This window comes from Lapidilactobacillus achengensis (genome assembly GCF_003946655.1).
Taxonomy (GTDB): Bacteria; Bacillota; Bacilli; order Lactobacillales; family Lactobacillaceae; genus Lapidilactobacillus; species Lapidilactobacillus achengensis.
Window position 1 is genome coordinate 1 of record NZ_RHOV01000008.1, and the last position, 57,671, is coordinate 57,671.

Here is a 57,671-nt window from a genome sequence, read left to right on the forward strand (position 1 = left end):
GGCACCCAAAGATGGATAGCCCAATTTTCGGACTACCGCACTCCATGACTGATGATACTGGTAAAAGAGCTCAATGGCTCGTTGCTTGTCTTCTCTTGAATACATAATGGTATTATACCCGAAGTCCAGGATTTTGTCCGCACGCCCAACACAGCAATAAACCGTTTTTTCTTGAGGAGGAGCTATTTTGTTTAAGAAAGTTTTGCGTTTTGCGGGCGTTTTGGGTTTGGGCTTGGCATTGACTGCCTGCGCATCTGACACCAGCACCACTGGTTCGAAGTCTGGTGCGGATTCCGGCGCGTCAAAGAGTATCGACAAATTGTCGATCGGATTTGTCCCATCCCGAGATCCGGAAGAGATCGTTTCCGCGACGAAGCCGTTGAAGGATCTTTTGAAGAAAGAAATGAAAAAGCAAGGCTATTCGATCAAAGACGTGGATATTTCTGTGGGGACCAGCTATGAAGCTGTTGGCGAATCCCTGTCATCAGGCACTTTAGATGTGGGCTTCATTCCTGGTGGGACTTATGTTTTATACGATGATGGCGCCGAAGTGCTCCTGGCGGCGACACGGGCAGGCTTGTCTAACGACAGCGAAGATCCGGTTAAATGGAACGAAAATAAACCGACGAAGAAGACCGACAAACAGGCTGCTTCTTACCGGTCATTGCTGATTGCCGGACCTTCGGCGAAGGGCCAAGCCTTAGGCAAGAAAATCAATTCCGGCGAGAAATTGACTTGGGATGATTTGAACAGCGCTTCTTGGAGCGTGATGAGTTCCTCTTCATCAGCAGGTTACATCTACCCAAGTCTCTGGCTGAAAGATCATTACAAGAAGAACATTTCTGATTTGAAACACATCGTCCAAGCTGATTCATACGGCAGCTCCATGGCGCGTTTGGCAGCGGGTCAAGCCGATATCATGGTTGCGTTCGCCGATGCGCGGATGGATTACGAAAAACAATGGCAGAAAGAATACGGTCGCAAAGCCAGCATCTGGGATGAAACCAATGTTTTGGGTGTGACGCCACCAATTTATAATGACACGATCTCAGTCAGCAAGAATTCTAAGATCATGAACGCTGGTTTGAAGAAGGCCTTGTCACAAGCCTTTATCAACATTGGCAAGTCAGAAGAAGGCAAGAAAGTGATCGCGATCTATGCCCACGAAGGCTACAAGAAGGCAACCTCCGCTGATTACGATAATGCGCGTGAAGCCCAGAAGTTAGTCAAAGCCGCGGCTAAATAGCCAAATAAGCGTGCAAGTTACGTCTGATGTTTTGGCTTGAAAGTTTTTTAAAATCAAGATCAAGAGCCTGATCAAAGAAGTGAGACCCTTGTTGGCCAGCAACGTGTTGGTGCGACCTTGCGTCTCACTTTTTGCCGAATCAGCGCGGTTGTTACATGAGCGCGCTAGTCGATCAGGGCGAAAATTGAGAGGAACAGAAAATGATCAAATTTGAGAATGTATCAAAAATCTATCCCAACGGTCACGTCGGTCTAAAAAATGTCGACCTGCAAATCGAACAAGGCGAATTTGTGGCGATCATCGGTCTTTCCGGTGCGGGGAAATCAACCTTGTTACGCTGCGTCAACAAAATGCATGACATCAGTTCGGGGAAATTGACTGTCAATGGTGTTAATGTGACCCAGCTGAAGGGTAAGGAGATCCGGCGTTTCCGCAGTAAGATCGGGATGATTTTTCAATCCTTTAATTTGATCACGCGGACGACTGTTTTGGGCAATGTTTTGGTCAGTTTGGTGCCTGAGCTTTCTTGGTGGCGGCGTTTGTTAGGCGTTTATCCGGCCACAGCGAAGATCGCCGGCTTGAAGGCGTTGGATAACGTGGGTATCTTGGATAAGGCTTATACCCGGGTGGACCAGCTTTCCGGCGGTCAACAACAGCGGGTGGCATTAGCACGGACACTGGTTGGCGATCCGGACATTATTTTAGCGGATGAGCCCGTGGCCGCCTTGGATCCGGTCACGGCGAAAATCGTGATGGATGATTTCCAACGGATCAATCGTGAAATGAATATTTCGATTCTCTTGAATATCCACCATGTTGATCTGGCGGTGGCTTACGCCGATCGCATCGTCGGGATCCGCCAAGGGGAGATTGTTTTCGATGGACCGACCAGCGCGGTCACACAAGAGATCATCGATGAGATCTATCAGGGCCACGGCTCTAGTTCGATCAAGGGGTCACTGGAACCAGTGGCGGCGGAGGTAGTCGTCGATGCGTAAACGAACCTTAACGCTGCCCAATGGGAAAGTGGTCACGGAACAACGCTCCAAAGTGCCGTTGATCTGCGCGATCCTGTTGGTCTTTATCATTGTGGCGATGCGGGTCACTCACTTCAGTTTCCGCACCTTGGCCACTAACGGTCATCAATTCTTCGTGATCCTGGGGGCGATGTTTCCACCCCACTTGGATTTCTTGAATCGAGTCTGGCAACCGCTGTTTGACACCATCAAAATGTCCTTCCTTGGGTCCTTGCTGGGCGCGCTGGTGGCCGTTCCTTTGGCGGTGTTATCGGCGACGAATATCGTCAAATCAAAATTACTTTCCGGCTTTTTTAAGTTGGTCCTCAGTATTATGCGGACCTTGCCCACGATCGTGATGGCTTTGATCGCCACGTTTATTTTCGGCTTAGGGACAATGGCAGGAACGCTGGCGATCTTTATCTTCACCGTATCTTATGTGGGCAAACTGACTTATGAGCAGATCGAATCCTTGGATATGGGGACTTTTGAAGCTTTGGAGTCCTTGGGGCTGACCCGGTTACAGGCCTTTCGTTATGGCATCGTACCGCAGATCTTGCCAACTTATTTGTCCACCTCACTGTTCAGTTTCGAAGGCAATCTGCGCTATGCGGCGATCTTAGGTTACGTTGGCGCCGGCGGCTTGGGGATCATTCTCAATGAGCAGTTAGGCTGGCGTGATTATGGCAACGTCGGGATGATTTTGACGGTGCTGATCGTCACTGTGGGCTTGATTGAATTGATCAGTCAAACCGCGCGGCAGAAATTGCAGTAGGAGGGACAAGCGCATGAGTGAAATGATCGAATTAAAATTAAATGAGCAGCCTTCCAAAAAACGGCAGTATCTGCTTTTAGGGGGCATCATCCTGGCGATGTTGCTCTGGTCGCTGACGGCGATCACGTTTTCGGCGCCAGATGACGGCGGCGCTAAGATCGCTGGTAATATCATCAAGGGGATCCTGAGTCCGGACATGCAATTGCTCTGGAATTTCACCAGCCAAGGTGTTTTCTATTTATTGTTTGAAACGATTTGTATCGCCTTTTTAGGGACGATCTTCGGGGCAATCCTTTCGATCCCCTTCGCCTTTTTGATGGCGCCTAGTGTGGTGCCGAAGCCGGTCTACTTGATCACTCGCTTTTTGGTGGTGGTGATCCGGACGATCCCTTCATTGGTCTATGGCTTGATGTTTGTCCGTGTTTCCGGCCCGGGACCATTTGCAGGGGTGTTGACCATGTCGCTGACCTCGATCGGCATGGTTTCCAAGTTGTATGTGGATGTGATCGAGGATATCGATCGAGGCATTCTTGAGGCGATGGACGCCATGGGTTGCACGACTTTTGAGAAAATTCGCTTTGGCATCATTCCGCAACTGATCGCCAATTTCAGCTCGATCACGATTTATCGGTTCGACATGAATCTTCGAGACGCGACGATTTTGGGCCTGGTGGGCGCCGGCGGGATCGGGTCGCCGCTGATTTTTGCAATGAATTCCTATCGTTGGCACCAAGTCGGCTCGATCTTGATCGGTCTAGTCGTCTTGATCTTGATCGTTGAGGCCATCTCCAATAAGTTGCGAGCGAAATTAGTTAATGGCTAGGATTGTTTGTCAAAAGCCACGCCACGCTTGAACGCAGCAAAAAAAGGCAAGTCCATTTTTATTCTGGACTTGCCTTTTTGGTCCAACCGATTAGACCTGATAGTTCGCGGTTAGCCTAAATACTTACCAACGACCTGTAATTTGGGGAGGACTGTTTTCAAATGGGGCGCGTGGGTGATGGCCTCACTGAGATCTTGACCGGCCACATTGCCGTGGTGGTTGGGACCAGCCCAAGCCGCCATCGGTGTCAGGTCATAAACCAAGCCGTCGATCGCCGCGTATTTCTCTGGGCGGATCACGCCGTTGTATTCCGCTAATTCCGCTTTCGTAAAGGTGCGTTCTGTCATGTTGGCACACTCCTTATCAATATTGTTCACTTTCATTATATAAGTCCGCCTGCTCATTGTAAAAAGAAAGCGCTTGTTGCCTTTTGAAAAATCGAGTCGTTTGGCCGCGGCTTGCGCTGCGCGTGGCATTGGTGGTTGGCAGATGTGGTGGGGCTCCAGGTCGGGCTGGGGGTGGTGGAAACGTGTTCCACGCAATTGCTTTCTGCGCCGATACGCAATTTCACTGGATTGATTGCATCAATCCAGCAAAATCGCTAGTCGTGCTCAAAAGCAAACCATTGCGTTCCACACTCTGTTTCGAACGCGGCGGGCGTCACTTTGCGCTTTTCGGAAGTGCACCGAAAATCTCAAAGCTGAGCCTTATTCTAGGCGGCAAAGCCGCCAAGAATAATATCGCGGCTGACTCACCCCCAGCCCGACCTTCCGCCGGACAAGTAAACTGCCCACCAACGCCAGAGTGCGGAACACAACGGGTTGACTTCGAGCGTTAACCTAGCCGGGATTTTGGAGGACTGCAAAGGCAATTTTGATCATATCAGGATGGCAATCAAGTTCATAATCCAGCTCAGCAAAGAGTTTACATTCAAGCAAATGGTCGCGGTGCGTTCTGGCGTTCTATAGGTAAAGAAAATTAGAAGGTTATGATATTGCCATTAAAGAATCTGCTTGCGCTATGCACGAACAGAATGATTCCAAAAAAGATGTGTTGGCGGGCTATGATGGTGTTGACATCTGGATAGGCTTAGAACATAATTTCAAACGAATGGTCTTAAATTAAAAGATAGCGTTCGGGAGAGGATAAATCTAATCTGGATTCTAATGTGGTTGCGCGCAGAGGACGCAAGGGTCAAATTAAACGCCGTAAAAAGCGGTGACCTATTCATTTCCAACAATCAGCTGTTTCGCATTGGGCTAAATCAGACTACCGATTTGGTCACAGCGCTTAAGTGGCTCAAGGGACCAACATTTAAGTTAGGAGGATAAAAAATGCGCGCACGAGTCATCCTGTATGATGAGAGTACAAATTCAGTCTTGCTAATTGCTCGGAAAAAGGGCGATCAGCAGTACTGGGCAATTCCTGGAGGTGGGGTCAAAGCGGGGGAAAGCACCACCCAAGCGGCCGTTAGAGAAATTAAAGAGGAATTGGACATCTCAATCGAAGAGACCGCACTTAACTTTCTGTTCACGGCGGCTGACTTGGCAGAGCCACAGCGGATATACCTTGCTAAAATTAGTAGATCGCGCTATCACTCGCCAATTATTCACGGCGAGGAAAAAGCGCGAATGTCTGCGGAAAACATCTATTCTCCGGCCTGGCTGATCGTCGACAAGCTTGAAACGATCAAATTACAACCAAGTTCGGTCCAAGCACGTATTTGCCATTACTTTTTCAACTTGGATAAGCTGACCACTTATCCCCAATAAGCCCCATTGAAAGTAGTAATGACTAAGTTTGATGTAGTATAACACTAAGATTATATTTTGGGGTGCTGGTGGAAGTTCCGTAAATTTCGATCTCTCACTATTATTAGTTTTGCCCGGGATAAATTCATTCATAATTTATGACGTCATTCTGAACGCGAAAACGCCCCAGTGGATTTGAGCAGATTACCTTGGTCCTGACTTGATGTGAAAGCAACCGGGACTTGGCAACGTGGGTTTCGGTGATCACCGTTTCGGCAAATTTCAGGATCAAGATGGATGCGCGGAGTAATCGGTTCTGGTAGGCGCTGGTCTTTGGTCAGTCATGCTCCCACCAGAAATATCTTTAACAGAAAATCCAGATGATCTCTCGAAAAAAATCTTTTCCAAGAAATTGAAAATAATTGTTGACCGCAACCGGTTTATCCCATATAATTAGTCTTGCTGTTATGTTAATGGCCCCTTGGTCAAGTGGTTAAGACACCGCCCTTTCACGGCGGTAACATGGGTTCAAATCCCGTAGGGGTCATTGGAGGTTTAGCTCAGCTGGGAGAGCGTCTGCCTTACAAGCAGAGGGTCACAGGTTCGAGCCCTGTAACCTCCATTTTTTTATTGGTCCCATGGTGTAGGGGTTATCACGCCTGCCTGTCACGCAGGAGATCACCGGTTCAAATCCGGTTGGGACCGTTAATTAAAACCGATCCGCAAAAAAGTTTGCCGCTGTTTCGTTGGCAAACTTTTTTCGTACACTCATTTTCTAGGCTTGATCGAAATCAAACCACAGGACACGCCGGCGCTAGCCGCTTAACTGGAACTGGTCATTTTGATCCCGACGATCCCGATCAGCAAAAAGCCGATAAAAAGCCAAGTCAAGGGACTGATCTGGTCCTTGAACAGGAGCCAACCGATCAGAATCGAACCGATGGCGCCAATTCCGGTCCAGATCGGATAGGCCAAGCTCATCGGCAAGCGCTTGATCGCCTGCGCCAAAAAGAAAAAGCTGGCGATCATCCCACCAAGGGTCAGCAGACTGAATCCTAGGCGGCTGAAGCCGTGGGATAGTTTCATTGTGGTGGCCCAACAAATTTCGAAGAGCCCTGCTAAAAGTAAATAAAGCCAAGACATTTTTATTTCCTCCTTGAAGCCCCGTATAACCGTTTTAAAACAAAAAAAGAGTAGCGATTCCTTCAATGACCTGATGGAATCGGTACTCTTCGCTACCCGGTGGCAGATTGTCTTTTGTTGATCATTGAATTGTAGCAAAGTTGGTCGGCAGGGTCAAGCTTTAGTTTCCGAGATAGGAACCAAAGACTTCGCAAGTTTGCACGTTACAGGCGCCTTTTAGTTTTGCAATTGATTGCCGTCTGATTAATTTTTAAGTTTTTTGCAAAAAAAGTTTGATCCGCACTTTCCGCCTGGAAAATGATTATGATAAGGGTTAATGATTTTCATCCGGGGATAAACCCCGGTCAAGGAGGTAAATTAACATGGTTCTTGCTGATGACTCCCAGTCAAATCAGCACTACTGTTCCAACTGTGGTGCGCGTTTGACCGGGTCGGAAAAATTCTGTCCTTATTGTGGTATTCAATTAGCGTTGGACCAAGTTACCCACCTAAATAAGGAGGCCAACGCCGACCAACCCTTATCACGAGTGGCCCGCCGCCAACAAGCTCATTTCGACGGGGCCAGCGAAGCAACACGTGATCCTGGGACCAGCCCAGAGCTAACTGCGGCAACGGCACCAACTGTTGGTGAGGCCGCGTCTGGGCCGGTTGCTGGGTCAAACCAGTCGCCCCAACAAGCGCTTGCTGCTCAGTCCGACAACAGCGTTTCGCCACAGTCCAGCGCGCCGAATGCGGCGGTCAGGTCATCAGACCAAGTCAGTCGACGCACGACCACCACGACGAAAGTGACCAAAAAGAAGACTAAGCGCCGCCGCCAGCACCATTTACCGCAGGCACATCTACCTCATTCACGCCGCCAAAAGCAGCGCCTTGATTGGGGTGTGTCCGGGATCTTGTTGCTTCTTTCGGGCTTGTTGGCGCTTTATGGCACCTTGGCCAGTAGTTTTCTCAAGACGCCGCCCACGAGTTTGTACAACTTGGTCACCACGGCCGGCGCCGCCTTGGGGATCGCCAGTCAAACGGCAACAACGGTAGCCGCGGCGACCGGTAATGCCGCGCAAAGCTTGGCGCTAGTGGCCAAGTTGTTGGTGCTGCTGCCGATCACGGTGGTGGTCTTGGGCTTATTGCGCAGTCGCTGGGCCCGTTTAGTGGCCGTGGTTCTCGCCGTCATTGAATTGGGGGCTTTTGTCGCCGTTGGTTTTTACGCCTCACAGCTGGCCCAACGGTATTTAGGGGCGCAGGCGGGCAACTTCTTTACGATGCTGTTCAATCAGCGCGGCCAATTCATTGGCACGGCCGCCTATGCGTTGGCGTTAGGCGTGGTCGGGTTGTTTCTGTTCGCGTGGGGTCGCTTACTACGGCGTGACCGCCAGTTGCGGCAGTAGTAGGCCGACCAGCAATCTGCCATTGATTCAGCCATTGATCCAGTCATTGCTGCGGTAGGCCGTGGCGTGAGGCCTGGCCGTTGACTGAGGTGCCCGCGCTCACTTAAATTAATATTCCCAAATGTTGATCTGCCTTGAACATGATAATAGCCGCCACACGATGACCGTCAATGGGTCACGTGTGGCGGCTATTTATGTTTGGCGCTGGCTGTTGCTGGCGTTGCCCAGCAGAAGTTCGGCGCGGAACCACGTGAAATCAAATTTTTTAATAAAGTTCTCATGATCTCCTCTTTTTTTTGAATATTTGTTAAAATAAATATAACACATGGGGAAAAGGGTTTTGAGTCATCGAGGAGCAGAAAAATGATTATTATTAAAGATGTCGATTTAGCGTTTGGCAACGATGTTTTACTGCGGTCCGGGCAGATGCGCATTGATCAGCAGATTTATGGGTTAGTCGCCACCAATGGCTCAGGCAAGACGACTTTATTGCGCACGATCGCCGGCTTGCTCCCTTTGAAAAGCGGGGAGATATATCTGACCGCTGACCAAACCAATGAGCGCTTGCCCACCTTGGTCAAAAAGAAAAATCTGTTTTATTTTGAGACCGGCGAGTGGTTCGACGGCAACTTGACGGCGGCAGATTATTTGAAATTTGTGGCAAAACAGTGGCAAGGTAATTCGCAACTAATTGACGAAGCGGTGGACTTCTGGGAAATGCGGCCGTTCCTCAGCCGACCGATTCGCAAATATTCCTTGGGGATGAAGCAAAAGACGGTCCTGGCGCTTTACTATGTGGCCAACACGCCGTACTGGCTGATGGATGAACCGACGCTGGGGCTGGATCTGGACAGTCAAGCGCGATTCATCAGCTTTATGAAGGCGGCTAAACAGCGGGGCACGTCGATTTTGTTTTCCTCCCATCAAAACGATAGTCTGTTATCCGTGGCTGACACTTTCTATATCTTAGATAAGCAACAACTGGTTGCGTCAGCGGAACTGCCGCGGGAGTGGGGTGAACGCGGATGAGCTACGTCAAAATCCTACTCAAAAAAGGCTACCGACGTCGCAGTCTTTATCTGGTGCTGATCCTGCTCGTTGGGTTGATCACACTTCTAAATTGGAATAATGAAAGAAATGCGACTGGGGCCAACAGTCTGCTCAATCAAACGGAGCTGAGGATCAAGGATTACAACGGCTATATCAAACAGAATAAGCAAATTGCTAGCGCTGATTCGCCGGCGGTAACCAATTTGGTGCGGCAACGCCAATATTTGCAGGCCATGGTCAAGGCACTGAAAAAGGGCGATGAGCAAACCTATTTAACCAATCAAATCGCCCTCCTGACTTGGCAAAAGAAACATACGCTAGCAGATCAGTTGGCGAAGATCGTCAGTATTCCGGGCATGACGAATACGATTGCGAAGATGTTACTCTTGGCTCAAAAACAAGCGCAGGGGCAGACAGGCGTGGAGCTGGAAGGTTATGAAGTCCGGGGAAGTACGTTTTTATATCGGACGATCCAGTTATATAGTCCGGTCATTTTGACGGCGGTGATCATTTTTGTGCTGACCCCCTTGGTGATCAGCCCTTACTTCAAACGGCTGGATATTGAACGGGGGTTGCCGCGACCAGCCGCGCAGAAGGTTCTCTTGCGCACCGGCGTTTCTGTGATCATGGGGGTTGCCTGCTTACTGATCTTCTATTTAGCTTGTTTCCTGGTGGGCACGATCCGGCATGGCGCCGGGAGTTTTGCCTATCCAATCTTTGTTTATTCCCGTGATCGATATTGGTTGGAGCCACTATGGCAAGTCCTCGCGAAGATCCTTGTTTTGCAGATTGCCTTAATTGTGGCAATCAGCGCCTCGATGCAACTGATCGCGCAGTTAACGAGAAATGGTTTCGCGACCCTCTTCTTGAGTTTGATCCTGATTATTGGCTCGTATTTGTTGATCGACCAGACTTCAACCAGTGCCTTGACCCCATTGGTGCCGACCTATTACTTAGGTCCAACCGGCGTGGTCACCGGCACATTTCGCGCGCTAACGAAGAATGCCCAGATCAGTTTGCCTGGGGGCATCTTGGTTAACGCCGGTTATAGTTGTTTGGTCCTGACCGCGGTCTGGTATGGTGAACGGCGAGGTGAGCGCGCATGAAAAGTTATCTGGCCTTGTTGTGGACGCAAACACGGAAAAATCATTTTTTGTTGGCGGCTTTTGGCTTCCTCTTCGTCATGACGTTGGGCTTTTGGCTGTTGAACACGACCAATCAAAATTCGCCGTTTCTCCAGCAAAGTGAGCTCGATCGGCCCCAATTAGAAGAGGCGCTGGCGGTGGTGCAGGCAGAAAAGGGCGATGCGCAGGCGATAAACGCCGGCCTCACGAGATTGGATGCGGCCAAGCAAGCCTATCTCAAGCACGACTACCAGCAGGCTTATCGGCTGACGCTGAAGAACTATCAGGCTTTTCCGCAGTTAAAGGCCAATTTAACGGCGCCTGACGAGAAAATACAGTTATGGCACGCATTGGCGGCGGCTGATTTGCCTGAGGTTGATCTGGCCCACGCCAATAACACGATCTTGTTTAGCTATCGCTTCCTGGAAACGGTCTTTCCGATCTTAGTCGTCCTGGTCAGCGCCTATGTGTTCGGGCTGATTTTCCGGAGTTCCTATGCGGCCAAATTGAATTTAGATGGACTCTTGCCCCAGCGTTATTGGCAAATTTTACTGGAGAAATTGTGCTGCGCGACCATCATTGTGTTATTCGGGGTAGCCTTGATTCTGGGGATCGTTGACCTGATCGCCGCTTTATTCGCTGGTTTTGGTCACGCGAATTATCCAATCAGCGCTTATCAGGCCGGACAACCAGCGCTGACCAATGCCAAGACGATTCTGGGCAAGAGCATCGTCTTGGCCGTCCTGATCATTCCGGCGATCGCGATCACTAGCTTCGTGCTGCAACAAGTGACGGGGAATTACTTGTTAACGTTCTTTTTGACCTTTTTTATTTTTGTTGGCCAAGCCTATTTGGTGACCATCTTAAAAAGTTTCAAAACAATTGTCCATCTCTTGCCGGGATTTTATCTGCAAGTGGTCGGGATCGCGACGGGTTCGTTGGCCGTGACCCTGGGAAACGCGCAGATCACTTATCAGATGGGCATCAAGGTCATCAGTTGTTATTTGGTGGTGATGGTCGGTGTCATGCTGCTGATTGGCCAGTTGCGACAAGCGCGCCGTCATTGAGGTTTAGTCAAAACAAGCGCCCGCCTAGGTCATTAGGCGGACGCTTATTTGTGTGGTTGCTGGTCGATCAGCGATCCTCAAGGTAATTTGGTCAAGATACTCATGATGAATAGCAGCAGCGCTGGAAATTGGCGCCAGTCTTTGCGCCGCGGGTAACCAATGAGGCTGGCCAAAAGCACGACCACGATTCCGATCGTCGCGCTGAGGGTCAGTAGGTCACGGGCCATCAGAACGAAGATCAGCACCAAGCTTAGAAAGGGCCAGAGAAAGTCACTGAAGCTATTGAAGGGGACACTGAAGGCGATCTTGGCCAAATATAACCCGCTGATCAGCAGGATCTGACCGGTGGAAACAGAATCGTTGATCGTGTCCAGTAAGGCGATCGAGAGAAAAATCGGAATGATCCCTTGTTCGAGTAAAAGACCCAGGCGCAGATCAACTCGTTCAAGGACTTGTGGGGTGATGGCGATTTTTAAAATATATTGCATTAAAAGTAGGCAGGCAATCAGCCAAGATTTCTCGATCAGGAGGACCACCACCGGAATTGCCAAGACAAGATCGGTCAGCCACAGGGGCACCGTCCAGAAATCGTTGGCTTGATCCAGCGTGACGATCAATAAACTGAAGATGACCACCCAGGCGAAATCCCGGGGCACCGCAATTTTAATGTGCCCCGCTAGCAAGAAAGGCAGGCTGAGTAGGGGAATGGCTTCAATTAGGATCTGAAGTAACAAGTAATCGGTCCGGCGCGGTTTGGCTCGTTTCAATGATGAGACCTCCTTAACAGTTAGATTTATCGTAATGTTTTTTCGTGAGGTGGTCAAGTTAAGAATGTGGCAAGATGGTACCTGGTCAGTGACCACGCACTGCCGCGGGCGTTGGTGGTTTGCGGATGTGGTGGGGCTCCAGGTCGGGCTGGGGGTGGTGGAACGCGGCGGGCACGACTTGAAGCTTTTCGGAAAACCACCGAAAATCTTCAAGCTCGGCCTTATTGTAGGCGATAAATCGCCAACAATAATATCGCGGCTGACTCACCCCCAGCCCGACCTTCCGCCTGACGAGTGAACAGCCCACCAACGCCAGAGTGAGGGCCGACCTGGTCAGCTTCTGAGCATTAGCCTAGCAACTATTTTGGAGGCCGGTCTGTGCTTCCGGAACAATTGCGTAGCTAAGCGGAAGAAGTTAGGTCGGCGAACACGTTTCGAGTGCGGAACACAACGGGTTGACTTCGAGCATTGACCTAGCAACTAATTTGGGGTTGTTTCTCAACACCTGCTTTTACCACAAAAAGATGCTTTTATTCAGTTTATAAATATGTTATCATAGGCAAGTTACAGCATTCCCGATGGGATCCACACAAAGTGGAGCTGCCTTGTAACCTTAAAGAAGGGGGAACCAATCTAGTGAAAAATCGTCACTTATTTACCTCGGAGTCAGTCTCCGAAGGGCATCCAGATAAAATCGCCGACCAAATCTCGGACGCGATCCTGGATGCGTTATTAACCCAAGATCCGCTGGCGCGGGTTGCCTGTGAGACTACGGTCACCACAGGGTTAGTCCTTGTCGTGGGTGAAATTTCTACGACGGCTTACGTGGACATTCAAGCGATTGTGCGCCAAACGATCATCGCGGCCGGATATGATCGCGGGGAGTTAGGCTTTGACGGGCATAATTGCGCCGTTTTAGTCGCTTTAGATGAACAGTCGCCCGATATCGCCCAAGGGGTCAATGAGGCCATTGAGCAACGGACGGCGGCCAGCGTGGATCCGCTTGATCAGATCGGCGCTGGTGATCAAGGGATGATGTTCGGTTTTGCCGTGGATGAAACGCCGGAATTGATGCCTTTACCAATTTCGTTGGCGCACCAATTGATGCGGCAAACGGCAAAGATTCGTCACGAAAACCGCCTGCCATACTTACGACCTGACGCGAAGTGCCAAGTCACCGTTGAGTATGACGCCGAAACCGGCACCAAGCCTCAACGAATCGACACCGTGGTTTTAAGCACCCAACATGATCCGGAAGTCACCTTGACTCAGTTGAAGCAAGATGTGCTGGAACAGATCATTCGTCCGGTTTTGCCGGTGGAGTTAGTGGACGCGCAGACCAAGTTTCTGATCAATCCCACGGGTCGTTTCGTGATCGGGGGACCTCAAGGAGATTCTGGGTTGACCGGTCGGAAAATCATCGTAGACACCTATGGCGGCTATGCTCGTCATGGCGGCGGCGCGTTTTCGGGTAAGGATGCGACCAAGGTCGATCGTTCGGCCAGCTACGCGGCGCGCTATGTCGCCAAGAACCTGGTTGCCGCTGGCCTGGCGCGAAAGTGTGAGGTGCAGTTAGCTTACGCAATCGGGGTCGCGCAGCCGGTTTCAATCAATATTGAAACCTTCGGAACTAGTCAATACAGCGAACAGGCCCTGATCGATGCGGTTCACGCCAATTTCGATCTGCGACCTGCTGGCATCATTAAAATGTTAGATTTACAACGCCCAATTTACAAGCAAACAGCAGTTTATGGGCATTTTGGACGTACAGATGTGGATTTGCCATGGGAGCACACAGACCGAGTCGCTGGTTTGAAAGCAGCCCTTAATGGTGAAGTTGCGAGATAAGAGGCGATCCAATTGGAAAGTTTTTTCCAATTGGGTCTTTTTTTGCGAAAAATTGCGCAGCGCCGCAGTTGATCACGGCCAACCGCGGGTTAAGCCGCAGTTTGGCGTCAAAATTTCAGGGCAAGGGTAGAAAAAAAGGAGTTAGTATGAAAAAGAAAAAAGAAACCAATGTTGTTTTAGCAACCATCGCGATTTTTGTCGCGACCTTTATGACCGCGATCGAGGGGACAATTGTTTCCACCGCGATGCCGACGATCATCGGCAGTTTGAACGGCGTTTCCATGATGAGCTGGGTCTTCTCGATCTATTTGTTGACCAGTTCGATCTCCACGCCGATTTACGGGAAACTCGCCGATCGGATTGGCCGTAAACCCGTTTTCCTCGTTGGCTTGGTGATTTTCCTGATCGGGTCTTCAATGGCCGGGCTCTCCCAGAGCATGCTGACCTTGATTTTGTCACGGGCCTTGCAAGGGCTAGGAGCCGGCGCGATCCAACCCGTGACCTTTACCATGATCGCCGACATCTACCCTTATGAGAAAAGAGCCCGCGTGCTTGGCTTGAATAGTTCCGCCTGGGGGATCGCGTCGATTGTGGCGCCATTGCTGGGTGGCTATATTGTGCAACACCTGTCGTGGCATTGGATCTTCTTCATCAATGTCCCTGTGGGGCTGATCACCATGTTATTGGTGATTTTCTTCTTCCAAGAAGATCGTCGTTCCGCTAAGGAGCCCATCGATTTGGCGGGCTCGGCAACTTTGAGCGTGCTCTTGTTGGCTTTGATGTTGTTCGCTCAGGGCCTGGGAGGAACCACCAACCCCTGGGTCAACGCGCTGTGGCTTGTGCTTGCCGTCGTCGCCGGTTTCTTCTTCATGAAGGCCGAACGAAAAGCCAAGGACCCATTGATTCCCTTGGCTTTATTCAAAAACAATCTCTTTTTAGGGCAAAACTTAGTCGCCGCTTTGGTCAGTGGCGTTCTGATCGGGTTTGAAGTTTATATTCCCATGTGGATGCAAGGAATTCTTGGGTTGCCCGCGACCATGGGTGGTTTCGCGGTAACGCCCAGCTCGGTCCTCTGGATCTTCGGGTCCTTCTTGGCCGGTCGGCTGTTAGTTAGTCAGCCAGCTACCCGAATTGTCAGCGTCAGTTTATTCGTGATCACCGCCGGCATTGGCGTTCTTAGTTTTCTCCCCATGGGAACTAGCTTTGCGGTCTTCTTGTTAGTCGCCGCTTTCCTCGGTTTCGGCTTTGGGATCGCCATTACGACCACCATGGTGACTGCGCAAAACGTTGTTGCCGAAAACGAGATCGGGGTGGCGTCCGCCATGAACACCTTGTCCCGGACTATTGGCCAAACCTTGATGATGTCTGTGTTTGGGATCATTCAGAACACCTTATTTGCCCGTGGTATCCAAGGGCATTTCCAATTGAAAATGTCGATGTTAAATAAGTTGATCAACCCTGAAACGGCGACACAGATTCAAAGTAATCTTTTGCCCCAATTACGGACGATCTTACTCCAAGCCATGCATGGTGTTTATATTACAGGCGTGATTTTGGCGGTCATCGCGATTCTTGTCAACTTTTGGACGGCTCATCGCCACGCGGGCAACTCCGCACTTAAGTAATAACGCTGACCGATTTGCCAGTGTAAAATAAGATTAGCGCTGGCAAACAAGAATCCGGCGGTCACATCGCTGGGGTAGTGCACATGGACATAAAGGCGGCTCAACCCCAACAATACAATCAGCCCCACTCCTAAAATGGCGAGCACGATCCGCCATTTTTTTGATTTGACCAAACAATAGCTGATGACGATCAGACTACCGAAAAACATCACCGCCGCGGTTGAGTGACCTGAGGGGAAACTAAAGCCAGTTTCACGAATCAATTGATCCGTCGGTCGTGGTCGCTGGATCCAGCCTTTGATCACGTGGTTCAATAAGGCGCCCAGCCCATTGTTGGCGGCAATGAACACACCAAGCCGCCAATGCTTGGCCCAGATCAGCACCACCAGGATCACCGCGGTCAGGATCGTCATGATCAGCGGATTTCCCACCTTGGTAAAGGCGATAAAAAAGTTATTCGCTGCTGGATGCCAGGGCGCCAGCCAGCCATAAATCAAATTATCATAGTTGTGGATCCATTGTTGCTGCGTGACCACGCCCCAGATGAACCCAGCGAAAGCTAGGTATAAAATGCCGACCAACCACGGCCAAGTCTTCTTCGATGTCATTTATTTACGACTCCTCTTGCTTACTTATTCTAAATTAATAGAGATATTATAGCATATCCGCACGGCCAACAGGGTTAAGAGCTGGTTAAGATCAGCTTGTCCGTAGAACTGTCATTGCTTTGGAAAATGCGCGTTTCTATCGTTGAACACTTGCAGATGTGGTGAGGGTTGCAAATTCCCAAATTCCGGAAGTAAAACACGCTTCCAAAAACTCTGGCCAGGTTAATGCTCGAAGTCAACCCGTTGTGTTGCGCACTGAAACGTGTTCGCCGACCCAGCTCCCTGCGCTTAGCTACGCAACTATTCCGGAGGCACAAACCAGCCTCCAAAATAGTTGCTAGGCTAATGCTCAGGAGCTACCCGGGGTGGCTCACACTCTGGCGTTGAAACGTGTTCGCCGACCTAGCTTCTTCCGCTTAGCTACGCAACTATTCCGGAGGCACAAACCAGCCTCCAAAATAGTTGCTAGGCTAATGCTCAGAAGCTGACCAGGTCGGCTCACACTCTGGCGTTGGTGGGCTGTTCACTCGTCAGGCGGAAGGTCGGGCTGGGGGTGAGTCAGCCGCGATATTATTCTTGGCGGCTCTGCCGCCTAGAATAAGGCCGAGCTTGAAGATTTTCGGTGCACTTCCGAAAAGCTTCAAGTCGTGCCCGCAGCGTTCCACCACCCCCAGCCCGACCTGGAGCCCCACCACATCCGCAAACCACCAACGCCCAAGCAGGCGCCGAAAAAATGCAATCAAACCTTGCTCTTTGCGGTCATTCTGGTGTATATTAAACAGTAACAACATACCGAGTCACAGGACTAGTAATCGAAAATTTGCGCTCAGCGAGTAGGCGGTCAGTGCGAGCCTATCGCAAATCACGATGAACTCACCTGCGAAACTTACCGTGAAGACAGTAGCGGTAGGCGTGGACCAGCGTTAATGGTTAGAGGGCCGATCAGAAATCGGCTAAAGTTAGGTGGTACCACGGTCGCGCGTCCTATAAGCAATTGGCTTATAGGGCTTTTTGTTTGCGGAAAATGAATAAAAGGAGTGCTTAGTTTGTATAATCATACGACAGTCGAAAAGAAATGGCAGAAACGTTGGCAGGAAAACCAGCAGTTCAAAACCACAGAGGATCCTAATAAAAAGAATTTCTACGCATTGGATATGTTTCCTTATCCTTCAGGCCAGGGACTCCATGTTGGCCATCCCGAAGGTTATACGGCTACAGATATTATTGCCCGGATGAAACGGGCGCAAGGGTTCAACGTTTTACATCCGATGGGGTGGGACGCGTTTGGGCTGCCAGCGGAGCAGTACGCTTTGAATACGGGGCATCAACCTGAAGAGTTTACCGCGAAGAATATTGCCAACTTCAAGCGCCAGATCAATTCATTGGGCTTTTCCTATGATTGGGATCGGGAAGTCAACACCACTGATCCAGAATTCTATCGTTGGACCCAATGGATCTTTGAGCAAATGTATCAAAAGGGCTTGGCCTATGAGGCGGAAGTCGCGGTCAACTGGAGTCCGGATCTGGGCACGGTCGTCGCGAACGAAGAAGTGATCGATGGCAAAACGGAGCGCGGTGGCTTTCCGGTTTATCGGAAACCCATGCGTCAGTGGATGTTGAAAATCACCGCTTACGCAGAGCGCCTATTGAATGATCTGGACCTAGTCGATTGGCCCGAAAGTATCAAAGATATGCAACGGAACTGGATCGGCCGTTCTGAAGGCGCCGAAGTGACGTTTGCGGTGGCGGATCAAGCGGATTTAGATTTCAAAGTTTTCACCACCCGGGCGGATACCTTGTTCGGCGCAACTTATATCGTGATGGCGCCGGAACATGAACTGGTCGATCAGATCACCACGGCGGCTGCGCAGGCCGCGGTTGCCGCCTATCAAGAAGAGATCAGCCACAAGAGCGATCTGGAACGAACAGATCTGAACCATGACAAGACGGGGGCGTTCACCGGCGCCTACGCGATCAATCCCGTCAATGGTCAGAAATTACCGATCTGGATCTCCGATTATGTTTTGGCTAGCTATGGCACTGGCGCGATCATGTCGGTGCCCGCCCATGATGAGCGCGATTATGAATTCGCGACGAAGTTCCAGTTACCGATCATTCCGGTGATCGAGGGTGGCGATGTCACTCAAGCCGCTTATACCGGTGATGGCGTCCATATCAATTCGGACTTTTTGGATGGCTTGGATAAACAGGCGGCAATTGACAAGATGATTGCATGGTTAACAGAAAAAGGTGTGGGCAAGCAGCAGGTCAATTATAAACTGCGCGATTGGTTGTTCAGCCGGCAACGTTACTGGGGCGAACCGATTCCGGTGATCCATTGGGAAGACGGGGAAACCACTTTGGTTCCCGAAGCCGAGTTGCCTTTGCGTTTACCGAAAGAAACGAACATCAAGCCATCAGGTACCGGCGAGAGTCCCTTGGCCAACTTAACCGATTGGGTCAACGTGGTGGACGCCAACGGTCGCAAGGGTCGCCGGGAAACGAACACCATGCCACAATGGGCCGGTTCCTCTTGGTACTATTTGCGTTATATCGATCCGCACAACCAGGAAGCGTTGGCGGATTATGATAAATTGAAAGACTGGTTGCCCGTTGATCTGTACATCGGCGGCGCGGAACACGCGGTCTTGCATCTGCTGTACGCCCGTTTCTGGCACAAATTCCTTTATGATCTAGGTGTTGTGCCCATGCCAGAGCCATTCCAGAAATTATTCAATCAAGGCATGATCTTAGGGGATAACCACGAGAAAATGTCCAAGTCCAAAGGCAATGTGGTCAATCCCGATGAGGTCGTTGACCAATATGGCGCGGACACGTTGCGCCTGTATGAAATGTTCATGGGGCCGTTGGACGCTTCGATCTCTTGGAGTGAAGAAGGCTTGGCTGGGTCACGGCGTTTCCTCGATCGGGTTTGGCGCTTGTTTGTCGACGATGACGACAAGTTACGCGACCGCATTTCCCTGATGAACAATGGCCACTTAGACAAAGTTTATAATCAAACCGTCAAAAAGGTCACTGATGACTATGAACAGCTTCATTTCAACACAGCCATCTCTCAACTGATGGTCTTCATTAATGAAGCGTACAAAGAAAAGGTTCTTTTCGCAGATTATGTGGCTGGCTTCGTGCAAATGTTGGCACCGATCGCGCCCCATATGATGGAAGAAATCTGGGAGAAGTTGGGCCATCACGAAAGTTTGACCTATGCACCATGGCCAACCTTTGATGCTAGTAAATTGGTTGATGATACCACTGAAGTGATCGTTCAAGTCAACGGTAAACTGCGGGCGAAATTGCAAGTAGCCAAAGATACCGCCAAGGATGTTTTGCAGGCGCAAGCCCTCAATGACGAGCACGTTCAAGCTTTCATCGCCGATCAACAGGTGGTCAAAGTGATCGTGATCCCCAACAAAATCGTTAACATCGTCGTTAAATAAAGGCCGCCGGTTTAGACGAAAACGGCGCGTTCCCACACAATCAATTGGCTGGTCACTAAGGAAGGTGGGCCGCGCCAAAGCAGTCCAAAATGAAGTGGCTGATAAATTAAAGCACTCCATTTGGCAACACGCCGCTTGAATAAAATAATAAAGCGCAAAAAAGCGTGTCTTCTGACCATTACGCGGTGGCTTTAGTCAACCGCAGTGTGTGTCAGAAACACGCTTTTTTTGCTTGCGCCAGGCAATCATTAGGTGTAGTCGGGCCATCTGCAATCGAAGCAGATAATTTGACGAAGAATGTTTGTAAGGTGGCGTCAACCAATAGCCACCCGCGAAAATCCGTAATGCGATGGACTTGTCTGGTTCTTTCTAAACTTTGGCGAAGACGCAATCAACACTGATATAACAACTTTCAAGACGACGAATAAATACTCCAACTAAATTAATTGGAGCAATAGGAAACAAATGGCCACATCAAGCCAACCTATTATCTAATGTTAAGTGTTGCAATTCCTCAAATTCCGGAAGCCAGACTCGTGATTATCGAGAAATCTTAAGGCCATTCGCCAAACGTTAGAAAGAACCACTTGTTGTTTCATCAAAACTAACTCTGATCCATCAGCCAGGCTTTTCTGGAGTCACCCATCTAAGGGTTGAGACCACTAACCACGGTCGTCAATTGCGTGGATCCCCATCAATTAGCCATAGCTTGCCAGCCGGCGTGAGTACTCAAACGGCTGTTATAACGTTGAGCGGCTGAAGCGGAGAAATTCGGGGTGAGATCGCCGTGAAATTGTCCTTGGCGGCTTTGCCGCTTAGGACAAGGCCTGATTTTGAGACAAGCCGCGCACTTTGCGGATTGGCTCAAAACAGCGCCCACAGCGAGCTCACCCCGAATTTCGCAGCGCAAGCTGCGGACACTATGAAAATCACTACCCGCAGTGTCTCGCGCATTTTTTTGCTTGAAAAGGCGGAAAGAAAGTTATTGAAAAATCGTCTTCCGTGTCCGGTCTTTGCTATAATGGAAGTCTAGAACATTAGTTGAGGTGAAACATGGATAATTTGAAATTGGTGGCCGTTGATATTGACGGAACTTTCGTCGATCATAACAATCATTATGATCTGGCAGAATTTCGGCGCCTGTTTAAGGTGATGCAGGAACGGAACATCGAATTTGTGGTGGCCAGTGGGAACCAGTATCCCCACTTGGCACGGCTGTTTCCAGATGATCTGCGGGATCAATTGAATTTTGTGGCGGAAAATGGCGCGTTAACGTTGGCTCACGGCCGCGAAGTCTTCTGTGGTGGGCTCAGCTGGTCCACTTTGACCCGGGCTGTGGCCGCGGTTAAGGCGATCCCCGGCGCGAACTATATTGTTTCCACACCTGAGGCTGGTTATTTCCCAGCGAATTCTGCGGAATTCTTCAAAAAAGAATCGGAACATTACTGCGCTAGTCTGGCAGAATTTGATGATTTGGCGGAAATCAAGGACAAACAAATCCTCAAGTTGACGGCGCGAGTTGAGCCAGCTGAAGTTCCCCTGATTGAAGCGGCCTTCAAAGATTGGCCTGATTTGCACGTGACCAGTTCTGGGTTTGGTTATTTGGATATGATCAATCCTAAGTTGCATAAAGCCTTTGGTCTACAAATCTTAGGCGAGCATTTCCGAATTGCCCCTGAACAAATGGTTGTGTTCGGCGACAGCGCCAACGATCAGGAAATGTTCAAGCTGGCTGGGCGTGCTTACGCCATGGCGAACGCTGAACAGATTTTGCTGGATCTGACAGATTACCGCGCGCCTTCTAATGAAGAAAACGGCGTCTTACGCGTTTTAGGCCAATTGTTGGCTTAATCGGAATCCATAGCTGGGCTGGTGCTTGACCGCGCCGCCTTAATTGCGAGAATCTAAGGGGATTTCACCAAAATAGATTTTAGCCAAGAGTTGATAAAGTTCACAATAATCCAAGTAGTCCACCTGATTGACGAATTCGTTGATTTGGTGGGCGCTTTCGTTTCCAGGGCCGGCGATGATCACGGGAAGTTGAGGATTTCCTTGGACAAATCGGGAAGCGTCGGTGCCGCCTGGCGCGCCTAAAACTAGGGTGGTCTCATGCCAAATCTTCTGATAAGCGATTGTGGCGGCTTGGATCAAAGGGGAGTCAGCAGGGGTGATGACGGCGGGTTGGCTGGCCAGGATCGTCAGCACCAATTTGAGATGGGGATCCGCGTCGTTAAGTTGGGTGACCAGCGCCGCTAAGTCGGCCTCGATCCGCTGATTGGGATATTCGGGGATCGTTCTGATCTTCACCTGTAAGTGGGCCTGCTCGGGAATGGTATTCGCCTGTTCGCCGCCTTGAATCACGGTCACCGCCGCGTTGATCGGGCCCAGAAGGTTGTTTTCGATCGTCGCCAGTTTCTTGAAATAGACTTGTTGCGCCTGGTAAAAAGCCAAAAGGTTGTCGATCGCGTTGATTCCCGAGTTGGGTAGGGCGCTGTGAGCCGCCTTACCCGTGGCCGTAACCGTGTAATCCAATGAGCCTTTGTGGCCGCGAAAGAGAAGATGCCGGCCATAAGCTTGTGGCGCTGTGGCCGGCATGGCAATCAAGCCACTACCGCCCAGCCGTTGCAAAACCAGCGCGTTGGAGGCGCTGCTGGGCTCGCCGACGACGAGCCCGGCCAAATCAGCCGCGTAACCCAAGTGGGTCAATTGTTGGGCGCCCAGTTCGCCTAATTCTTCGCCAACGGTGGCCAGCAAACGCACCCGACCATGGAAATTCGGATCCTGCTTTAATTGGATCAGGGCTAGCGTCATCGCGGCTAGGCCACTTTTCATATCGGCGGACCCGCGCCCGAAGATATGTCCATCCCGATGTTGCGGCCAAAACGGGCCATACGTCCATGATTGCGGGTCGGTGACGGCCACCGTATCTTGATGGCCAGTGAACCCTAAGATCGGTCCTTGTTGAGGTCCGATCTCCGCGACCAAATTGACGCGATTATTATTCCCCGGTAGTGGGATCAGCTGACTGCTGATCTGATACCGCCGTAACAAATCCCGTAGATAAACGGCAACGGCGCCTTCACAGCCGTTGACTGTCGGAATTTTGATGAGGTCATCTAGAATTTGTAAGGCTATTTCTCGTTCCATGTGGACGCGCCCCCAGTCGGTATTTCGCGGACCAAGTATTGTTCCTGTTGACTTTCATTTTAATGATTTAATGGGAAAAGGAAACCAACAACGCTTGTTTGGACAGGTAAATCTTGTCTAGTTTGGTTGAAAAAACAACAAAACGTTTCACCGCGCGGTTTTCGTTCAAATGAAGCGGTGTGATCGCGGTTCAGTCAAGACAACCGGAGGAAAAGTGTGCCAGCCTGGAAAGCTGAGGGTGATTGGCGGAAAGCACACGCCGTTATCAGCACAATTTTGACCGGCAACCAGCGCTGTTTGCCGGTCGCGGTTTTATTTACTTGTTGAATGGGGTACAATAAAAGCTAATGGATGTTTGAGATTATCGGGGTGACGCCGATTGACAGCGAGTCACCCCCTTAAAGGAGCGTTTTGATTGGCGCAAGAAACAAATCGACCACACGCGGTCAGTCCCGCACAATCGGAGACTAGCCGCGATACTTTTGTCCGTGGATCTGCTTGGATCACGGCGGGAAGTGTCTTTTCGCGAATTCTAGGGGCCGTTTACATCATGGCTTGGTTGCCGATGATCGGCAACGCGGAAACAGGTAATCTGGCTAACGCCTTGTATGGCAAGGGATACAATATCTATTCGATTTTCTTGATGATCTCGACGGCGGGGATCCCCGGCGCGATCGCCAAGCAAGTGGCCCACTATAATACGTTGAATGAATATCGGATCGGGCAACAATTGTTCAAGACGGGCGTGCGGATCATGGCGATCTTGGGTGTTGTCTCGGCGGCGATCATGTATTTTGCGGCGCCGCTATACGCCCAGAGTCCCGAGGAAATTCCCGTTTATCACGCGCTTAGTTGGGCCGTGTTGATCATTCCGTTCTTAAGTATTTTTCGGGGATATTTCCAAGGCTTCTCGGAAATGGCGCCCTCTGCGATTTCGCAAGTGGTGGAGCAGCTGGCCCGAGTCGCTTATTTATTGGGTGCAACTTTTGTAATTATGAAAATCAACCATGGTCACTATCAAGAGGCCGTGGTCCAATCAACTTTTGCGGCGTTTATTGGCGCCTTATTTGGTATCTTGGTTTTGGTCTGGTTCTATTTACGCCAGCGTCCGAAGATCAATCGGTTGGTGGCGCAGTCCGACAATGAGATCCGTGTTTCCCCCCGGGGGTTGGTCATCGATATTTTGCGCCAGGCGCTCCCTTTTATTCTGATTGGCTCGGGAATCACGATTTTCCAATTGATCGATCAATACACATTCTTTCGGATGTTACCGAAATTCTTCATTGTCACCAAGAAGCAAATGGAGATTTATTTCGGGATCTTCAACTTCAACTCGAATAAATTGGTGATGATCGTCATTTCCTTCGCGGCCGCTTTAGCGGTGGCGGCGGTCCCGTTGTTGTCGGCCGCATATGCCCGCAAGGATCGGCGCGATATGTCGGCGCAGATCACCAATATTTTGCAACTCTTTCTGATCATTATGGTGCCCTCAGCTTTCGGGGTAGCCGCGGTGGCCGCGCCTTTGTATACGTTGTTTTATGGCTATGACGCCTTGGGAATCAGCGTTTTACATTTAAACGCGTTTACGGCGATCCTCTCGGGACTGTTTACCGTTCTGGCGGCCGTGATGCAAGGCCTTTACCAAAATAAACGGGCGATGGGTTATTTAGTTGTCGGGATCGCCACGAAATTAATTCTCCAATATCCGATGATCGCGTTTTTCAACGTTTATGGGCCGCTGGTTTCCACCGGCTTGGGCATGTTGGTGACCTGTTTACTGATGCTGGGGTCGCTATTGCGGACTTACGGTTTCCGCGTCAAGCAAACGGCGCGGCGGATGATGGGTATTTTGGCGTTCTCTGTGCTGATGTATTTATTGACAGCGACGGCGGTCAATTTGTTGTCGCTGGTCATGAATCCAGAACGGAAAATCTATGCGGCCGTTATTTTGATCATTGCTGTGGTCATCGGGATCGCAGTTTATGGGTATCTGATCTTGAGAACGCGTTTGGCCGATCGCATCATTGGCAATCGCATTAGCGGCTTACGGCGGAGGTTACACATTAAATGAGAATTGATCGCTATCTGGCAAACATGGGTCAGGGGAGCCGGCAAGAAGTTCGCGCCCTCCTCAAGCAAAAAGTCGTCACCGTCAATGGTCAGGTGGTCAAACAAGCGGGCCAACAGGTGACGCCGACTGATCTGGTCGCCGTCGCTGGGCGACCACTGGCTTACACCCCTTTTGGCTATTATCTATTGAACAAGCCGGCGGGAGTGTTGACCGCAACCATTGATCCCCACGAGGCCACTGTCTTGGAGCTACTAGCGCCAACGCTACCGCACTATCGCGAATTAGCGCCAGTGGGCCGGCTGGATCGAGATACAACTGGGCTGCTGCTGATCACCAATGACGGTCAGTTGGCCCATCGCTTATTACAGCCGAAATATCACGTTGCTAAACGTTATCTGGCGACGGTGTCCGGCTTGGTTCAACCAGAACTCAGCGCCATCTTCGCTCAAGGAGTCAAGTTGAGCGATTTTACCACGCAACCGGCGCAACTAGAAATTCTCGCAGTGGACACCGAAAAAAAGCAATCGACGGTGGCGCTGACGATTGCTGAAGGTAAATATCATCAAGTTAAACGGATGCTCACGGCCTTTGATCATCCGGTTCTCCAACTACAACGCCAATCCTTCGGGCCGTTGACCTTGCCCGCAGATCTGTCCAGTGGCGCCTATCGCGAATTGACGGCCGCGGAACTGGTTGCCTTACAAGCCAGCGCGGCTGAAACGAGCCATTAACAGGGGTAATTGCGCACAGATTTGGCTAGGAAGCGTGACGTAATGATCTACAGCCAGTTCTTGACCGGCTAAACCATGAAGATAGACCGCTGCCAGTGTTGCTGGCAACGGTTTTTTGTTTTGGCCGAATTGAGCGCAAAACGCGGCAATGATCCCGGTCAAGGTGTCGCCCATGCCGCCAGTGGCCATCGCCGCGACACCGGTTGTATTGCGGTAAACCTGCTGATCAGCATAGATCTGGGTGCGATGTTGCTTCAGAACCAAGATGGTTGTTTCCGGTAGCTGAGCCAGCGCGGTTTGATTGGCCCTGACGGTTTGACCAGCAATTGTTAGCCCGCTCAGGCGATGCCATTCTTCTTGATGGGGCGTTAGAATCAATTGCGGCTGTTGGGGGAAGGGGATGGCCCCGCCAGCGACTAAGGTTAGCGCCGAGCCATCAACGATCAGGGTTTGAGCGGCGTTGACTGCGGTGAACACCATCCGTAAAAGCGCCTGCGCCCCTGGATCAAGTCCTAGGCCGGGGCCAACCACGATCACATCGGCGCTTTGAATGCTTTTGCGTAAGGCGGCAGTTTCAGTCCAATCCAAAAACATGATCTCCGGATGACGGGCATGCAGCGCCGTGCGATTGACCGCCGCACTGGCCAGCGTCACCAGCCCCGCGCCCGCAAACAAGGCGGCGCTGGCGCTCATGATTCCCGCGCCGCCATATTGTTCATTGCCGGCCACAACAAGAACCCGCCCGAAAGTTCCTTTATGGCTTTCCACCGGACGCGGTTGAATCACCTGCCTGAGAATGCGTTCCGTTAAATCAATCATCATGACACCCATCCTTTGAATTTCAGCCACCAGCATGTTAGTTGGGTTCCTGACTGACGACTGCCGCGAACTTCCCGCGGCTGGAAATGATTACCTCTATGATAGACGTGTTGATGGGATTCGTAAAGCAGCTCGTCAGATCAGATCACCTGCTTAGTTTTGGTAATGTATTATAAAATCTGCTTAAAAAAAAGAACCCTTGTTGACCAAGGATTCCAGCTAAGCGGGTGACGAGAATCGGACTCGCGACTTCAGCTTGGGAAGCTAATGTTTTACCACTAAACTACACCCGCATCTCGTTAAAAACTACATATAATATCATATCGAATTTTGAGCGAGATTTCAATAGTTTTTTGAAATCTACCGAAACAATTTCGTGACCGTCAAATTAGGTTTGCAGTTATTGGCCGAGTAGATGCCAGGTCAACTTGAGTTTACAACTTTTTCGTTGGTTTTCAGGTATTTTGGAATTTGCCGGCGTTGCCAAACGCTCGGTAGATTTGAGCGAAACAATACTGGCAGCGGTCAGCGGACGTCGTTGGCAGCCGAATTTATCCGGGCCATGGGGAACATGACTCAACTTCTTGAAAAAAAAAACACAAGGCGTATAATTGGAAATATACAGAGACCAATGAATCTAAGTTGAAAATATCGGTATTTTTAATTCAAGGAAGTCTGGGATCAGCTACTTTACCAGAGAAATGTTCAGTTCATGAACAACGGGTTTTGCATAAAGGAGAGGTGCGGATCATGAAGAAGACTAGCATGTATTTCGTCGGGGCCACAATGGCTGCCTTGGCGCTATTAGGTTTGGCGGGGCAACAAATGAGTCAACCACGGAGTCAAGCAACGACGACTAAGACGGTCTTGGCGACGAAAAAGAAGGTTAGCGCCAAGCAACGTAATCAAGCCTATTATGCTCATCCTCAAATTGAGGTGAAGCAGGATCAACTTCTTTTACCTTATCCCAAGGATTTCGCTGGTTTTGTGGCGAAAGGTGAGTTGACGGTGACTGGCGTGGTCACGAAGTTACAGCCAGTCGTAGTGGCGAGTACTGCTTATACGTTAGCGACAGTTAAAGTTGAGCAAGTCCTAGCGGGAAGTGGCGCGACCGTTGAACAACAGATTCCTGTACTCTTCTCCGGCGGGGTCATCAGTAAGCGGACCTTACTGGCGGATGTGGCGACGAAGACGTTCATGACGGCTAAGACGGATGATACTCAGGTCACCGTTAAATACCCTGGGGATCCATTGCCACAGATCGGTCAACAGTACGCGTTGGTTCTCAGTCAGGAAACGGCCGGCACCAATGGGCTTGCGACTGCGTTCTGGATGGCTAATTATGGCAGTAAGGGTATTTTCGTCAAGCACGGTGATCAATACCAGCGAGAAGCTCAAAGCACCAGCAGTTCTTCCGGCGCGACACATGATCTACAAGTCGCCGAGGATCAATTGATGAACGCGGGGATGACCAAGTTGAGCCAGCAATAACACTGGTCAGCACAGTGAGCTGTCTAAACCAGCGTGCCCCTGGTGATGACTGGATCAAGGTTAGTCCAGTTTATTTCAGGTTGTGAAAAAGGCGTCCAAATTGGGCGTCTTTTTTGTCGTTCATATTTGTCGTTCATATTTGTCGTTCATATTATGGGCCACAGGAGCGACTGATCAGTAGATTTCTGAAGCATCGGCTGGTAACTGGCGGATATGATCAAGAAAGCGGCGGCTATTGGTGGCTTCTTGCTGATCATAAGTCAAGTCCAGCTGCTGGCTCAACTGGCCGGCGACTTCTTGGAAGAGATCGCACATGACCGTTACAGCTGACCAGACAGCCGCAACATCGCCGGTCGCGTAAGTGGCGAGAAAGCACTGATAAACCGCAGTTGGCAAAAGTTGGCGGTAATATTTGCCATTTTTGCCCACACTGATCTGAAAATCATGAGCCGCGCCGATCTGCCAATTCAAGATCTGCTTCAACATTGGCCGGACGTTGAAGTCCAGCATATCCAAAACGTAGGGGAGTTCTTGGCGCCACAAACCCTTAGCCACATTATTCAAGCACCACCAGAATTCATTGCAGGTTCCCCGAAATTCGGCGTTGCTGGGGCGCTGCACCCAATAACGTTGGTCCGTCAATTCGGTCGGTTGAGGCAAGCAATGATCCTTATCCAAAAGGATCTGATACATTTCCAGATTATTCAGGGCGTTGTTGAGTGTACGAACATGCAAATCCAGGCGATTGCCATCTGCGAATTGGATCAACCAGCCGTACGCATCGGCGGCTTCCGCTAGTGGAAAGTAGGCGTTGTCGTCAGGAAGTTGCCAATAAAGCCGCGGACCAAACTGATCCAACCAAGCCTGATCTTGATAAAATGGTTTGATGTCGTCAACCACATAAGCAATATCATAATCTTGGAAGATATCTTTAGGAACACTGGGATTCACTCGGGAACCCTCCAAATAAACGGCCCGGATCCGCGAGTCGGTTTGGGCCTTTTTTAAAATCAAAGCAAACATTTCAGTTGATGAACGCATTTTACTATCCTTTCTATATCCTATTCCCAAAATTCTATTCTCAAAAATGGAAAATAACTAAAACACACAATTCCAGCTCAAAAACTTTTTGCGGTCTCATTTTGAGGTGGGTTTATTTTTGTTCAAGTGAAAATAAAAAGACCTCTAAAATAAATTAGAGGTCCTAGTCAGGTCTTGATATCAACAGCCGTTCAGCAAAATTAATGACTAGAGCGCCGAGATATCGTTGAAAATGCCGCTGGCAGGAGTCGAACCTGTACACCCGTGAGGATACAGCGACCTGAACGCTGCGCGTCTGCCAATTCCGCCACAGCGGCAACAACACTATTTATTTTACCAGAAAATAAGAAAAAGGGAAGAACAAATTTGAACTTTTTCCAATAGTTGGTGTTTTTCTAGTCTGTATCTCCGCTGGGCCTTGTTCTGATTCGCTTTGTTCGTTGTCGCTTGCGGGTGGCAGCTAGGTCGGTCATGTCAAGGCCAATTAGCTTTTACTGATAAAAATTCATATTTGGCTAATGATTATTCATATTTACTTACTGATTTCATCACGGATCGCCCGCCAAAGTTTCGCAACTGAAGCGTAATCTTGATAACAACTTAGCCGTGAGCGCCTTGCTTTCACGGCCGATCGTCTGTTGAACTGTGTCAATGCGGGCGACCGCGTGACTTGCGGAAATAATGAATGGAGTGCAATCCAGATGGAAAATACAGCAGTTTTAAATAAAACACATTCCCTTGATTCACAGCTAAAGCGCCCTCGCTGGCGACAAATCTCGTGGCAAAAAGTGTTGCCTTGGATCGTGCCGTTGACGCTGCTGGTGACTTGGCAAGCGGTGGTCAGTTTCGGTTGGGTCGCCAGTAGCACCTTGCCTTCACCGTTGGCGGTGATTCAAGACGGCATTGGTCTGATCGTTGATGGCACCTTGCCGAAGAATATTAGTATCAGCCTGTATCGGGCCACAATGGGGCTGTTGATTGGTGGCAGCATCGGTTTTCTCCTAGGTTTTGTTAATGGGTTATCGACCCACATGCGCGCCTTGACCGACAGTTCGATTCAAATGTTGCGTAATATTCCCCACCTATCGCTGATTCCCGTGGTTATTTTGACCTTGGGGATCGGTGAGATCGCGAAGATTTCTCTGGTGGCGGTCGGGGTCATGTTTCCCGTTTACATCAATACTTTCCACGGGATTCGGTCCGTTGATCCGGAATTGATCGAAATGGGCCGCTCTTATGGCTTGTCCCGCCAGGCGCTCTTTACGAAGATTATTTTCCCCGGCGCTTTGCCGACGATCCTGATGGGCTTGCGTTATGCCCTAGGCGTGATGTGGACGACTTTGATCGTTGCCGAGACGATGGCCGCGGATTCGGGGATCGGCTACATGGCCACCAATGCCCAGAACTTCATGGATATGGAAACGATTTTGTTATGTATTGTCATTTACGCGCTGTTGGGCAAAGTGTCCGATTTGATCGCGAAGAATATTGAAACGCTGGCCCTAGGCTGGCAACAGCAGAAAGGAGTTCATTGATTTGACTGAAACAATGTTGACCGTTAGCCAATTAACGAAGAAATACGCCGATAAAACCGCGCTCAGCAACGCCAATCTTCAAATCGACCAAGGTGAATTCGTCGCCTTAGTGGGGATGAGTGGCGGTGGCAAAAGTACGCTTCTGCGCTTGATCGCGGGTTTGGAGGAACCAACAAGCGGTGTGTTGACCTTCGCCGGTGGTCGTCCGGTAATTCGGGTGATGTTTCAAAATGATCGGCTCCTGCCATGGATGACGGTGTTGCAAAATGTCACCTTTAAACAGCAGGCCAAGTCGCTGCAACAGCAGGGCCAAAAGATGCTGGCTCTGGTTGGTTTGGCGGACTTCACCGATGTTTATCCAGCGCAATTATCCGGCGGTCAGAAGCAGCGAGTCGCGTTGGCCCGCGCTTTGATGGCGCGGCCACAGCTGCTCTTGCTGGATGAGCCTTTAGGCGCGCTTGATGCGTTGACGCGGCGGAACATGCAGGATCTGATCTTGTCTGTCTGTCAACGCCAACAATTGACCACGATCTTAGTGACCCATGATGTTCAAGAAGCGGCGCGGATGGCGGATCGGATCGTGGTCATCAAGGACCACACCAACTTATATGAAGAGCGGGTCCGCGATCATCAAGATCCGGCTGAGGTGGCGATCGTCGCCGAGCGGGTGCTTCAGGAGATCGTAGGTGAGGCCAGTTGATGGTGTCCTCCACAACGCGCAACCAGCGCTGGGCTAGCGGTGTGCCGGCTAATGGGGCTGGAGTCGCCCCCACGGTTGGTCAACAGACGGACGCTGCCAGCAAGGCCCAACGTCCTTATTTGCACGAAGTTGACTTGATGCGGATCATTTTTATTTTCGGTGTCTTATTGAACCATACCACCTCGGTCTTCTCGCAGAATATGGCGGCTGGTTCCGCCGGTCAACTGTTTCTCCACGCGACTCATTTATCATTGCATTTCACGCGGATGGGATTCATGTTCATGACTGGCGTGGTCCTATTCTTGAATTATTACCGCCGGACAAACACGAATTGGTGGACGTTCTGGCGTAAACGCTACAGTAGCGTGGGGATCCCTTATCTCGCCTGGAATGCGATCCTTTTGGCCATCACCTTGGCGGGAACGACCGCGGGCCTAACTGGCGCTGATTTCTGGTCGGGGTTCAAATCCGCGGTGCTTCATGGCAATCGCTTCTATTTATATTATGTCTTCGTGATTTTCCAATTGTATTTGGTGTTTCCTTTGCTGGTGAAGTTGTTTCAACGCTTGGCAGACCATCATGAGCAAATCTTGTTGGTGAGTTTCCTCTTACAATTGGTGCTGGTCACCTTGATCAAATATTGGTTGCCCGGTGTTGACCGCTCAGGCTGGCCCTATCTTTTCCGGGCTTATGGCATGAATTTATTGACTTACCAATTCTATTTCGTCGCTGGCGCCTATACCGCGATCCATTATCAAGCAGTGGTCACGCTTTTAAAGCGGTATGCTCGTCGCGTTTATTGGGCCGCTGGCGGTGGCGCTTTGGCAACAGTTGGTTTGTATTTCTTCAATCGCCGCGTGCTAGGCCTTAGTTACGCCAAAGCTGTCGAGATCCATCAACCGCTGATGATGCTTTACGCCGTGATCATGGTGGCTTTTGTTTTCCTGATCGGGCTGAAATACGCCGAGAAACGGTCGCAGTTAAGTGAAACAGTGACTACGGGGATTCATTTGTCCGCGCGGGTCGCCTTTGGGATCTACTTGGTCCAAACCATCCCTTTAATATTGCTTCGCGGCGTGTTGACCTACTTGGCTTATACGCCCAGCTGGTTGCTATTACTGTTATTACCCCTTGGTTATTTATTTGTTCTAGGCGGTTCATTTGGCTTAGCTTACTTCTGTTATCGGGTGACACCTTTCGGGTATTTGATCGGCCGTCCCCAGAAGTTGAAGTTTCTCGCCAAGTTCCGCCGCAAGAAAGGAGTTCCCGCGCATGACTGAATTAAATGATGTTTTACAAAAACAATTAGAAGAATTTCCCCAACGGTCACTTTTGAAAGATGTGGCGGCCACAGATTGGTTGACTGGGGCTGATGTGGCCGCCGACGTGGCTCAACTGACGTCCGACTTCGCCGCTCAAAAAATTGGTTATCAAGATCAAATCGTCCTGACGTTAGGCAACCACGCGGTCTATCCGGAATTGATGCAAGCGCTGTGGGCGCGAGGAATCATTGCCCATCCGCTTTCCAACACGACTCCGGTTGAAGAATTGGTGCGTGATTGGCAGGCTCATGATTACGCCGCGGCGATTGTGGAACCAGAATTGGTGGCGGGTGTGAGCGAGCGCTTGGGCCTGCAACCGATTGAACTTCACTTGCGATCGACGGACTCGCTGTGGCTTTTGCCGAATTTCGCGAAGTTGGTTTTTCGCGATGTGGCACCGACGGGAACGGTGCGGCCCACGGACCTGGCCTTGATCTTGAACACGTCAGGGACGACCGGTAAGCCGAAGCGGGTTGGGTTGACCCAACAAATGATCATCAACGAGGCCCACCACAATGTGGCCAGTCAACAAATGACCGCCGCTGATACCGTCTTGGTCACCATGCCTTTGTTTCACATCAACGCCCAAGTGATGTCGGTGTTGTCAATGCGCTTGGCCGGTGGCAAAATTGTGATCGCGCCGAAATTCAGCGCCTCTCATTACTGGCAACAATTGGCTGAAAATGAGGTCACTTGGTCGGCGGTGGTTCCAACGATCATCACGATCTTACTCTTGAACCCGGCGGCCAATCAACAATATTTGAAATATCGGGATCAATTACGCCTGCGCTTTGTTCGCAGCTCTTCTTTTGCCTTACCACAAGATAAATTCATCGCCTTTCAAAATCGTTTCAAAACAAAAGTCTTGGAAGGTTATGGTCTGACCGAATCCGCCAGTCAGGCGACGATCAATCCGCTGGACGCGCCGAAAATCGGCTCGGCGGGGAAACCTTGTGGAACGGAACTGACGATTTATCACGACGGCCAATTTACCAACAAGCCGCAAGTTACTGGGAAAATCGCGCTTCGTGGTGACCATGTGATCACTGATTATTTGGATTCTCATCAGGAATCTTTCAAGGATGGCTGGTTTTTGACCGGGGATCTGGGTTATCTGGACCAGGATGGCTATCTATTCATCAATGGTCGCAGTAAAGAAATGATCAGTCGCGGCGGCGAGAAAGTTGCCCCGAATCATGTTGAAGCGGTTTTGAATGAATTGGACCTTCTTGCCGCGGTAGTCATTGTGGGTCTGCCAGATGAAATCTATGGCGAGGCGGTCACTGCCGTGGTGGTTTTGCGGGCAGGGGTCAGCGAGACCGTGGCGACGCATGCAATCAAGGCTTATGCCGCGAAGCATTTAGCTCGTTTCGAGCGGCCAACCTTGATTTATTATCAACAGGAGTTGCCCCGTAATTCAATTGGCAAGGTTGTTCGGGGTCAATTGCGCGCGCAGTTATTAGCATCAATGGCCGGAGGTGCCTAATGCAACGGAAAACACGACAAATTTTACTTGGCTTCTTCTTGGCGATCTGGCTGGTTGTTGCTGGTTTTGGTTATCGCCAATTACATACGACGAGCACCGGCCTGACGAAAATCGTCCTAGGCTATCAAAAGTCCGATCCTTTCGATATTGCCCGTCAACGCGGAGTTTTCGCCAAGAAAATGAAGGCGAAAGGCTACAAAGTCGTTTGGAAGGAATTTCAGGATGGCACCGCGCTGATGCAGGCGCTGAAATCAGGCGCCGTTGATTATGCCCGCACCGGCGATACGCCACCGGTCACCAGCCAAGCTGCCGGGGTCGATTTGGTTTATATCGCCTCGGGCTCTTCGAAAGCGAAGGGGTCAGCCGTTCTGGTACCCGCGAACTCAAAGATCACCTCGATCCAAGCGTTGAAAGGCAAACGGGTCGCCTACACCAAAGGCACGATTTCCCACTATTTATTGCTCAGCGCGCTGGAAAAGGCGGGGATGAGTTCCACGGATATCACCTGGGTCAACTTGACGAACTCCGCGGCCAGTGTGGCTTTTGCTCAAGGGAAAGTTGACGCTTGGGCGACTTGGGATCCAATGACCGCCACGGCGCAAGTCAATCAAGGCGCCAAGATTCTCTTCAATGGGACTGGTGGCGTGACCAACAGCCGCGATTTCATTCTCTCTACCAGCACCTTTGCTAAGAACAATACCGAAGTTTCGCAATATTTATTGGAATACCTCCAAGACGACATGACCTGGGCCAACGAACACCAGACCAAACTGATCAGCATGCTAAGCGAGCAATTGGGGCTTTCCAAAACAATCGTGAAGAAAATGGTGACGCGGCGTTCTTACGCCATGACCGCCATGACCAGCGCCGTCGTCAAGGAGCAGCAACGGATCGCCGACCTGTTCTACGATGAGGGGCTGATCACCAAGCAAATCACCGTCAGTGACGCGGTGATCGCCGTCAGCGCGGCCAGCGATTAAGTCGTTGCCACCTAGTGTTGACGCAACCCTGCGCCGCCGCGCTGTGAAGTGAAGTTGATCAATGTCAGCGGGCGTCGTTGCCACCTAGCCGGTCCACTTGGACTGGCTATTTTTTTGTTGGCGGGCGTCCAAGTTAGCGCCCGCCGCGAACGCGCTGGCTTTGCCCGGGCTTTTTCGAAGATGTGTGACGGGCATGGCTAGGATGTTCCCGGTCTTCGTGTTAAAATAGACTCACATGTTTCAGCCGTTTCAACGATTTGCTTCAACGATTTAGGTGTCGTGACAATTTGAGAATGGGGTGGAAGAAATGGATAAAATTGGTTTGATTTACGCCAGCCGAACCGGGCACAATGAACAGATCGCTCAGTTTCTCCAGCAACAGTTTGCGGACTTAGGACAACCAACGCAACTTTTCAATATTGAAACAGTTAAGGTGGCTGATCTGGAACGGCTACCTGGATTCATCATGGTCAGTTACACTTATCATGACGGTCAGATCCCGGATGAAGCCTTGGCCTTCTTTGACGAGTTACAAACCGCCGATCTACGGGGAAAAGTCTATGCGGTCACGGGTTCCGGTTCGATCAAGCATCGGCATTTCGGTCGGGCTTTGGATTATTTTGACCAATTGCTCAATCATTTAGGCGCGTTACGCGCAACCGCGGTTCTGAAAATCGACCAAGACGCTGATCGGGGCGATCTCGCCCGGTTGACTAATTTCTGTCAACAATTTGTCGATTTTCCAGGAATTGTGACACAAGCACAAGAAAAGTAGGGGAGTTTATTGGCAATTTCAGAAGTAGCGCGCGTCCAATTAAGACTTAGTGATTTATTTCAACAATTCAATCAAGGGCGTAATTTCAAGGAACTGGACGCGCAATTGTTGGATATTAAACACGATATCATTTATAAAAAGCGCCGCAGCCCATTGCAACTACAAACCAATGCTGACGCTAAAACAGTCCATCGCACCATCCAGACGATCACAAGTCGGATCATGGATGATCGAACCGACGCCAAAGTGAGTAACGATGAGCTTGGGGTCTTGTTGGAAAATATTGGCCTGTTGGACGAGCAAGTCCGCGATCGAGGCATCTTTTTCACGTTTAGCGGGTTGATGAGTCGCGAAGTCTTCAGTCAAGAACAGATCTGGGATTGCTTGGCTTATTTAAGCCAGGACGAGATCTTGTTCAATCATATTCTCGAGCCGGAAAATGATGCGGTTTTTGGGCGCTCTTTGGCGGTTATGCTGATTTCCGTTTTGTTGGTGGCTGATCGCATCTATGGCGGGGTTCTGACTAGCGCTCAATACTGGCAAGTGATCCAGCAAGTGGCGACTTACGCCTTATTGGAACAAGATGACCGCGGTTACGTTCCGGAGAAAGGCTGGGCGCACGCTTTCACGCACTTGGGTAATGTTTTGGCGGAGAGCACCAACAGCCGGTTGACCCGGGCCCAGAAATTATTCTTTTTGACGACCTGTTTAGTGGGCTACCAGTCAGCGACGGCGCCGTTTTCATTCGGAGAAGATCAACGGTTGGCGATGGCGACGGTCAATTTAGTCGACAAAGAAAAGTTCTACGCTGATTTTCTCCTAGAATTATTGCAGAACTGGTTGCGGCGCTTGCCAGAGGAGCCCGACGCAGGCGATTACCTTTTCTGGTCGCGGTGGTATAACCGCACGCACTACTTCGCCAGTCTGTTATTGATTCCAGATACGCCAGACCAGTTGGTTAAATTCCTCCAAAAGCGACCACAATACTGAGCCAGCTTGGTTCACGCTGACAAACAAGTCAAGCCAAACTAATCTAATTGAGATGGGGTTCTTTATGACACAAACTGATTTGCGACAATTGACTTTTCGGCCGGGCACATTGACTGATCTGCCCGCAATCATGGCCATTATCCAAGGCGCGCAAGGCGTGATGGCCGCCCAGGGTATTCCTCAGTGGCAGGCGGGTTATCCGGACCAAGCCGTCTTGACCGCCGATCTGACACAACAGGCTGTCTGGTTGGCGGTTACCGCAACCGGTGAAATCGCGTTGACGATGACGTTATTGCCGGGACCAGATCCGAACTATCAGAAGATTGCCGGCGACTGGTTGACCACGGGCACAGATTATTTGGTGATTCACCGCATCGCCGTTAGCCAACAAGTTGCCCATCATGGCATCGCGGCGGCCAGCTTTACTTTCGCCCGCAAGCTGGCCCAGCAACGGGGCCTAGTTTCGCTTCGGATCGATACCCATGCTAAGAACCAGGCGATGCGTCACTTGATCGCGAAAATGGGATATCAGGCCTGTGGGCAGGTTTGGATGGCAGACGGGGCGCCACGGCTGGCTTATGAATTGGTCTTGCCAGCAGCCAATCCCGCGCTTGATCAAGGCGCTTGATCAAGTTGATTCTGCCACTAGACCAATGATGCCGCTGCCTTGAATATTTATCCTTAAATAATTGCACAAAAAAACTGATCTAGCCGCTTACCACGTGAGCACGGGCGGCGGAAGATCAGTTTTTTATGTGTCAGAAATTAAGGTAGAAATTTAAGGTGTGGCGCTTACTTCTTAGGAGTGACCATTGGTTGGTTGTGTAAATCAGTTCGGACCACCAAAACGTCACAACTGGCATTACGGGTCACGAATTCGGTCACCGAGCCCAGCAGGATCCGTTCAACAGCGTTCAAGCCAGTGGCGCCGATCAGAATCAAATCGACTTGCTCACGTTTAGGGAATTCTCGACCCAGAATAGTCTTAGGTGAGCCGTATTCGATGAAATACTTAACCTTTTCTAGGCCATTATCGCGCGCGGTTTGCACGTATTCCGCCATGGTCTTCTTCGCGGTTTCTGAAACCTCTTCGACCATCGCTGAATCGAAGCTCGAAACGTTCTGAAATGCCCGTGTGTCGATCACATGAACCAACATCAGGTCTGCTTGATTCCGCTTGGCAATCTCAACCGCCTTTTGAAAAGCTAATTCTGCCTCCGATGAGCCGTCAATTGCGACTTGGATGCGATGATATTGTTGCAACATGATCTCGCGCTCCCTTCATAATCCTTACTTGATAAGTCTAGTTTAACGCATTTACCGAAAAAAAGCATTGATTAGTTGTTACAGAGTGCTCGCCAGCCCGGTTAGCTTCTGAGCATTAACCTAGTCAGGATTTTGGAGGCTGGTCTTGGCCTCCAGAAGCCTGGCGTAGTTAAGCGGAAGAAGCTGGGCTGGTGAGCACGTTTCAAAGTAGAGTGCTGCGTGGCCCGGTTAGCTTCTGAGCATTAGCCTAGTCAGGATTTTGGAGGCGGGTCTTTGCCTCCAGAAGCCTGACGTAGTTAAGCGGAAGAATCTGGGCTGGCGAGCACGTTTCAAAAGCAGAGTGCTGCGCGGCCCGGCTAACCCCTGAGCATTAACTTAGCAAAAGTAGTCTAGCCGCGGCTTGCGCTGCGCGGGGCGTTGGTGGATTGCAGGTGTGGTGGGGCTCCAGGTCGGGCTGGGGGTGGTGGAACGCGGCGGGCGCGATTTTGAGCTTTTCGGAAGAGCGCCGAAAATCTCAAAACTCGGCCTTATTGTAGGCGATAATTCGCCAACAATAATATCGCGGCTGACTCACCCCCAGCCCGACCTTCCGCCAACTAGTGAACGGACCACCAACGCCAGAGTGCGGAACACAACGGGTTGCCTTCGAGCATTAACCTAGTCAGGATTTTGGAGGCGGGTCTTTGCCTCCAGAAGCCTGACGTAGCTAAGCGCAGGGAGCTGGGTCGGGAAACACGTTTCGGAGTGCGGAACACAACAGGTCGACTTCGAGCCTAACGTAGTTAAACGCAGAAGTCAGTTGTGTGTAGCCTGTTTCTAAATGCACTGGGTGCTCAGCTTAGTCGTTTCCGAGGGTCAAGCTCAAGGCAAAGCCGGCGACAACGATGCTGGCGCCAACCAGCGTGATTAGGTTGCTTTTGGCGCTGGCGGTGAAGAGAATCACTAGACCGGCCGCGCTGATCACCAGCAACAAGATCCCAGTGATCAGCATGGCTTTGCGGATCCGCGGGCTGCTGTCCGGTTTGTAAATCAGAAAGTCTTTGCTGAGATGGCTCAACAAATAAACGGCCAACAGCAGTAACAAAGCAATAAAAATCAGCATGGCAACATATAAAACGATTTGCATAGTTTTCTCCTTAAACAAGGGCGCACGTAGGTGGCGGGCGCCAATCAAATTGGTCAAGTCGTGTGCGGCGCCAAAACTAGCCGCGGACCGCCCGAATGACCTTATGACTAGTAGTATAGCAGTTTCCGCCAGCCCGGGCGACCCATTTTTGTACAAAAAAAGAGTGCGAACCGACCCGGGTAGCTCCCGAGCATTAGCCTAGCAATTGTTTTGGAAGCCGCACTTTGCTTCCGGAACAATTGCGTAGCTAAGCGCAGGGAGCTGGGTCGGTGAGCACGTTTCAAAAAGTGTGGCGGGCAACGGGTTGCCTTCGAGCATTAGCCCAAGATTTGGCGACAAAAAAAGAGACCAGCTAAGCTGATCCCTTACAAAGTATTGACTACTTTGAGAAAATCTAGTGGTGCCGGAGGCTGATTCGAATAGTTGAACCCGCTACGTGTGTAACGCGTCAGCAGCAGCACTAACAGTTTGGCTAGCCAACAAGTGGCCGGCACACCGAATAGTTATTTGCCGCTTTAATGTCTAATTACTTGATCGGTCAACATAAAGTTGAATCAATCGTACACCTTAGAAATTCCATAATTAAGACTACCATGTTTGGCCATCAATTGCAATTAGTAAGCGGTTTACTTTTTGGGACGAATAGTCTTCAAGCCCTGCTGCTGAGCCTTTTTCAACCGATAATATTGCTCGCCAAAAGCTGTTTCGATTTTACCGTTGGCCTTTGGTTGGTAGTACTGACGCTGCGCCAAAGGATCTGGTAAATATTGTTGGGGGAGCCAATCGTTGGCCGCATCGTGGGGATATTGATACCCATCGCCATGGCCTAACTTCTTCGCGCCAGCGTAATGGGCGTCTTGCAAATGGCGCGGTACCTGACCGCCCTTGCCCGCGGCGACATCAGCCATCGCCGCGTCCATCGCCATGATACCTGAATTTGATTTCGGTGAGATACAAAGTTCGATCACAGCGTCCGCCAGGGGGATCCGCGCTTCCGGTAGGCCTAGCCGTTCGGCGGCCTGGCAAGCGGTGACGGCGCGAGCGGCGGCGGCCGGATTGGCTAAACCAATGTCTTCGTAGGCGATCACCATTAATCGCCGCATAATGATCGGCAAATCCCCGGCGGTGACTAAGCGCGCCAGATAATGGAGCGCGGCGTCGGTATCACTGCCGCGGATGGATTTCTGGAACGCTGAGATGACATCATAGTGCGCGTCACCATTCTTGTCATGGGAGAAGCTCTTCTTCTGGATCGATTCTTCCAAATCGGTCAATTTTAGCGTGATCACACCAGTTTCAGGATCGGCCGGGGTCGACTTGGCCGCTAATTCCAAACCATTTAACGCTGAGCGCAGATCACCATTGGTTCGTTGGGCGACAAAGGTTAAAGTGGCGTCACTGATTTCTAGCGGTAGCTGGCCCAGGCCCCGCTCAGGATCGGTCAAGGCGCGTTTCAAGGCAATCTTGATGTCTTCGGGGCTAAGTGGCGTCACTTCGAAAATTTGACACCGACTGCGAATCGCCGGGTTAATGGTCATATAGGGATTCTCAGTGGTGGCGCCGATCAACACGATGCGGCCACTTTCCAATTCTGGTAGGAGGAAATCTTGTTTGGTCTTATCCAAGCGATGGATCTCATCCAAGAGTAAAATCACGGTGCCGCTCATTTTACCTTCGGCGGCGACCGCTTGCAGATCCTTCTTGGAATCCGTGGCCGCGTTGAGTTTGCGAAACGCGTACTTGGTGCTGCCCGCGATAGCGCTGGCGATACTAGTCTTACCAGTACCTGGGGGACCATATAGAATCATGGAACTTAATTGTTTGCTTACGACCATTCGATTGATGATCTTGCCTGGGGCCACCAAATGTTGCTGGCCGACGACTTCGCTTAGATCACGAGGCCGCATCCGCCAAGCTAGTGGGTGTTGCGCCACAATATTGCCTCCTTAACGAGCGGCGCATGATTCGTTTCATCAGCCGCTGTCACAATTAAAAGCGTGGGTCTTCGAAATAAATTAGAACAGGTTGCGAAAGAAGCCGGATTTCTTAGCCGGCTTAGTTGGTTTTGGCGTGGAAATAAAGTTCTTCAGTGGATAGCGGGCCAAAAGATTGACGGTTTCCAAATTGACCGCGGTTTTCGCCACGATCAGGACCGCCTCACAGTCGCTACCATCCGGAGTCTCTGGCTTGTTGACCAAGGTGAACGGGAAATTCGCGCCGGCCAATTCTTTCAGATAAGGGCCGATCAACTGGTGATCCAGTTTGCCGTTGACTAACGCACTGGCATCTTGACCAGTAAAGTCGGCCAGGTGAGTTTGAAAAAGCTTCAAGGTCCGGGCGTCAGTTAGGTCGGCGGCCTTGATCTCAAGCAAAACACGCTCCCGTAATGACCCCAGATATTGGCGCCGCTGGTCCGGTAGGGTTTGGGGGGTTCCATAGATCGCGTCATTTAAGCGCTGATTAACATCTTGATTTTGACTCATCATAACGACCTCACAATCTGTATCGGTTCGGTTGAACCATTTAACTTTAAGTATAGCATGTTTCCCGGTGATGCTGGCGCTCGGTCGTTCTCGAAAAAAAGTTCTCCCGTCGTCGGCCATGGTGGGTGCTGCCAAGTTGCTGGCCAGCACTTGATGCTAGCATGAAATGGTTTTCGGCAGTCGCTGGTCGCCGCGGTGGGATTTTTTGGAGGAGCGCTGGGTCATGGTGAAAGCGGTTAAAAAAACAATTGACAGCAGCGCGATGAGGTGATACGCTCTGTACGTAAACGTTTACTTGTTTTGACAAGTAAACTTGATAAAATCAACGAAATCGGTAACGCAAACCATTACATGGAGGTGATTATTTTGCGGGCAACGATCAAAGATATCGCTAAGATCAGTGGGGTTTCCACGGCGACGGTTTCTCGGGTGCTGAACGAGCTGGGCGGTTATCGTCCCGAAGTTGCGACGAAGGTTCTGGCAGTCGCGAAGGAATTGGGCTATCGGCGCAACGACAGCGCGGTCAGCTTGGTCAAACAAGCAACGCGGACGATCGGGATCGTGATGCCCACGGTGGCGACATCATTTTATGCGCAGATCATCAATGGCATCGAAGATCGAGCTTATCAAGCTGGATATAGCGTGATTTTGACCCATGCTGGCGTCAACAATGTGCGCCTGCAAGAGAGTTTGAATTTCATGGTTGAGCGCCGCGTTGAAGGTATCATTGGGGTATCGATCAACCTGGCGCAAATCGATTTGCAGGCGATCGCCGCCTTGGCGGTGCCGCTGCTGCTGTTATCTGCCCAGGCACCTGGCAATCGCTTACCTTATGTCAAGGTGGATGACTACGCGGCGGCATATGCCGCCACCACCGACTTGATCGACCATGGTCACCGGACGATCGCGTTGGTGGGGGTCGATCCGGCGGACAGTGTGGCGGGGCGGCCGCGGATCGCTGGTTACACGGCGGCGTTGCAGGCCGCGGGATTACGGTTGGATCGGAACTTGATTTTTCCTGGTGATTATACATTTGAAGCCGGGCAACGGGCCATGACTACGATTTTGGCGACGCCGGAATTGCGACCAACCGCGGTTTTTGCGGTCAGTGATGAAACCGCGTTGGGAGTGATCGCGGTTTGTTACCAAGCCGGATTACGGATCCCACAAGATTTGTCTGTACTCGGTTATGATAATTCCGCCATTGCCAGTATGGTCTCGCCAGCATTGAGCACGGTGGCCCAGCCTTTCTATGAAATGGGGCAATTGGCTGCGGATAAATTGATCACGGGTCTGCAAACAAATCAGCCGATCCAGTCCCAGATCGTCCCCTTCAAATTGATTCACCGGGGGACGGTCAGCTCACTCTGATCGATTTGCGCAGCAGGCCAGCTCAACATAGGCGAGGGTGCTAGCCAGACTTAGCGCCCGCGTTGTTGCCGGAATTTTTGCGGACTCGATCCGGTACTTTGCTTAAAGGCCCGCGAGAAGACGAATTGGTCTTTGTAGCCAACCGCTTCGGCGATGCGCGCCAAAGAATGATCACGGGTCAAGAGCAGGTTCTTGGCGGCGTTGACCCGCGTTTGAACCAGATATTGTTGCGGGCTGAGCGCTAAGTAGCGTTGAAAGAGGCTGTATAAATAGCTTCGCGACAGATGCAGGGCGTTGCAAACGTCGGTGATGTTGCAACCTTGGGCCAAGTTTTGGTCAATGTAATCGCGGGCGGCGTTGAATTTCAACCAAGCGGTGGTTTTCGTTGTTGCCCGTTTACTGGGAAATTCGCTGAGTAAATTGGAGAAGGTCTGAAACATCAGGCTTTCAGCGGCTAAACGGTTCTTCAAGGTCTGCGGTTGATGGAGCGTGGTGAACAGCGCGTTCAAGGCACGTTCAAAGTCGGTGCCTTGAACTTGGCGCAGGAAATAACGCTCAGCCAACCCACTTTGACTGAAGATCTCGGCCACATTAACGCCGGAGAAACCGATCCAGAAATAGTGCCAGGGATCCGCCGGGGCCGCTTGGTAGAAACAGGGGACTTGTTGCGGCAGCAGGAAAACCGCGCCGGCACCAAGTTTGACCGTGTGCTGTCCCGCGCTGGCGAATTGTCCCGACCCAGAGAGGACATAATGAAGGACAAAATTTTGGCGAATGTTATTGCCAGAAAAGGCGTAATTCGGGCTGGTTTGTTCCTGCCCATAAAAGTCGATATTGCAGGTGAAATGTTCAAGATCGATTTGGCGGTAGTCAATGTTCATCACGTTTAAGCTCCAATCCATAGCAAAATGTCTTGTCTACATTATGCCATATTCAGAGCGAGAATTGCTATGGGACTGACCAAGAAAAAATGTTATCTTTAAGCCAATGAATGAAACGCTTACAGCGGTTTTGGAGGATAAACATGAATGATTTGATCGAGTTTGATGAAACACAGGGTCTGTTCCACTTACACAATCAACAAATTTCGTACTTAATGGCAATCGAGGATTTTGGCCTCCTCAGTCATTTATACTTTGGTCCGGCAGTGGCCCAGTATCATGGTCAACGCCGTTATCCCCGCCGCGATCGCGGCTTTTCCGGGAACTTACCTGGCGCGGAGGATCGGCGCTTCTCCCCGGATACCTTGCCCCAAGAATTCAGTAGTAGTGGCGCGGGTGATTATCGGATCCCCGCCGCGGAAATCTACCAAGCCAATGGCAGTAAGGCGACGGACTTTGTCTATCAAGGCTATCAGATCCTGGCGGGAAAACCGCAATTACCTGGCTTGCCCGCGACTTTTGTTCAGGATCAGGCTGAGGCAGCAACTTTGGTGATCACCTTGGTGGATTCGGTCAGTCAGGTGGCCTTAGATCTGAGTTACACGATTTATCGGCAGCGACCGATCATTACCCGCGCGGTTTTGGTGCGCAACCAAGGTCAAACGCCTGTCCGCTTGAACAAAATCGCTTCGGTCCAATTGGATTTCCCGGCAACTGATCTTGAAGTGATCTCCTTACCTGGCGCCCATGTTCGGGAACGGCAAGTCCAACGGGAGAAAATCGGCTACGGCGTGAAAAGTTTTGCCAGTCGTCGTGGTGCTACCAGCCATCAGATGAGTAACTTCATTAGTTTGGTCACACCGGCAACGACAGAAAATCAAGGCGCGGCTTATGGTATCGAGTTGGTTTATTCTGGCAATCACGCCTTAGAATTGGAAAAAGATCAGCTGGGCCAATTGCGGTTGGTGGCAGGGATCAATCAGGCTGACTTCTCATGGCAATTGGCGCCAGCTGAGCAGTTTCAGACCCCAGAAGTGATCCTCGCTTACAGTGATCAAGGTCTCAACGGCTTGAGTCAAGCCTATCATCATCTGCTCAAAGAGCGATTGGTGCGCAGCTCTTGGCAGAATCGACCGCGGCCGATCCTAGTCAACAATTGGGAAGCGACTTACTTCGATTTCGATGAAGCAAAATTACGGCCGATCGTGGATCAAGCCGCCGAATTAGGCTTAGAAATGTTCGTGCTCGATGACGGTTGGTTTGGTCATCGCGATAACGACCGCTCCTCGTTAGGCGATTGGGTCGTGGACCAACGTAAGTTTCCCCAAGGGCTGACTCATTTCACCAACTATGTTCATCAAAAGGGCTTGAAATTCGGCCTGTGGTTTGAACCTGAGATGATCTCGCGGGATTCGGCGTTATACCGCGCCCATCCAGATTATCTGTTGGCTGCGCCGGATCGCCAACCAGCGCCAAGTCGGGATCAATTCGTCCTGGACTTGGGCCGGGCGGACGTTCGCGAAAATATCTACCAACAAATGGCGGCGATTTTGGCAACGGGACAGATCGACTATGTGAAATGGGATATGAATCGTCATTTCGCCGATCTTTTCTCCAGCGCCTTACCAGCGGATCGCCAAGGTGAGGTCAGTCATCGCTACATGTTGGGCCTGTATGCCTTATTGGAACGATTGACTCAGAATTTTCCTCAGATCCTGTGGGAAGGCTGTTCTGGTGGCGGCGGCCGCTTCGATGCCGGCATGGCCTATTACATGCCGCAGATCTGGACCAGCGATAATACCGACGCGGTGGCGCGGTTGGCGATCCAGTGGGGCACATCGCTGGTTTATCCGCCATCCATGATGACTGCCCATGTTTCGGCTGTACCTAATCATCAAACCGGGCGCACGACCTCAATGGCGTTGCGTGGCGATGTGGCGATGAGCGGGATGTTCGGCTATGAATTGGATCTGACCAAATTGACGCCGACCGAGAAACAAGTAGTCAAGGCACAGATCGCCACAAATCAGCAATACCGCGCTTTGGTGCAACAAGGCGATTTTTATCGGCTGAGCGCGCCTGAAACGCTAGCGGGTTGCGCCTGGGCCTTTGTGGCGGCGGATCGCTCGGAAATGTTGGCCTTTGCGTTCAGCGAGTTGAGTCAGGCCCAACCAGTCTTTCAGTTGATCAAGTTTGTGGGCCTGGATCCACAGCGCCAGTATCAAGATCAAGCGACGCAGCAAGTCTATGGCGGCGACGAGCTCATGAATCTAGGCTTGTACCGACCGGTGGCCAGCGGTGATTTTCAGTCGTGGCGTTATCATTTTCGGGCACTTTAGTAGGATTTTTAGCGGAGTTAGGAGAGGTGATCCCAGATGAAATGGGTCAAAAAAATTGGTTTAGGCCTAGTATTGAGCGCAAGTTTAGCTTTGGTCGGTTGTGGTCAGCAGAATCAAACCAGCCAAAATGGGGTTGAAACCATCGAGTATTTCAACCAGAAAAAGGAAATGTCCAAGACGCTGAAAGAGATCGCGGCGGATTTCGAAAAGGAAAATCCCAAGATCCATGTCAAAGTCGTGGATGTTCCTAATCCAGGGGACGTGTTGAAGACGCGGATGTTGGCTGGTGATATTCCTGACGTGGTCAATCTCTATCCACAAAATATTGATTTTCAAGAATGGGCCAAGGCCGGCTATTTCGAAGACCTGAATCAGAAATCATATTTGAAGCGGATCAAGAATAATTATGCGGAGAAGTTCGCCATCAACGATAAGATCTACAACGTCCCATTAAGCGCCAATGTTTATGGCTTTTACTATAACAAAACGGCCTTTAAGAAATTAGGTCTAACACCCCCAAAAACTTGGGCTGAATTCGAGCAATTGGTGACGACGATCAAGGCCAAGAAGCAAACGGCTTTCGCGATCGCGGGGACGGAAGGCTGGACCTTGAATGGGTATCATCAGTTGGCTTTGGCCACGATCACCGGCGGCGGCAAACAGGCGAACCAGTTGCTGCGCTTCTCCAAGGTCAATGGCATCAGCGCGAAAAGTAAAGCGATGCAAGCGGACTTCAATCGGTTGGATCTCCTGCGCCGCCCTGGAGCGATGCAGAAGAACTGGCAAGGCGCCGGCTACAATGACGCGGTGGTGGCTTTCGCAAAAGGAAACGCGTTGATCATGCCAAATGGCTCCTGGGCCTTACCGGTGATCAAACAACAAGAGCCGAAATTTGAGATCGGGACCTTCGCTTTCCCCGCCGCTGAAGCGGGCAAGGAATTAACAGTCGGTTCCGCCGATCTGGCCATGTCGATCTCCGCGAAGAGCAAGCACAAGAAAGCGGCCAATAAGTTCGTCGAGTATTTCACTCGGGCAACTACGATGCAGAAGTATTACGACGTGGACGGCTCTCCGGTGGCGGTCAAAGGGGTCAAAACCAAGAAAGACGCGACGGAATTGGCTGGGTTGACGCGCTTGGCGTTTACCAAACGGCACATGGTTTGGCTGGCGCAAGATTGGACCAGTGAAAATGACTTCTTCACCGCCACGACCAATTATTTGTCTACAGGCAATAAGCAAGAGTTGGTCCGTGACTTGAACACATTCTTCAATCCAATGAAAGCCGACGTCAAAAAATAGGGGGTAACATCATGAAATTCAAAGCGTTTTGTAGCCGTAATTGGGCCTGGCTTTTCTTGATCGTGCCAGTCCTGTTACAATTGATCTTTTTCTATTTTCCTATGTTTCAAGGCGCCTTCTACAGTCTGACGAACTGGACTGGGTTGACGTACAACTTTGATTTTATCGGGCTCAACAATTATCGAATCTTGATGAGTGATCCCAAGTTCATGAAGGCGATCGGGTTCACCTTGATCATCACAGCCTGCATGATCGTTGGCGAGATCGGTTTGGGCATTTGGATCGCCCGGGCCTTGAATTCGAAAATCAAAGGTCGGACTTTCTTCCGGGCTTGGTTCTTCTTCCCAGCGGTCTTGTCAGGACTGATCGTTTCCTTGATCTTCAAGCAAGTATTCAACTATGGCTTGCCAAAGTTAGGCACGATGCTGGGCATCAAAGCGCTGGAGACCAGCTTGTTAGGGACAACCACGGGCGCGGTGATCGCGGTGATCTTCGTAATGCTGTGGCAAGGTGTGGCGATGCCGATCATTATTTTCTTGGCGGGGTTACAGAGTATTCCCCAAGAAATCATCGAGGCGGCTCACATGGATGGCGCGAATAACAAACAAGTCTTTTGGAAAATCGAATTGACTTATCTACTGCCGAGCATTTCGATGGTCTTCATTATGGCGTTGAAAGGCGGCTTGACCGCTTTCGATCAGATCTTTGCCTTGACTGGCGGCGGTCCTAGCGATGCCACGACTTCACTGGGTTTGTTGGTTTACAACTACGCCTTCAAAAACAACCAATATGGTTACGCCAACGCGATTTCCTTAGTGTTGTTCGTTTTGATCGGGATCGTGTCCTTGGTTCAAATCAGACTATCGCGGAAATATGAGATTTAAGGAGGGATCCACCATGAAAGAGACAAAACAAAAAGATAATATCGGCAAGTACGTGCTCCTGATCGCAGGTGCGATCCTGATTCTGATTCCCTTATTGGTCACGATCTTCAGCTCTTTCAAGAAAACCAAAGATATCATGGAGAATTTCTTCGGCTTTCCTAATCCGGGCACTTGGGACAATTATGCCCGGTTGTTAAGTGATGGCATCGGGCGTTATTTCTGGAACTCCACGGTGATCACCGTGCTGTCTGTGTTGGTGGTCATGGCCTTCGTTCCAATGGCGGCCTTCGCCTTAGCTCGGAAAATGAGTCGTTCCAAGGCGTTCAGTTTTATGTATCTATTCTTGATTTTAGGGATTTTCGTGCCGTTCCAAGTTATTATGATCCCAATCACGGTCATGATGAACAAATTAGGTCTAGCCAACATGTGGGGCTTGATCATCCTGTATTTGACCTACGCGATCCCGCAAACGCTGTTCCTGTACGTTGGCTTCATCAAAATGAACGTCCCAGTTAGTCTGGACGAGGCGGCGGAATTGGATGGCGCTGGCAAATTCACCACTTACTTCAAAATCGTTTTCCCAATGTTGAAACCAATGCATGCCACGACTTTGATCATCAACGCGTTGTGGTTCTGGAACGACTTCATGTTGCCGTTACTGATTCTGAACAAGGATTCCAAAGTTTGGACTCTGCCATTGTTCCAGTACAACTACACCGGCCAGTATTTCAACGATTACGGCCCAAGTTTCGCGTCGTATGTTGTCGGGATCATCACGATCACGATCGTTTATCTGTTTTTCCAAAAGAACATTATTTCCGGGATGAGCAATGGCGCGGTCAAATAAGGCCCTACAGATCAATAGTGGCAGGTGGTTATTAGGCAATCACGTTGCAGCGCAAGGAGGACAACAATGAAGTTGAAAAATCAAGTGATGTTGATTACTTATGGTGACAGTCTTGGGAGCGATATCGCTGCTGTTCACCGAAATTTGAACCAATATTTTCAAGCGGCGATCGGAAACGTGCATCTGTTGCCTTATTTTCCTTCGACAGGTGATCGGGGCTTTGCACCTAGCGTTTACGGCCAAGTCGATCCCCAGTTAGGTGATTGGCCAGCTGTAACCGCTTTGGCGGCGGACTATCCGTTGATGAGCGACTTCATGATCAATCATTTATCTCGTCAGTCCCCGCAATTCCAAGATTTTCAACAAAAAGGGGCGGCCAGCGCTTATCGGAATTTATTCTTGCGTTGGGATCGCTTTTGGCCGGTGGACCGCCCGACTGAGGCTGATGTGGCCTTGATCTATAAACGGAAAGATCGGGCGCCTGAACAAACAATCACCTTTCAAGATGGCAGTACAGCGGCGATCTGGAACACGTTTGGCCCGGAACAACTGGACTTGGATGTGCGGCAACCAGTGACCAAGGACTTCATTCGAACGACGCTAACTGAATTGATCCAGCGCGGCTCAGGCATGATTCGGTTAGACGCGTTCGCGTATGCCATCAAGAGATTGGACAGCAATGACTTCTTCGTGGAGCCCGAGATCTGGACGCTTTTGGCTGAGGTTGCCGCGATCGCCCGGGAACAAGGGGCGGAGTTGTTGCCTGAGATCCATGAACACTATTCGATCCAACGTAAATTGACGGATCACGGTTATTGGACGTATGATTTCGCCTTACCGATGGTGGTGCTCCACGCGTTGTACAGCGGCACGACAACGCGCCTGGCCGCTTGGCTGGCTGCCAGTCCCATGCGGCAGTTCACGACTTTGGATACCCATGATGGGATTGGCGTTGTGGATGTTCGCGATATTTTGACCCCGGCAGAGATCGATTTCACTGTGGCCGAATTGTATAAGGTCGGCGCTAATGTGAAACGGAAATATTCCAGCGCCGCCTATCACAATCTGGATATTTACCAATTGAATACCACTTATTATTCTGCGTTAGGCGATGATGATCGCCGCTACTTCCTGAGCCGCTTGTTGCAAATGTTCGCCCCCGGGATCCCGCAGGTCTATTATGTCGGTCTGCTAGCCGGGAAAAATGATTTGGCCTTGCTGGAGGCGACTAAAGAGGGCCGCAATATCAATCGCCATTATTATACAGATGCGGAAATCACCACTGAGGTCCAACGCCCAGTGGTCGAGGCGCTCTTGGCGCTCTTTGCTTTCCGCAATCAAAGCGCGGCTTTTGATTTGGCGGGGACGATCACGGTAACGACGCCGACACCGCAAAGCATTGTGATCACTCGGGAAAATCAAGCGGGGACAGTGCAAGCGCAATTGACCGCTGATTTACAGCGGCTGACTTATTCGGTGACTGAGAATGGTCAAGCGGTGACCTTTTAAAAAGGTGTGGCGTTGGTGGTTGGCAGATGTGGTGGGGCTCCAGGTCGGGCTGGGGGGGTGGAAACGTGTTCCACGCTCCCATTTAAATTCACGGCGATCTCAGCCCGGAACGCTCCGTTCCAGCCGCTCAACGTTAGATTTCATTTTCAGTTTCAGTATAAATAGTTATCAAATCATGAGTGTCCTGATCAAAAAGAGTTCGTTCGTCGAGAAAGTTGTCAGACGGCGCGAGCGGTGTTTGGTCAGGACACTTTTTGTGGATTCTTGACTAACTGATTTCCTTGAGAAGGAATTGGGAGCGGCGGCTTTGCCCAATACTTGGCTGAGACCTGGGGCACATCTGCGCGACCTAGTTAATTTGTTGGCAACATTGGCTATCGTGGTACACTAGAGGGAACAAGCATGAGGAGTGGGGAAATGTTATCACGCGCAAGTTTTACTGTTTTTGAGGAGCCGACGTTACCGGGACGTTTGCAGCGGATCCGTGCGGAGGTGGATCCTGATTTTGAAACGCTGGGTGGCTTGATCTTGCAGCAAATGCAGCCGCAAGTCGCCGCGCCGCTTTATTTACACGTGGCCAAGCATTTGCGGCGCCACAAGAATCCGCCGGTGGACACTTGGTTGGCCATCAGTACCTATCAGCGCGGTTATAAAATGTTGCCCCATTTCGAGGTGGGCTTATGGGCGGATCGGCTGTTTGTGACGCTAGACCTGCTGGCGGACATGCAGCAGCGAGCCGCGCGGTCAGAGTGGCTTATGGCTCACCAACCGCAATTAGCCGAATTGGCCGTGCCGCAGATCAGCACGGATCATACCAGTCCTAACGCGCAGCCTTTGACCCCAGCGACTTTGCAAGCCGCGCTGGACCGTTATCAGCAGGTCAAAAGTGGCGAGTTTATTCTGGGCAGTTGGGTCTTAGCGACCGATCCACGTTTCGCCGAACCTGAGCGGATCCAACAATTGATTTTGGCCCAGATCCAGGCCTTGACACCGTTGTATCGGGAATTGATGGCGTTGGAATGTTTCAAGTAAGAAAATTCTCGACCAGTTGAGGGGCAAAATAAATGAAAGAATAAATTGAGAACTCCCTGTCCGTAACTTTCAAGTTGACTTAAATAGCTTTGAACCTAAACAACCATTATTATCTGAGGAGAATAAAAAATGACTACCACGACCGCAACGAATTCACAGACCAATGCCTCGGTGATTATCCGCAATGAACAATCAAGTGATTATCAGCGAGTTGAAGACCTGACTCGGGCAGCATTTTACAACTTGTACATGCCTGGTTGTGTTGAACACTATCTCGTACATGTGATGCGTGGAACGAAAGATTTTATCGAACCTTTAGATTTGGTCATCGAACTAGCGGGGCAAGTCATCGGCAGCATCATGTACACGCGGGCCTGGTTGACAGACGATGCTGGCAACGTCAAACCAATCCTGACGTTTGGACCTTTAGCTGTTGATCCGGCTTTTCAGCGCCAAGGCTATGGTAAAATGTTGATTGAAGCCAGCTTTAATATCGCCCGCGCCCTCGGTGAAGACACGGTGGTTATTTTTGGCATGCCTGCTAACTATGTTGCCCGTGGCTTTAAGTGTTGCCGTGATCTGAATGTGTCGCTGCCTGACGGGAGCTATCCAGCCGCCATGATGGTTAAGACTTTACGACCAGAGGTTTTAGGTGATCGCCATTGGCATTATGCGGAGAGTCCCGTCATGGCTATTGCGGTCGCTGACGCCGAAGCATTTGATAATCAGTTGCCAGCAATGGCCAAGCATTGGCAACCTAGTCAAGAAGAGTTTAACATTATCAGCCGAGCAACAATTACTGTGCTGGCAGAATAATGAACACGGATTTTTGAATTTGAAACGTGTTTTTCTCGCAGCTATGAAAAAAGCCTGTCAACGACCGTGAATAACGATGTTGACAGGCTTTTTCAATATTCACGCGAAACAACAAACCAAATCGAGAACCAGCCGTTTTAGTTTCTGCACATAACCACATAACCTAGCCAAAAGTTTGGCGGTGGTTGATGGCAGCGATAGCGGTCTGGTATAACTAGGTGGCTGAAGTCGGATTAGCGAACGCATAAAAAAACACGTCCACATTGGACGTGTTTTTGACTTCGTTGGAGGGCTTGCAGTATAGGCCACTGCCGTCCTACGAAAATCCGATAAACATTGCGGTAACAATGTTCGTGAGACTGAATATTACAGTTTTTGGTTGTAGAATTCAACGACTAATGATTCGTCGATTTCTGGTTCCAGTTCTTCACGTTCTGGATCACGAACCAATTTACCAGTTAAGGTATTATCATCGAAAGTAACGAAGGCAGGGCGGCCAACCGCGTTTTCCAAAGCGCTCTTAACGATGACCAAGTTACGTGAACGTTCGCGTAATGAGATCTCTTGACCAACAGCAACTTCGTATGAAGGGATATCCACACGTTTGCCGTCAACTGTGATATGACCATGGGCAACTAACTGACGTGCTTGGGCACGAGTCGTTGCTAAGCCAAGACGGTAAACCATGTTGTCCAAACGACGTTCCAATAAGATCATGAAGTTAACACCGTGCTTACCTTCTTTGATCTTGCCGGCGCGAACGAACAAGTTACGGAATTGGCGTTCGTTCAAACCATACATCATGCGTAATTTTTGCTTTTCACGCATTTGCGTACCGTATTCAGATAACTTGCGGCGGTTGTTAGGGCCGTGTTCGCCAGGAGCGTAAGGGCGGCGTGCTAATTCCTTGCCAGTGCCGGAAAGGGAGATCCCTAAGCGACGAGAAACTTTCCATGATGGGCCTGTATATCGAGACATAAAAAAATCCTCCAAATGTTTTTTTGGAGTAAAATATACGATCAAGGTTTAACATTCGTGCATTTACCATTGCAATCTTCGCCACGTGCAGCCGCGGGTTACACAATTGAACTGTAAAACGTTGGTAAATGTTGACGAGCTTGCCGCCTTGTGCTGCATATTTTACACACTCAGATAGTCTAGCAATTAGTTGGAATAAAGTCAAGCCAAAAAAGGCGTGAACTTGCTCGCAGAAACGACTGGAAGAAAACGACTGGAGGAACCGATCGCTAAAACTGGCGCAACTAATTGACGTGAATAGTTTTATCGAAAAGCGGCGCAACCAATTGAAGTGAACAATTTGATCGAAAGCAGCGCAACCATCGCCAAAACTGGTGAGTTGCGGCCAATAGGCACCGCAACTTGACAGGCCGTTCCTCGTCGTTGAATTAGGAGGTTGGCGCCAATTTGGCGGCAATCAAGCCAGTCAGCTCTTCCAAAACCGCTTGGTCGGCGGCGCTGAATCGTTGGAGCCGCGGCGAATCCAAATCTAAGACGCCAGCAGGTTGACCAGCGATCGCGAAAGGAATCACCAATTCTGCGTTGGTGGCGCTGTCGCAGGCGATGTGCCCTGCAAAGGCGTGGACGTCACCAATCCGTTGGGTTGCTTGCTGGTCAAAGGCGGTGCCGCAAACACCACTGCCACTGGCAATCAGTGAACAGGCGACCTTGCCTTGGAAGGGACCAACAGCCAGTTGCTGGCGCTGCTGATCCCATAAATAGAAGCCGGCCCAGTTCAAATCAGGAACCATTTCCATAATGAAGGCGCTAGAATTGGCCAAAATCGAAATGGGGTCATTGGTCGCATATTCCGTATCATTGAATAACGCTTGGTACTGTTCTAATAAGAGAGTCATTCGTTTAGCCTCCGAATTCGGCGTGTCCGGCAACAGTTTGTCTGGGACGCGCCAGTAAATTAGCAGAAAAGTGGTGATTTTACCTGAAAATAGTAAAAAATTCGTTTTTTAGGGCAGTTCGATGTTGGACTGGCGGCTAAATCTGCTATAATTTAATAAGATTGTAACGAATATAGAAAACGGATGCAAGCCGATTCGTCGTAGGGGTGTAAATTATCGTGCAAAAGTGGTTTTTTATCGTACTCGCCATTGTGATCGTGATTCTCGTTTTACTCTTGTTTGCCGCAATCAAACGAGGACGGAACGACAAACGTTTGGGCAAACTGAATGACGCATTCGAGGAAATGACTAACCGCCCGATCTATAAAACGATCGATCAGCTGGAGAATATGGAGTTAGCTGGGTCCAGTCGTGATACCTTGGAGAAGTGGCATCAGAAGTATTATTTGTTGTTGAATGATACGTATGCGGAACTTTATCAGAATATGTTTGATGCGGACGCGGCCAACCAGAAATTTGCGGTTTTTTCAGCCAACAACAAGATCGAGGCAGCGGAAACGCTGTTACAAAGGGCGCAAGTTGCGACTGATGAAGTTGCTAAGGTTCTGGAGCAGTTACTGAATAGTGACGAACAGAATCAGACGGCAACCAAGGATCTGCTGGAGTCTTATCGGAAGATCCGCAAGTTGATCTTGACCAAATCATTTGAATTCGGGCCCGCTGTCGACCAATTGGAGAATCGATTGGCTGATTTTGATGAGCGCTTCGATTCGATCAAGAATTTGTCGCAACAAGGGGACCATCTCAAGGCGGAAGCCGAGTTGCAGGAAGCCCGGACCCGTCTGTGGGCAATCAAAGACTTGATGAAGCGGATCCCGCCGCGCTACACTGAACTTGCCACCGAATTTCCTGATCAGTTGAAGGAAATCACCGGTGTTTATCAGAAGATGGTGGCTGAAGATTATCAATTTCCCGAGCCGAATATTGGGGATAAAGTGACCTTATTGCAACAGCAGCTTCAGGCAATCATTGAAGAACTGGCGCAATTAGACATTACCACCGTTGAACAACAGAATCAGAAAGTCAGTCAGCAGATCGATCTGCTGTATCAACGGCTTGAAGATGAGTTGAAGGCACGCCAACAAGTGGGTGTTTTGCAAAAAACGACCTTGGAATTTCTGAATCATGCCAGTGCGCAAACTACGAAATTGCTGGATTCCTTGGATCATCTTAATCAAAGTTACGTCTTGAATCATCATGAGTTAGAAGATACTCAGGGCATGCAAAAGGAAATTCAGGAGCGGCAACGTCAGTATGACGATCAGATCCAGGCCATTGCTGAGAAAAAGGCGGTTGACACTGAGTCGGTGGCACTTTTTGAGGAAATCAACCAGAAATTGACCGAGATCGAGCAGCAACAATTCAAGATCAGTAACGATGTTTCATCGCTCTTTGAGGGCGAGAAGGTGGCCAAGCAAGGTGTGCGTCAATTTGTCATCGACTTGAAGAGTATCCAGCGGGAGATCGAGCAGTTGCATTTGCCAGGATTGCCGCAAGATTATTTGGATTACTTCAACATGGTCAAGGAAGAAATCGCCAAATTGGATGATAATTTGAACCAAGTCCAGATCAATATCGAGGACATCACCAAGCAATTGATCATGACCCAAGAAGATTTGAATAATTTGACGCAGAAGTCGAAGGATCTTCGGGACGCGGCGATATTGACGGAGCAAGCCTTACAGTATGCCAATCGTTATGCTTACGCGAACCCGACGTTGGCTGATTCGGTGGCGCAGACGAAGGATCTTTATCAGTCATCGTTTGCCTACAAGCAGGCGTTGGATACGATCGCAACCGCTTTGGAACAGATCGAGCCAGGTTCGTTCAAGCGCATTGAGCAGGCCTATTACGCTGCGGCAACGAACTAGCCAAGCGCGGCCTGACCGACCATCTTTATTTTCGAGAAAAATAACTTGTTTGTTGCCTAGCGCTCCTTTATAATTGACAGGATTACGCGTGTCGGCAACAATAGACACACTAAGTCGCCAAGAGCATGAGCTAATTGCCTTGGACCTACTTGGTGTGTTTTCTTTCATTTATAAGAGTGCGAACCGACCCGGATATCTCCTGAGCATAGCCTAGCAATTGTTTTGGAAGCCGTATGTTGCTTCCAGAACAATTGCGTAGCTAAGCGCAGGAAGCTGGGTCGGCGCACACGTTTCAAAAAGGAGTTTAGATTTTGATTTATTTCGATAACAGTGCCACGACAAAAATCGATCCCGCCGTTTTGGCGACTTATCAGGCGGTTTCAGAACAATTCTGGGGCAATCCGTCCAGTTTACATCATTTAGGTGATCAAGCCTTACAAATGTTACAGTCGGCCCGCCAACAAATCGCGACGCTGATCCACTGTCAGCCTGATGAGATTCTATTCACCAGTGGTGGAACAGAGGGCGACAATTGGATCGTCAAGGGGACCGCTTGGGCGAAACGGGATTTTGGTCGGCATTTGATCGTGTCGAGCATCGAACATCCCGCCGTTTTGAACGCGGCGGCCGCGTTAGAGAAAATGGGTTGGGCGGTGACTTATTTGCCGGTGGATGCGCAAGGTTATGTTCGACCGGAACAGGTGCAGGCGGCGTTGCGGGATGATACGGTGTTGGTTTCGGTGATGGCGGTCAATAACGAGATCGGGACCGTCCAACCGATCCGTGAAATCGCCGCGGTCCTGGCTGATCGGCCCACGATCCATTTCCATGTGGATGCCGTCCAAGCGGTGGGCAAGAATCTCCTTTCCCAAGTTTTACCTGAGCGGGTGGATTTTGCCACCTTTTCCGCCCATAAATTCCATGGACCCCGTGGTGTCGGCTTCATTTATGCGAAACGCGGACGTCAATTGGTCAACTTGATCGATGGCGGTGGTCAAGAGCAGAATCACCGTAGCGGCACGGAGAATACCCCAGGCATTGCGGCGATGAGTAAGGCCCTACGTTTGGCGCTGACCGATGAGGCGGCCAAGGCTAAGCATGAAGCGGGATTGCGGCAACAGTTGATCAATTTCCTTCAGCCGTTAGCCAATATCAAGATTTTCTCGCCGCTTGATCGTCCGGCGGCGCCGCATATCCTGTGCTTCGCGTTAACCGGAGTCCGCGGTGAAACCATGGTGC

49 protein-coding genes, 5 tRNA genes, 1 riboswitch and 1 other annotated feature (1 of these 56 running past the window's edge) are annotated in these 57,671 nt (G+C 50.3%); of the genes, 38 read left to right on the forward strand and 16 right to left on the reverse strand.

The annotated features are described in order from the left end of the window. Positions 1-187: 187 nt before the first annotated feature. The 4 genes from EKM94_RS06045 to phnE (EKM94_RS06060) all read left to right on the forward strand — a co-directional run bounded on the left by EKM94_RS06045 (position 188) and on the right by phnE (EKM94_RS06060) (position 3,860). Positions 188-1,246: a phosphate/phosphite/phosphonate ABC transporter substrate-binding protein gene (locus tag EKM94_RS06045; RefSeq protein ID WP_125599021.1), complete on the forward strand. Its 1,059-nt coding sequence runs from the start codon at positions 188-190 to the stop codon at positions 1,244-1,246. Positions 1,247-1,446: 200 nt separating this feature from the next. Continuing rightward, a complete protein-coding gene (gene phnC / locus EKM94_RS06050) occupies positions 1,447-2,244 on the forward strand; it encodes a phosphonate ABC transporter ATP-binding protein (RefSeq protein WP_125599024.1) in 798 nt (265 codons plus the stop codon). After that, entirely contained in the window at positions 2,237-3,037 is an 801-nt protein-coding gene (gene phnE, locus EKM94_RS06055; protein WP_125599027.1) for a phosphonate ABC transporter, permease protein PhnE, read from the forward strand. The genes phnC and phnE (EKM94_RS06055) overlap by 8 nt, the downstream gene beginning before the upstream one ends. A gap of 13 nt (positions 3,038-3,050) precedes the next feature. Continuing rightward, a complete protein-coding gene (phnE, locus tag EKM94_RS06060) occupies positions 3,051-3,860 on the forward strand; it encodes a phosphonate ABC transporter, permease protein PhnE (RefSeq protein ID WP_125599030.1) in 810 nt (269 codons plus the stop codon). 110 nt (positions 3,861-3,970) lie between these two features. On the opposite strand, the gene EKM94_RS06065 is transcribed toward phnE (EKM94_RS06060), so the two are convergent. Then, positions 3,971-4,207 carry a cytochrome b5 domain-containing protein gene (locus EKM94_RS06065; RefSeq protein ID WP_125599033.1) on the reverse strand — a complete coding sequence of 79 codons (237 nt, stop codon included), beginning with the start codon at positions 4,205-4,207 and terminating at the stop codon, positions 3,971-3,973. Between the two features lie 987 nt (positions 4,208-5,194). On the opposite strand from EKM94_RS06065, the gene EKM94_RS06070 reads away from it, so the two are divergent. The 4 genes from EKM94_RS06070 to EKM94_RS06085 all read left to right on the forward strand — a co-directional run bounded on the left by EKM94_RS06070 (position 5,195) and on the right by EKM94_RS06085 (position 6,316). Further along, positions 5,195-5,632: an NUDIX domain-containing protein gene (locus EKM94_RS06070; RefSeq protein ID WP_125599036.1), complete on the forward strand. Its 438-nt coding sequence runs from the start codon at positions 5,195-5,197 to the stop codon at positions 5,630-5,632. Between the two features lie 454 nt (positions 5,633-6,086). Then, positions 6,087-6,158 (forward strand) — tRNA-Glu (locus EKM94_RS06075). Between the two features lie 2 nt (positions 6,159-6,160). After that, positions 6,161-6,233, forward strand: a tRNA-Val gene (locus EKM94_RS06080). A 10-nt stretch (positions 6,234-6,243) separates the two neighbouring features. Then, positions 6,244-6,316 (forward strand) — tRNA-Asp (locus tag EKM94_RS06085). A 117-nt stretch (positions 6,317-6,433) separates the two neighbouring features. Here EKM94_RS06085 and EKM94_RS06090 read toward each other — a convergent pair. Continuing rightward, positions 6,434-6,754 (reverse strand): DMT family transporter, encoded by a 321-nt coding sequence (locus EKM94_RS06090; RefSeq protein WP_125599039.1) that lies wholly within the window; start codon positions 6,752-6,754, stop codon positions 6,434-6,436. A 362-nt stretch (positions 6,755-7,116) separates the two neighbouring features. On the opposite strand from EKM94_RS06090, the gene EKM94_RS06095 reads away from it, so the two are divergent. The 4 genes from EKM94_RS06095 to EKM94_RS06110 all read left to right on the forward strand — a co-directional run bounded on the left by EKM94_RS06095 (position 7,117) and on the right by EKM94_RS06110 (position 11,380). Beyond that, complete coding sequence (locus EKM94_RS06095; protein WP_125599042.1) at positions 7,117-8,139, forward strand: zinc ribbon domain-containing protein; 1,023 nt, start codon at positions 7,117-7,119, stop codon at positions 8,137-8,139. Positions 8,140-8,502: 363 nt separating this feature from the next. Further along, a complete protein-coding gene (locus EKM94_RS06100) occupies positions 8,503-9,168 on the forward strand; it encodes an ATP-binding cassette domain-containing protein (RefSeq protein WP_125599045.1) in 666 nt (221 codons plus the stop codon). Further along, positions 9,165-10,295: a hypothetical protein gene (locus EKM94_RS06105; RefSeq protein ID WP_125599048.1), complete on the forward strand. Its 1,131-nt coding sequence runs from the start codon at positions 9,165-9,167 to the stop codon at positions 10,293-10,295. The genes EKM94_RS06100 and EKM94_RS06105 overlap by 4 nt, the downstream gene beginning before the upstream one ends. Beyond that, a complete protein-coding gene (locus EKM94_RS06110; RefSeq protein WP_125599051.1) occupies positions 10,292-11,380 on the forward strand; it encodes a hypothetical protein in 1,089 nt (362 codons plus the stop codon). The genes EKM94_RS06105 and EKM94_RS06110 overlap by 4 nt, the downstream gene beginning before the upstream one ends. Positions 11,381-11,457: 77 nt before the next feature. Here EKM94_RS06110 and EKM94_RS06115 read toward each other — a convergent pair whose 3' ends face one another. After that, a complete protein-coding gene (locus EKM94_RS06115) occupies positions 11,458-12,147 on the reverse strand; it encodes a hypothetical protein (protein ID WP_125599054.1) in 690 nt (229 codons plus the stop codon). A gap of 559 nt (positions 12,148-12,706) precedes the next feature. After that, positions 12,707-12,786: riboswitch (SMK box riboswitch) on the forward strand. Between EKM94_RS06115 and metK the strand changes: the two genes are divergently transcribed. Further along, complete coding sequence (gene metK / locus EKM94_RS06120; RefSeq protein WP_125599057.1) at positions 12,784-13,995, forward strand: methionine adenosyltransferase; 1,212 nt, start codon at positions 12,784-12,786, stop codon at positions 13,993-13,995. (Overlaps the previous riboswitch by 3 nt.) 146 nt (positions 13,996-14,141) lie before the next feature. Next, entirely contained in the window at positions 14,142-15,620 is a 1,479-nt protein-coding gene (locus tag EKM94_RS06125; protein WP_125599060.1) for an MDR family MFS transporter, read from the forward strand. On the opposite strand, the gene EKM94_RS06130 is transcribed toward EKM94_RS06125, so the two are convergent. Beyond that, complete coding sequence (locus EKM94_RS06130) at positions 15,587-16,228, reverse strand: phosphatase PAP2 family protein (protein ID WP_125599063.1); 642 nt, start codon at positions 16,226-16,228, stop codon at positions 15,587-15,589. The two genes, EKM94_RS06125 and EKM94_RS06130, sit on opposite strands and share 34 nt — an antisense overlap. A 783-nt stretch (positions 16,229-17,011) precedes the next feature. Next, positions 17,012-17,218, forward strand: a binding site (T-box leader). Positions 17,219-17,274: 56 nt separating this feature from the next. Here EKM94_RS06130 and leuS point away from each other — a divergent pair. From leuS to EKM94_RS06145, 3 genes are all read left to right on the forward strand, one after another. After that, the gene (gene leuS, locus EKM94_RS06135; protein ID WP_125599066.1) at positions 17,275-19,686 is read left to right on the forward strand and encodes a leucine--tRNA ligase; all 2,412 of its coding nucleotides are present in this window, start codon (positions 17,275-17,277) and stop codon (positions 19,684-19,686) included. 787 nt (positions 19,687-20,473) lie between these two features. Beyond that, on the forward strand, positions 20,474-20,719 hold the full coding sequence (locus EKM94_RS06140; RefSeq protein WP_125599069.1) for a hypothetical protein: 246 nt from the start codon (positions 20,474-20,476) through the stop codon (positions 20,717-20,719). 20 nt (positions 20,720-20,739) lie between these two features. After that, positions 20,740-21,537 carry a Cof-type HAD-IIB family hydrolase gene (locus tag EKM94_RS06145; RefSeq protein WP_125599072.1) on the forward strand — a complete coding sequence of 266 codons (798 nt, stop codon included), beginning with the start codon at positions 20,740-20,742 and terminating at the stop codon, positions 21,535-21,537. Positions 21,538-21,576: 39 nt separating this feature from the next. Here EKM94_RS06145 and EKM94_RS06150 read toward each other — a convergent pair whose 3' ends face one another. After that, positions 21,577-22,833, reverse strand: coding sequence for an ArgE/DapE family deacylase (locus EKM94_RS06150; RefSeq protein WP_125599075.1), 1,257 nt, complete (start codon positions 22,831-22,833; stop codon positions 21,577-21,579). Positions 22,834-23,248: 415 nt separating this feature from the next. Between EKM94_RS06150 and EKM94_RS06155 the strand changes: the two genes are divergently transcribed. Continuing rightward, on the forward strand, positions 23,249-24,904 hold the full coding sequence (locus tag EKM94_RS06155) for a putative polysaccharide biosynthesis protein (RefSeq protein ID WP_125599078.1): 1,656 nt from the start codon (positions 23,249-23,251) through the stop codon (positions 24,902-24,904). Then, positions 24,901-25,635, forward strand: coding sequence for a pseudouridine synthase (locus EKM94_RS06160; protein WP_125599081.1), 735 nt, complete (start codon positions 24,901-24,903; stop codon positions 25,633-25,635). Before EKM94_RS06155 ends, EKM94_RS06160 begins: the two co-directional genes overlap by 4 nt. Here the strand turns inward: EKM94_RS06160 and EKM94_RS06165 are convergent. Then, positions 25,603-26,454 carry an NAD(P)H-hydrate dehydratase gene (locus EKM94_RS06165; protein ID WP_125599260.1) on the reverse strand — a complete coding sequence of 284 codons (852 nt, stop codon included), beginning with the start codon at positions 26,452-26,454 and terminating at the stop codon, positions 25,603-25,605. The two genes, EKM94_RS06160 and EKM94_RS06165, sit on opposite strands and share 33 nt — an antisense overlap. A gap of 222 nt (positions 26,455-26,676) precedes the next feature. Next, positions 26,677-26,747 (reverse strand) — tRNA-Gly (locus EKM94_RS06170). 457 nt (positions 26,748-27,204) lie between these two features. Here EKM94_RS06170 and EKM94_RS06175 point away from each other — a divergent pair. Then, a complete protein-coding gene (locus EKM94_RS06175; protein ID WP_125599085.1) occupies positions 27,205-27,945 on the forward strand; it encodes a hypothetical protein in 741 nt (246 codons plus the stop codon). A 174-nt stretch (positions 27,946-28,119) separates the two neighbouring features. Here the strand turns inward: EKM94_RS06175 and EKM94_RS06180 are convergent, their stop codons facing one another. Further along, positions 28,120-28,986 carry an aminoglycoside 6-adenylyltransferase gene (locus tag EKM94_RS06180; protein ID WP_125599088.1) on the reverse strand — a complete coding sequence of 289 codons (867 nt, stop codon included), beginning with the start codon at positions 28,984-28,986 and terminating at the stop codon, positions 28,120-28,122. A 233-nt stretch (positions 28,987-29,219) separates the two neighbouring features. Continuing rightward, positions 29,220-29,303, reverse strand: a tRNA-Leu gene (locus EKM94_RS06185). A 384-nt stretch (positions 29,304-29,687) separates the two neighbouring features. Between EKM94_RS06185 and EKM94_RS06190 the strand changes: the two genes are divergently transcribed. From EKM94_RS06190 to EKM94_RS06225, 8 genes are all read left to right on the forward strand, one after another. Next, a complete protein-coding gene (locus tag EKM94_RS06190; RefSeq protein WP_125599091.1) occupies positions 29,688-30,521 on the forward strand; it encodes an ABC transporter permease subunit in 834 nt (277 codons plus the stop codon). A gap of 1 nt (position 30,522) precedes the next feature. Next, positions 30,523-31,221 carry an ABC transporter ATP-binding protein gene (locus EKM94_RS06195; RefSeq protein WP_125599094.1) on the forward strand — a complete coding sequence of 233 codons (699 nt, stop codon included), beginning with the start codon at positions 30,523-30,525 and terminating at the stop codon, positions 31,219-31,221. Next, complete coding sequence (locus EKM94_RS06200; RefSeq protein WP_125599097.1) at positions 31,221-32,501, forward strand: acyltransferase; 1,281 nt, start codon at positions 31,221-31,223, stop codon at positions 32,499-32,501. The genes EKM94_RS06195 and EKM94_RS06200 overlap by 1 nt, the downstream gene beginning before the upstream one ends. Then, entirely contained in the window at positions 32,494-34,029 is a 1,536-nt protein-coding gene (locus tag EKM94_RS06205) for an AMP-binding protein (protein ID WP_125599100.1), read from the forward strand. Before EKM94_RS06200 ends, EKM94_RS06205 begins: the two co-directional genes overlap by 8 nt. Then, on the forward strand, positions 34,029-35,009 hold the full coding sequence (locus tag EKM94_RS06210; RefSeq protein ID WP_125599103.1) for an aliphatic sulfonate ABC transporter substrate-binding protein: 981 nt from the start codon (positions 34,029-34,031) through the stop codon (positions 35,007-35,009). Before EKM94_RS06205 ends, EKM94_RS06210 begins: the two co-directional genes overlap by 1 nt. 307 nt (positions 35,010-35,316) lie before the next feature. Further along, positions 35,317-35,784 (forward strand): flavodoxin domain-containing protein, encoded by a 468-nt coding sequence (locus EKM94_RS06215; RefSeq protein WP_125599106.1) that lies wholly within the window; start codon positions 35,317-35,319, stop codon positions 35,782-35,784. Positions 35,785-35,793: 9 nt separating this feature from the next. Continuing rightward, a complete protein-coding gene (locus tag EKM94_RS06220; protein WP_125599109.1) occupies positions 35,794-36,774 on the forward strand; it encodes a DUF2785 domain-containing protein in 981 nt (326 codons plus the stop codon). A 64-nt stretch (positions 36,775-36,838) separates the two neighbouring features. Continuing rightward, positions 36,839-37,402 (forward strand): GNAT family N-acetyltransferase, encoded by a 564-nt coding sequence (locus EKM94_RS06225; RefSeq protein WP_164511130.1) that lies wholly within the window; start codon positions 36,839-36,841, stop codon positions 37,400-37,402. A 164-nt stretch (positions 37,403-37,566) separates the two neighbouring features. Here the strand turns inward: EKM94_RS06225 and EKM94_RS06230 are convergent, their stop codons facing one another. The 4 genes from EKM94_RS06230 to EKM94_RS06245 form a co-directional block, all read right to left on the reverse strand. Next, on the reverse strand, positions 37,567-38,040 hold the full coding sequence (locus EKM94_RS06230; RefSeq protein ID WP_125599115.1) for a universal stress protein: 474 nt from the start codon (positions 38,038-38,040) through the stop codon (positions 37,567-37,569). An 838-nt stretch (positions 38,041-38,878) separates the two neighbouring features. Beyond that, entirely contained in the window at positions 38,879-39,166 is a 288-nt protein-coding gene (locus EKM94_RS06235) for a hypothetical protein (RefSeq protein ID WP_225422174.1), read from the reverse strand. Positions 39,167-39,792: 626 nt separating this feature from the next. Next, positions 39,793-41,073: a replication-associated recombination protein A gene (locus tag EKM94_RS06240; protein ID WP_125599265.1), complete on the reverse strand. Its 1,281-nt coding sequence runs from the start codon at positions 41,071-41,073 to the stop codon at positions 39,793-39,795. Between the two features lie 108 nt (positions 41,074-41,181). Then, positions 41,182-41,649, reverse strand: a complete 468-nt coding sequence (locus EKM94_RS06245) for a DUF1694 domain-containing protein (protein WP_164511131.1) — start codon at positions 41,647-41,649, stop codon at positions 41,182-41,184. Between the two features lie 366 nt (positions 41,650-42,015). Here EKM94_RS06245 and EKM94_RS06250 point away from each other — a divergent pair, with 366 nt between their 5' ends. Then, positions 42,016-43,020, forward strand: a complete 1,005-nt coding sequence (locus EKM94_RS06250; RefSeq protein WP_125599122.1) for a LacI family DNA-binding transcriptional regulator — start codon at positions 42,016-42,018, stop codon at positions 43,018-43,020. A 50-nt stretch (positions 43,021-43,070) separates the two neighbouring features. On the opposite strand, the gene EKM94_RS06255 is transcribed toward EKM94_RS06250, so the two are convergent. Further along, the gene (locus EKM94_RS06255) at positions 43,071-43,922 is read right to left on the reverse strand and encodes an AraC family transcriptional regulator (protein WP_125599124.1); all 852 of its coding nucleotides are present in this window, start codon (positions 43,920-43,922) and stop codon (positions 43,071-43,073) included. Between the two features lie 122 nt (positions 43,923-44,044). On the opposite strand from EKM94_RS06255, the gene EKM94_RS06260 reads away from it, so the two are divergent. The 7 genes from EKM94_RS06260 (at position 44,045) to EKM94_RS06290 (ending at position 52,627) form a co-directional block, all read left to right on the forward strand. Continuing rightward, positions 44,045-46,240 carry an alpha-galactosidase gene (locus EKM94_RS06260; protein ID WP_125599127.1) on the forward strand — a complete coding sequence of 732 codons (2,196 nt, stop codon included), beginning with the start codon at positions 44,045-44,047 and terminating at the stop codon, positions 46,238-46,240. Positions 46,241-46,276: 36 nt separating this feature from the next. Next, positions 46,277-47,539 carry an extracellular solute-binding protein gene (locus EKM94_RS06265; RefSeq protein WP_125599130.1) on the forward strand — a complete coding sequence of 421 codons (1,263 nt, stop codon included), beginning with the start codon at positions 46,277-46,279 and terminating at the stop codon, positions 47,537-47,539. Between the two features lie 11 nt (positions 47,540-47,550). Then, the gene (locus tag EKM94_RS06270; protein WP_125599133.1) at positions 47,551-48,423 is read left to right on the forward strand and encodes a carbohydrate ABC transporter permease; all 873 of its coding nucleotides are present in this window, start codon (positions 47,551-47,553) and stop codon (positions 48,421-48,423) included. A 13-nt stretch (positions 48,424-48,436) separates the two neighbouring features. Next, positions 48,437-49,270, forward strand: a complete 834-nt coding sequence (locus EKM94_RS06275; protein ID WP_125599136.1) for a carbohydrate ABC transporter permease — start codon at positions 48,437-48,439, stop codon at positions 49,268-49,270. Positions 49,271-49,336: 66 nt separating this feature from the next. After that, the gene (gtfA, locus tag EKM94_RS06280; protein WP_125599139.1) at positions 49,337-50,779 is read left to right on the forward strand and encodes a sucrose phosphorylase; all 1,443 of its coding nucleotides are present in this window, start codon (positions 49,337-49,339) and stop codon (positions 50,777-50,779) included. A gap of 417 nt (positions 50,780-51,196) precedes the next feature. Then, a complete protein-coding gene (locus EKM94_RS06285; RefSeq protein WP_164511132.1) occupies positions 51,197-51,811 on the forward strand; it encodes a DUF1054 family protein in 615 nt (204 codons plus the stop codon). Positions 51,812-51,940: 129 nt separating this feature from the next. Then, entirely contained in the window at positions 51,941-52,627 is a 687-nt protein-coding gene (locus EKM94_RS06290) for a GNAT family N-acetyltransferase (RefSeq protein ID WP_125599145.1), read from the forward strand. 366 nt (positions 52,628-52,993) lie between these two features. Here EKM94_RS06290 and rpsD read toward each other — a convergent pair whose 3' ends face one another. Together rpsD and EKM94_RS06300 are read right to left on the reverse strand one after the other, a co-directional pair. Continuing rightward, a complete protein-coding gene (rpsD, locus tag EKM94_RS06295; protein WP_125599148.1) occupies positions 52,994-53,605 on the reverse strand; it encodes a 30S ribosomal protein S4 in 612 nt (203 codons plus the stop codon). Between the two features lie 428 nt (positions 53,606-54,033). Then, positions 54,034-54,501 carry a GAF domain-containing protein gene (locus EKM94_RS06300; protein ID WP_125599152.1) on the reverse strand — a complete coding sequence of 156 codons (468 nt, stop codon included), beginning with the start codon at positions 54,499-54,501 and terminating at the stop codon, positions 54,034-54,036. Positions 54,502-54,719: 218 nt separating this feature from the next. Between EKM94_RS06300 and EKM94_RS06305 the strand changes: the two genes are divergently transcribed. Both EKM94_RS06305 and EKM94_RS06310 read left to right on the forward strand, forming a co-directional pair. Beyond that, positions 54,720-56,432: a septation ring formation regulator EzrA gene (locus EKM94_RS06305; RefSeq protein ID WP_164511133.1), complete on the forward strand. Its 1,713-nt coding sequence runs from the start codon at positions 54,720-54,722 to the stop codon at positions 56,430-56,432. A 311-nt stretch (positions 56,433-56,743) separates the two neighbouring features. Then, positions 56,744-57,671: the 5' portion of a cysteine desulfurase family protein gene (locus tag EKM94_RS06310; protein ID WP_125599158.1), read on the forward strand. The gene runs 233 nt beyond the window's last position; only the first 928 of its 1,161 coding nucleotides appear in the window; the start codon lies at positions 56,744-56,746; the stop codon falls past the right edge of the window.

Coding starts and splice junctions, on each gene's coding strand:
- EKM94_RS06090 (WP_125599039.1), bottom strand. CDS start 6,754: ATGTCTTGGCTTTATTTACTTTTAGCAGGGCTCTTCGAAATTTGTTGG.
- EKM94_RS06145 (WP_125599072.1), top strand. CDS start 20,740: ATGGATAATTTGAAATTGGTGGCCGTTGATATTGACGGAACTTTCGTC.
- EKM94_RS06270 (WP_125599133.1), top strand. CDS start 47,551: ATGAAATTCAAAGCGTTTTGTAGCCGTAATTGGGCCTGGCTTTTCTTG.
- rpsD (WP_125599148.1), bottom strand. CDS start 53,605: ATGTCTCGATATACAGGCCCATCATGGAAAGTTTCTCGTCGCTTAGGG.
- EKM94_RS06165 (WP_125599260.1), bottom strand. CDS start 26,454: ATGATTGATTTAACGGAACGCATTCTCAGGCAGGTGATTCAACCGCGT.
- EKM94_RS06225 (WP_164511130.1), top strand. CDS start 36,839: ATGACACAAACTGATTTGCGACAATTGACTTTTCGGCCGGGCACATTG.
- phnE (WP_125599027.1), top strand. CDS start 2,237: ATGCGTAAACGAACCTTAACGCTGCCCAATGGGAAAGTGGTCACGGAA.
- EKM94_RS06260 (WP_125599127.1), top strand. CDS start 44,045: ATGAATGATTTGATCGAGTTTGATGAAACACAGGGTCTGTTCCACTTA.
- EKM94_RS06245 (WP_164511131.1), bottom strand. CDS start 41,649: ATGAGTCAAAATCAAGATGTTAATCAGCGCTTAAATGACGCGATCTAT.
- EKM94_RS06300 (WP_125599152.1), bottom strand. CDS start 54,501: ATGACTCTCTTATTAGAACAGTACCAAGCGTTATTCAATGATACGGAA.
- EKM94_RS06175 (WP_125599085.1), top strand. CDS start 27,205: ATGAAGAAGACTAGCATGTATTTCGTCGGGGCCACAATGGCTGCCTTG.
- EKM94_RS06290 (WP_125599145.1), top strand. CDS start 51,941: ATGACTACCACGACCGCAACGAATTCACAGACCAATGCCTCGGTGATT.
- EKM94_RS06205 (WP_125599100.1), top strand. CDS start 32,494: ATGACTGAATTAAATGATGTTTTACAAAAACAATTAGAAGAATTTCCC.
- phnE (WP_125599030.1), top strand. CDS start 3,051: ATGAGTGAAATGATCGAATTAAAATTAAATGAGCAGCCTTCCAAAAAA.
- gtfA (WP_125599139.1), top strand. CDS start 49,337: ATGAAGTTGAAAAATCAAGTGATGTTGATTACTTATGGTGACAGTCTT.
- EKM94_RS06265 (WP_125599130.1), top strand. CDS start 46,277: ATGAAATGGGTCAAAAAAATTGGTTTAGGCCTAGTATTGAGCGCAAGT.
- phnC (WP_125599024.1), top strand. CDS start 1,447: ATGATCAAATTTGAGAATGTATCAAAAATCTATCCCAACGGTCACGTC.
- EKM94_RS06105 (WP_125599048.1), top strand. CDS start 9,165: ATGAGCTACGTCAAAATCCTACTCAAAAAAGGCTACCGACGTCGCAGT.
- EKM94_RS06200 (WP_125599097.1), top strand. CDS start 31,221: ATGGTGTCCTCCACAACGCGCAACCAGCGCTGGGCTAGCGGTGTGCCG.
- EKM94_RS06275 (WP_125599136.1), top strand. CDS start 48,437: ATGAAAGAGACAAAACAAAAAGATAATATCGGCAAGTACGTGCTCCTG.
- EKM94_RS06210 (WP_125599103.1), top strand. CDS start 34,029: ATGCAACGGAAAACACGACAAATTTTACTTGGCTTCTTCTTGGCGATC.
- EKM94_RS06110 (WP_125599051.1), top strand. CDS start 10,292: ATGAAAAGTTATCTGGCCTTGTTGTGGACGCAAACACGGAAAAATCAT.
- EKM94_RS06130 (WP_125599063.1), bottom strand. CDS start 16,228: ATGACATCGAAGAAGACTTGGCCGTGGTTGGTCGGCATTTTATACCTA.
- EKM94_RS06070 (WP_125599036.1), top strand. CDS start 5,195: ATGCGCGCACGAGTCATCCTGTATGATGAGAGTACAAATTCAGTCTTG.
- EKM94_RS06065 (WP_125599033.1), bottom strand. CDS start 4,207: ATGACAGAACGCACCTTTACGAAAGCGGAATTAGCGGAATACAACGGC.
- EKM94_RS06255 (WP_125599124.1), bottom strand. CDS start 43,922: ATGGATTGGAGCTTAAACGTGATGAACATTGACTACCGCCAAATCGAT.
- EKM94_RS06190 (WP_125599091.1), top strand. CDS start 29,688: ATGGAAAATACAGCAGTTTTAAATAAAACACATTCCCTTGATTCACAG.
- EKM94_RS06285 (WP_164511132.1), top strand. CDS start 51,197: ATGTTATCACGCGCAAGTTTTACTGTTTTTGAGGAGCCGACGTTACCG.
- EKM94_RS06240 (WP_125599265.1), bottom strand. CDS start 41,073: ATGCGGCCTCGTGATCTAAGCGAAGTCGTCGGCCAGCAACATTTGGTG.
- EKM94_RS06215 (WP_125599106.1), top strand. CDS start 35,317: ATGGATAAAATTGGTTTGATTTACGCCAGCCGAACCGGGCACAATGAA.
- EKM94_RS06230 (WP_125599115.1), bottom strand. CDS start 38,040: ATGTTGCAACAATATCATCGCATCCAAGTCGCAATTGACGGCTCATCG.
- EKM94_RS06180 (WP_125599088.1), bottom strand. CDS start 28,986: ATGCGTTCATCAACTGAAATGTTTGCTTTGATTTTAAAAAAGGCCCAA.
- EKM94_RS06150 (WP_125599075.1), bottom strand. CDS start 22,833: ATGGAACGAGAAATAGCCTTACAAATTCTAGATGACCTCATCAAAATT.
- EKM94_RS06160 (WP_125599081.1), top strand. CDS start 24,901: ATGAGAATTGATCGCTATCTGGCAAACATGGGTCAGGGGAGCCGGCAA.
- EKM94_RS06095 (WP_125599042.1), top strand. CDS start 7,117: ATGGTTCTTGCTGATGACTCCCAGTCAAATCAGCACTACTGTTCCAAC.
- EKM94_RS06235 (WP_225422174.1), bottom strand. CDS start 39,166: ATGCAAATCGTTTTATATGTTGCCATGCTGATTTTTATTGCTTTGTTA.
- EKM94_RS06125 (WP_125599060.1), top strand. CDS start 14,142: ATGAAAAAGAAAAAAGAAACCAATGTTGTTTTAGCAACCATCGCGATT.
- EKM94_RS06100 (WP_125599045.1), top strand. CDS start 8,503: ATGATTATTATTAAAGATGTCGATTTAGCGTTTGGCAACGATGTTTTA.